53 protein-coding genes (2 of these 53 cut by a window edge) are annotated in these 57,671 nt (G+C 58.9%); 39 read left to right on the top strand and 14 right to left on the bottom strand.

Annotated elements, in window-relative coordinates:
* The 4 genes in view from M0412_RS17775 to M0412_RS17760 are tightly spaced (at most 26 nt apart) and all read left to right on the top strand, a layout consistent with a single transcriptional unit that may run on beyond the window.
* Nucleotides 1–304, top strand: partial view of an NAD(P)H-dependent glycerol-3-phosphate dehydrogenase gene (locus M0412_RS17775; RefSeq protein ID WP_142842288.1) — the final stretch only. The gene continues 680 nt to the left of window position 1, outside the view; only the last 304 of its 984 coding nucleotides appear in the window; its start codon lies off the left edge, out of view; its stop codon occupies nt 302–304.
* A 26-nt stretch (nt 305–330) separates the two neighbouring features.
* Complete coding sequence (locus tag M0412_RS17770) at nt 331–624, top strand: YciI-like protein (RefSeq protein ID WP_142842289.1); 294 nt, start codon at nt 331–333, stop codon at nt 622–624.
* A gap of 6 nt (nt 625–630) precedes the next feature.
* Nucleotides 631–1,074 (top strand): EVE domain-containing protein, encoded by a 444-nt coding sequence (locus M0412_RS17765; RefSeq protein WP_269701162.1) that lies wholly within the window; start codon nt 631–633, stop codon nt 1,072–1,074.
* A 7-nt stretch (nt 1,075–1,081) separates the two neighbouring features.
* The gene (locus M0412_RS17760; RefSeq protein WP_142842290.1) at nt 1,082–1,726 is read left to right on the top strand and encodes a methyltransferase; all 645 of its coding nucleotides are present in this window, start codon (nt 1,082–1,084) and stop codon (nt 1,724–1,726) included.
* Nucleotides 1,727–1,735: 9 nt separating this feature from the next.
* Here the strand turns inward: M0412_RS17760 and M0412_RS17755 are convergent, their stop codons facing one another.
* A complete protein-coding gene (locus M0412_RS17755) occupies nt 1,736–2,104 on the bottom strand; it encodes a hypothetical protein (RefSeq protein WP_269701164.1) in 369 nt (122 codons plus the stop codon).
* A 305-nt stretch (nt 2,105–2,409) separates the two neighbouring features.
* Between M0412_RS17755 and sdhC the strand changes: the two genes are divergently transcribed.
* From sdhC to M0412_RS17670, 17 genes are all read left to right on the top strand, one after another.
* Nucleotides 2,410–2,802, top strand: coding sequence for a succinate dehydrogenase, cytochrome b556 subunit (gene sdhC, locus M0412_RS17750; protein ID WP_142842292.1), 393 nt, complete (start codon nt 2,410–2,412; stop codon nt 2,800–2,802).
* 13 nt (nt 2,803–2,815) lie between these two features.
* Nucleotides 2,816–3,196 (top strand): succinate dehydrogenase, hydrophobic membrane anchor protein, encoded by a 381-nt coding sequence (gene sdhD, locus M0412_RS17745; RefSeq protein WP_142842293.1) that lies wholly within the window; start codon nt 2,816–2,818, stop codon nt 3,194–3,196.
* 6 nt (nt 3,197–3,202) lie between these two features.
* Entirely contained in the window at nt 3,203–5,044 is a 1,842-nt protein-coding gene (sdhA, locus tag M0412_RS17740; RefSeq protein ID WP_269701168.1) for a succinate dehydrogenase flavoprotein subunit, read from the top strand.
* Nucleotides 5,045–5,046: 2 nt separating this feature from the next.
* Entirely contained in the window at nt 5,047–5,382 is a 336-nt protein-coding gene (locus tag M0412_RS17735) for a succinate dehydrogenase (protein WP_065114272.1), read from the top strand.
* Nucleotides 5,383–5,391: 9 nt separating this feature from the next.
* Complete coding sequence (locus M0412_RS17730; protein WP_052818754.1) at nt 5,392–6,171, top strand: succinate dehydrogenase iron-sulfur subunit; 780 nt, start codon at nt 5,392–5,394, stop codon at nt 6,169–6,171.
* A gap of 205 nt (nt 6,172–6,376) precedes the next feature.
* Nucleotides 6,377–6,919, top strand: coding sequence for an AprI/Inh family metalloprotease inhibitor (locus M0412_RS17725; RefSeq protein ID WP_269701172.1), 543 nt, complete (start codon nt 6,377–6,379; stop codon nt 6,917–6,919).
* A 92-nt stretch (nt 6,920–7,011) separates the two neighbouring features.
* A complete protein-coding gene (gene zapE, locus M0412_RS17720; protein WP_269701175.1) occupies nt 7,012–8,175 on the top strand; it encodes a cell division protein ZapE in 1,164 nt (387 codons plus the stop codon).
* A 178-nt stretch (nt 8,176–8,353) separates the two neighbouring features.
* On the top strand, nt 8,354–9,316 hold the full coding sequence (gene mdh / locus M0412_RS17715; protein ID WP_003504984.1) for a malate dehydrogenase: 963 nt from the start codon (nt 8,354–8,356) through the stop codon (nt 9,314–9,316).
* Between the two features lie 32 nt (nt 9,317–9,348).
* Nucleotides 9,349–10,542, top strand: a complete 1,194-nt coding sequence (sucC, locus tag M0412_RS17710) for an ADP-forming succinate--CoA ligase subunit beta (protein WP_269701178.1) — start codon at nt 9,349–9,351, stop codon at nt 10,540–10,542.
* A 17-nt stretch (nt 10,543–10,559) separates the two neighbouring features.
* Entirely contained in the window at nt 10,560–11,462 is a 903-nt protein-coding gene (sucD, locus tag M0412_RS17705) for a succinate--CoA ligase subunit alpha (protein WP_046799538.1), read from the top strand.
* 177 nt (nt 11,463–11,639) lie between these two features.
* Nucleotides 11,640–14,636 (top strand): 2-oxoglutarate dehydrogenase E1 component, encoded by a 2,997-nt coding sequence (locus M0412_RS17700; RefSeq protein WP_142842298.1) that lies wholly within the window; start codon nt 11,640–11,642, stop codon nt 14,634–14,636.
* Nucleotides 14,637–14,689: 53 nt separating this feature from the next.
* Complete coding sequence (gene odhB, locus M0412_RS17695) at nt 14,690–15,919, top strand: 2-oxoglutarate dehydrogenase complex dihydrolipoyllysine-residue succinyltransferase (RefSeq protein WP_269701181.1); 1,230 nt, start codon at nt 14,690–14,692, stop codon at nt 15,917–15,919.
* A gap of 69 nt (nt 15,920–15,988) precedes the next feature.
* The gene (locus M0412_RS17690) at nt 15,989–16,402 is read left to right on the top strand and encodes an MAPEG family protein (RefSeq protein WP_142842300.1); all 414 of its coding nucleotides are present in this window, start codon (nt 15,989–15,991) and stop codon (nt 16,400–16,402) included.
* Between the two features lie 13 nt (nt 16,403–16,415).
* Complete coding sequence (locus M0412_RS17685) at nt 16,416–17,060, top strand: LysE family translocator (protein WP_269701185.1); 645 nt, start codon at nt 16,416–16,418, stop codon at nt 17,058–17,060.
* A gap of 67 nt (nt 17,061–17,127) precedes the next feature.
* A complete protein-coding gene (gene lpdA, locus M0412_RS17680) occupies nt 17,128–18,534 on the top strand; it encodes a dihydrolipoyl dehydrogenase (RefSeq protein WP_269701187.1) in 1,407 nt (468 codons plus the stop codon).
* A 127-nt stretch (nt 18,535–18,661) separates the two neighbouring features.
* Nucleotides 18,662–19,162 carry a cytochrome b gene (locus tag M0412_RS17675; protein ID WP_269701189.1) on the top strand — a complete coding sequence of 167 codons (501 nt, stop codon included), beginning with the start codon at nt 18,662–18,664 and terminating at the stop codon, nt 19,160–19,162.
* 111 nt (nt 19,163–19,273) lie between these two features.
* A complete protein-coding gene (locus tag M0412_RS17670; protein ID WP_269701191.1) occupies nt 19,274–19,762 on the top strand; it encodes a DUF2867 domain-containing protein in 489 nt (162 codons plus the stop codon).
* Here the strand turns inward: M0412_RS17670 and M0412_RS17665 are convergent.
* Together M0412_RS17665 and M0412_RS17660 are read right to left on the bottom strand one after the other, a co-directional pair.
* Entirely contained in the window at nt 19,746–20,843 is a 1,098-nt protein-coding gene (locus M0412_RS17665) for a TraB/GumN family protein (protein ID WP_269701193.1), read from the bottom strand. The two genes, M0412_RS17670 and M0412_RS17665, sit on opposite strands and share 17 nt — an antisense overlap.
* A gap of 80 nt (nt 20,844–20,923) precedes the next feature.
* Nucleotides 20,924–21,871, bottom strand: a complete 948-nt coding sequence (locus tag M0412_RS17660) for a tyrosine recombinase XerC (protein ID WP_269701196.1) — start codon at nt 21,869–21,871, stop codon at nt 20,924–20,926.
* Between the two features lie 121 nt (nt 21,872–21,992).
* Between M0412_RS17660 and M0412_RS17655 the strand changes: the two genes are divergently transcribed.
* The 8 genes from M0412_RS17655 to fdhD all read left to right on the top strand — a co-directional run bounded on the left by M0412_RS17655 (nt 21,993) and on the right by fdhD (nt 31,138).
* Nucleotides 21,993–24,209 (top strand): primosomal protein N', encoded by a 2,217-nt coding sequence (locus M0412_RS17655; protein WP_269701198.1) that lies wholly within the window; start codon nt 21,993–21,995, stop codon nt 24,207–24,209.
* 80 nt (nt 24,210–24,289) lie between these two features.
* Nucleotides 24,290–24,676 (top strand): phage infection protein, encoded by a 387-nt coding sequence (locus tag M0412_RS17650; protein ID WP_269701200.1) that lies wholly within the window; start codon nt 24,290–24,292, stop codon nt 24,674–24,676.
* Between the two features lie 261 nt (nt 24,677–24,937).
* Complete coding sequence (locus M0412_RS17645) at nt 24,938–25,504, top strand: F0F1 ATP synthase subunit delta (protein ID WP_193559537.1); 567 nt, start codon at nt 24,938–24,940, stop codon at nt 25,502–25,504.
* Complete coding sequence (atpA, locus tag M0412_RS17640; protein ID WP_003492364.1) at nt 25,504–27,033, top strand: F0F1 ATP synthase subunit alpha; 1,530 nt, start codon at nt 25,504–25,506, stop codon at nt 27,031–27,033. The genes M0412_RS17645 and atpA overlap by 1 nt, the downstream gene beginning before the upstream one ends.
* 31 nt (nt 27,034–27,064) lie before the next feature.
* The gene (locus M0412_RS17635) at nt 27,065–27,943 is read left to right on the top strand and encodes a F0F1 ATP synthase subunit gamma (protein ID WP_142842309.1); all 879 of its coding nucleotides are present in this window, start codon (nt 27,065–27,067) and stop codon (nt 27,941–27,943) included.
* 23 nt (nt 27,944–27,966) lie between these two features.
* Entirely contained in the window at nt 27,967–29,421 is a 1,455-nt protein-coding gene (gene atpD, locus M0412_RS17630) for a F0F1 ATP synthase subunit beta (RefSeq protein WP_035221615.1), read from the top strand.
* Between the two features lie 129 nt (nt 29,422–29,550).
* Complete coding sequence (locus tag M0412_RS17625; RefSeq protein WP_269701208.1) at nt 29,551–29,961, top strand: F0F1 ATP synthase subunit epsilon; 411 nt, start codon at nt 29,551–29,553, stop codon at nt 29,959–29,961.
* Nucleotides 29,962–30,322: 361 nt separating this feature from the next.
* Nucleotides 30,323–31,138 carry a formate dehydrogenase accessory sulfurtransferase FdhD gene (fdhD, locus tag M0412_RS17620; RefSeq protein ID WP_142842385.1) on the top strand — a complete coding sequence of 272 codons (816 nt, stop codon included), beginning with the start codon at nt 30,323–30,325 and terminating at the stop codon, nt 31,136–31,138.
* A 42-nt stretch (nt 31,139–31,180) separates the two neighbouring features.
* Here the strand turns inward: fdhD and M0412_RS17615 are convergent, their stop codons facing one another.
* The 5 genes from M0412_RS17615 to M0412_RS17595 all read right to left on the bottom strand — a co-directional run bounded on the left by M0412_RS17615 (nt 31,181) and on the right by M0412_RS17595 (nt 40,622).
* On the bottom strand, nt 31,181–32,917 hold the full coding sequence (locus tag M0412_RS17615; RefSeq protein WP_161991390.1) for a methyl-accepting chemotaxis protein: 1,737 nt from the start codon (nt 32,915–32,917) through the stop codon (nt 31,181–31,183).
* 405 nt (nt 32,918–33,322) lie between these two features.
* Nucleotides 33,323–33,799, bottom strand: a complete 477-nt coding sequence (locus M0412_RS17610; RefSeq protein WP_003504949.1) for a chemotaxis protein CheW — start codon at nt 33,797–33,799, stop codon at nt 33,323–33,325.
* Between the two features lie 264 nt (nt 33,800–34,063).
* Nucleotides 34,064–38,224 carry a translocation/assembly module TamB domain-containing protein gene (locus tag M0412_RS17605; RefSeq protein WP_269701227.1) on the bottom strand — a complete coding sequence of 1,387 codons (4,161 nt, stop codon included), beginning with the start codon at nt 38,222–38,224 and terminating at the stop codon, nt 34,064–34,066.
* Nucleotides 38,225–38,269: 45 nt separating this feature from the next.
* Nucleotides 38,270–40,195, bottom strand: coding sequence for an autotransporter assembly complex family protein (locus M0412_RS17600; RefSeq protein WP_269701230.1), 1,926 nt, complete (start codon nt 40,193–40,195; stop codon nt 38,270–38,272).
* A gap of 175 nt (nt 40,196–40,370) precedes the next feature.
* A complete protein-coding gene (locus tag M0412_RS17595; RefSeq protein WP_003492347.1) occupies nt 40,371–40,622 on the bottom strand; it encodes a YMGG-like glycine zipper-containing protein in 252 nt (83 codons plus the stop codon).
* A 371-nt stretch (nt 40,623–40,993) separates the two neighbouring features.
* Here M0412_RS17595 and hemA point away from each other — a divergent pair, with 371 nt between their 5' ends.
* On the top strand, nt 40,994–42,211 hold the full coding sequence (gene hemA, locus M0412_RS17590) for a 5-aminolevulinate synthase (RefSeq protein ID WP_142842313.1): 1,218 nt from the start codon (nt 40,994–40,996) through the stop codon (nt 42,209–42,211).
* Between the two features lie 35 nt (nt 42,212–42,246).
* Here hemA and M0412_RS17585 read toward each other — a convergent pair whose 3' ends face one another.
* On the bottom strand, nt 42,247–43,440 hold the full coding sequence (locus tag M0412_RS17585; RefSeq protein ID WP_269701236.1) for a 1-deoxy-D-xylulose-5-phosphate reductoisomerase: 1,194 nt from the start codon (nt 43,438–43,440) through the stop codon (nt 42,247–42,249).
* A gap of 186 nt (nt 43,441–43,626) precedes the next feature.
* Here M0412_RS17585 and M0412_RS17580 point away from each other — a divergent pair, with 186 nt between their 5' ends.
* Together M0412_RS17580 and M0412_RS17575 are read left to right on the top strand one after the other, a co-directional pair.
* A complete protein-coding gene (locus tag M0412_RS17580) occupies nt 43,627–44,328 on the top strand; it encodes a phosphatase PAP2 family protein (RefSeq protein WP_269701238.1) in 702 nt (233 codons plus the stop codon).
* Between the two features lie 33 nt (nt 44,329–44,361).
* Complete coding sequence (locus M0412_RS17575; RefSeq protein ID WP_269701241.1) at nt 44,362–45,615, top strand: FAD-dependent oxidoreductase; 1,254 nt, start codon at nt 44,362–44,364, stop codon at nt 45,613–45,615.
* Between the two features lie 6 nt (nt 45,616–45,621).
* Here the strand turns inward: M0412_RS17575 and M0412_RS17570 are convergent, their stop codons facing one another.
* From M0412_RS17570 to M0412_RS17555, 4 genes are read right to left on the bottom strand one after another with little or no spacing between them, the layout of a single operon-like run.
* Entirely contained in the window at nt 45,622–46,548 is a 927-nt protein-coding gene (locus M0412_RS17570) for an ROK family protein (protein ID WP_269701243.1), read from the bottom strand.
* A gap of 3 nt (nt 46,549–46,551) precedes the next feature.
* Nucleotides 46,552–47,718 carry an N-acetylglucosamine-6-phosphate deacetylase gene (gene nagA / locus M0412_RS17565; protein WP_269701246.1) on the bottom strand — a complete coding sequence of 389 codons (1,167 nt, stop codon included), beginning with the start codon at nt 47,716–47,718 and terminating at the stop codon, nt 46,552–46,554.
* On the bottom strand, nt 47,715–48,737 hold the full coding sequence (locus M0412_RS17560; RefSeq protein ID WP_269701377.1) for an SIS domain-containing protein: 1,023 nt from the start codon (nt 48,735–48,737) through the stop codon (nt 47,715–47,717). The genes nagA and M0412_RS17560 overlap by 4 nt, the downstream gene beginning before the upstream one ends.
* A gap of 26 nt (nt 48,738–48,763) precedes the next feature.
* Nucleotides 48,764–49,519, bottom strand: a complete 756-nt coding sequence (locus tag M0412_RS17555; RefSeq protein ID WP_269701248.1) for a GntR family transcriptional regulator — start codon at nt 49,517–49,519, stop codon at nt 48,764–48,766.
* A gap of 437 nt (nt 49,520–49,956) precedes the next feature.
* Between M0412_RS17555 and M0412_RS17550 the strand changes: the two genes are divergently transcribed.
* The 5 genes from M0412_RS17550 to M0412_RS17530 all read left to right on the top strand — a co-directional run bounded on the left by M0412_RS17550 (nt 49,957) and on the right by M0412_RS17530 (nt 55,460).
* Complete coding sequence (locus M0412_RS17550) at nt 49,957–51,138, top strand: Gfo/Idh/MocA family protein (protein WP_269701249.1); 1,182 nt, start codon at nt 49,957–49,959, stop codon at nt 51,136–51,138.
* A gap of 12 nt (nt 51,139–51,150) precedes the next feature.
* On the top strand, nt 51,151–52,035 hold the full coding sequence (locus M0412_RS17545) for a carbohydrate ABC transporter permease (RefSeq protein WP_052818771.1): 885 nt from the start codon (nt 51,151–51,153) through the stop codon (nt 52,033–52,035).
* Nucleotides 52,032–52,889: a carbohydrate ABC transporter permease gene (locus M0412_RS17540; protein WP_142842323.1), complete on the top strand. Its 858-nt coding sequence runs from the start codon at nt 52,032–52,034 to the stop codon at nt 52,887–52,889. Before M0412_RS17545 ends, M0412_RS17540 begins: the two co-directional genes overlap by 4 nt.
* Before the next feature lie 38 nt (nt 52,890–52,927).
* A complete protein-coding gene (locus M0412_RS17535) occupies nt 52,928–54,160 on the top strand; it encodes an ABC transporter substrate-binding protein (RefSeq protein WP_269701256.1) in 1,233 nt (410 codons plus the stop codon).
* A 187-nt stretch (nt 54,161–54,347) separates the two neighbouring features.
* Nucleotides 54,348–55,460 carry an ABC transporter ATP-binding protein gene (locus M0412_RS17530; protein ID WP_269701259.1) on the top strand — a complete coding sequence of 371 codons (1,113 nt, stop codon included), beginning with the start codon at nt 54,348–54,350 and terminating at the stop codon, nt 55,458–55,460.
* Nucleotides 55,461–55,612: 152 nt separating this feature from the next.
* On the opposite strand, the gene M0412_RS17525 is transcribed toward M0412_RS17530, so the two are convergent.
* Complete coding sequence (locus M0412_RS17525; protein WP_269701261.1) at nt 55,613–56,098, bottom strand: hypothetical protein; 486 nt, start codon at nt 56,096–56,098, stop codon at nt 55,613–55,615.
* Nucleotides 56,099–56,341: 243 nt separating this feature from the next.
* Between M0412_RS17525 and M0412_RS17520 the strand changes: the two genes are divergently transcribed.
* Both M0412_RS17520 and M0412_RS17515 read left to right on the top strand, forming a co-directional pair.
* Entirely contained in the window at nt 56,342–57,205 is an 864-nt protein-coding gene (locus M0412_RS17520) for a MurR/RpiR family transcriptional regulator (protein ID WP_046799507.1), read from the top strand.
* Nucleotides 57,206–57,288: 83 nt separating this feature from the next.
* Nucleotides 57,289–57,671, top strand: the 5' portion of a protein-coding gene (locus tag M0412_RS17515; protein WP_269701263.1) for an SDR family oxidoreductase. 400 nt of this gene lie beyond the right edge of the window; only the first 383 of its 783 coding nucleotides appear in the window; the start codon lies at nt 57,289–57,291; its stop codon lies beyond the right edge, outside the window.

The following is a 57,671-nucleotide window of genomic DNA, read 5'->3' as shown; positions in this document are numbered from 1 at the left end:
CGCCATGGGCGGCAAGGCCGATACGGTACGCGGCCTTTCCGGACTTGGTGATCTCGTGCTGACCGCCACCAGCCACCAGTCGCGCAACCTGCGTTTCGGCATCGCGCTTGGCCGGGGTGAAGGCAAGGACATGTCCGGCGGGTTGGTGGAGGGTGCTTTTGCGGCTGCGGTTGCTGCCCGGCTCGGAGAAAGTCATGCCGTCGACATGCCGGTTACCGAAGCGGTGGCTGCCATCATCGATGGCAATCTGGATGTGGCGAGCGCCATGCAACAATTGATGACACGGCCAATCACCACTGAATGAGTGTGGCCGACCCTGAGGAGACGAAAATGCTGTTTGCCTTTATCTGCAAGGACAAGCCCGGACACCTGAACGTGCGCATGGAAACACGCCCGGCCCATCTGGAGCATCTGAACAAGCTGAATGCCGAGGGCACGCTGAAGATCGCCGGCCCGTTTCTGGATGCCGAAGGCAAGCCGAACGGCAGCCTCGTCATCGTGGAAGCGGCCGATATCGATGCGGCCAGGGCGCTCGCCGATGCCGATCCCTATGCCAAGGCCGGCCTGTTCGAAAGCGTTGACGTGAAGCCCTATAACTGGGTCTTCAACAATCCGGGAGCTTGAGCGGGCATGGCGAATTACTGGCTTTACAAGTCCGAGCCGTTCAAATGGTCCTGGGAGATGCAGAAGGCCAAGGGCGAGGCGGGCGAAGAATGGACCGGCGTGCGCAATTATCAGGCGCGCAACAACATGCGCGCCATGAAGATTGGCGACAAGGGTTTCTTCTATCATTCCAATGAGGGGCTGGATATCGTCGGTATCGTCGAAGTCTGCGCGCTGTCGCATCCGGACTCGACCGCCGAAGGCGATCTGAAGTGGGACTGCGTTGATATCCGCGCTGTCTGCGATATGCCGCAGCCGGTTTCGCTGAAGGATGTGAAGGCCAACCCCAAATTGGAGAAGATGTCGCTCGTCACCTCCATGCGGCTTTCCGTGCAGCCGGTGACGGAAGAGGAATATCTCGAGGTCTGCCGCATGGGCAACCTCGCCAATCCGCCGAAATCACCGGACTGATCCTTCGGTGAAGACCGATCCCGAACGCTTCATTCTCGACAATGCTGCCATCATGCATCCACCGCATGTGCCGGAACTGCGTCTTTATCTTGCCACTGAAGCCCATGAGCTGTGGCTGAAGACGGAGGAGGAGCTGGAGGAGATCGGTCTGCCGCCACCCTTCTGGGCCTTTGCCTGGGCCGGCGGGCAGGGGCTTGCCCGTTATGTTCTCGATCATCCTGAAAGCGTTTCTGGTAAGCGCGTGCTGGATTTCGCCAGCGGCTCCGGGCTAGTCGCCATCGCTGCGGCAAAGGCCGGCGCAGCCAAGGTCCTTGCAGCCGATATCGACCCGTGGACGGAAACCGCCATTCGGTTGAACGCGGCGCTCAATGGCGTGGATATAGGATTTAGTGGCGTTGATCTGGTTGGCAAACCGGTAGAGGCGGATGTTCTGCTGGCGGGAGACGTGTTTTACGACCGCGCCTTCGCCGACCTTCTCTTGCCATGGTTTCTGGAATTGACGTCGAAGGGCATCAGCGTGCTTGTGGGCGATCCGGGGCGGGCCTATCTGCCCAAACAGCGGCTTTTCGCCGAGGCGACCTATCAGGTTCCGGTGACGCGGGCTCTGGAAGACAGCGAAGTCAAGAAGACCACCGTTTGGCGTTTCGTCTGATTGTTTGATTCAGGGCCGGATGATGCAGACGCCATGCTCGTAGGCGCAGGCATCGCTGGCGGTTTCGGCGCGGACATTTATTATCTTCGCCTTGGGCGCAAACGGCGCCGTTGTTGTTACACCTGCGCCGTTTCGCGCAAGCCGGCCGCCGACCGCGAAATAATTGCCGTTGCCGCGTATGCGAAGCCCCGATATCGCCCCTACATAGGTGCCACCGGGAAGGGTGGAGGGCAGCCCGTCCGTAGAGAAACTTGCCTGTGATTGTTGATGCCGATAATCTTGGCGGCCACGGAAATCCTCTGCCGCTGCGGGTGGCATTACGGTGAAAATGACGCCTGCGACCATCATGGTCAGAGCGGCGATTCGGCGCTGTAACATGAGCCTCATTCTCCGGATTTTCCTGGTTAATAAAAGGTAAATTACACGATTTATGAATTACGTAAAGGTAAATATTTCGAGGGTGTAAATCTTGGAAATGCTCGATTTTTTATTTTGAGGCAAAAAAATCCAAAAAAAATTCGTGAACCAATCGATTAAATTCGAATCGCTCTTGAAATATGCTTGTCGTGACGCCCCCATGTGATTAAACGTCGCGGTTGGTGCAATGCACATTCTTTCGTCATGTGCAATTGCTTGGGGGCGTCCGGTTTGATGGGCGCACGGGAAAACGCCGCGAGGTTCTGATGGCGAATTTGACAAATAACCGGCCTTTGTCGCCGCATCTTCAAATTTACAAGCCGATTCCGACGATGGTCGCGTCCATCGTGCACCGCATCACGGGTTCCGCCCTTTATTTCGGAACCCTGCTGGTCGCCTGGTGGCTTATCGCGCTTGCTTCCGGTCCGGCCTATTACGACTGGGTCAGCTGGGCGATGGGTACGATCATCGGCAAACTCATCCTGATCGGCTACACCTGGGCTCTGGTTCATCACCTGCTGGGTGGCCTTCGCCACTTCATGTGGGATCTCGGCCACGGCTTTGAGAAGAACTTCAACACGAAACTCGCCAAGGCAACCTTTGTAGCGTCGATCTGTCTGACCGCGCTCATCTGGGTCATTGCCCTGATCGTGCGCTAAGGAGAAGCCTGTCATGGATATGCGTACACCTCTCGGAAAGGTTCGCGGCCTCGGCTCCGCCAAGGAAGGCACCGACCATTTCTGGCGCCAGCGCCTGACGGCAGTCGCCAACGTTCCGCTGCTGATCTTCTTCGTGGTCTTCCTCATCAAATATGCCGGCGCGCCCTATCCGGAAGTCGTCGCGGCGCTGTCCAACCCGCTTGTTGCTGTTATCATGGGTCTGGTGCTGGTTTCCGGCCTCATTCACATGAAGCTTGGCATGCAGGTCATCATTGAAGACTACGTCCACGCCGAGGTTTCGAAGCTCGTTCTTCTGATGCTCAATACGTTTTTCGCGGTTCTCATTGGCGGCCTCTCAATCTTCGCCATTCTGAAAATCGCATTCGCAGGATAATCCGCCATGGCATCGATCAGTTCACCTTCCCATAATGGCAAGGCTTACACCTATGTCGATCACTCCTATGACGTGATCGTGGTAGGCGCCGGCGGCGCGGGTCTGCGCGCAACGCTCGGCATGGCGGAACAGGGTTTCCGCACGGCCTGCATCACCAAGGTCTTCCCGACGCGCTCCCACACGGTTGCGGCGCAGGGCGGCATCGCGGCATCACTCACCAACATGACGCCTGACTGTTGGCAGTGGCACCTTTACGACACCGTAAAGGGCTCCGACTGGCTGGGCGACGTTGATGCGATGCAATATCTCGCCATGGAAGCGCCGAAGGCGGTCTATGAGCTGGAGCATTACGGCGTGCCGTTCTCGCGCAATGCCGAGGGCAAGATCTACCAGCGCCCGTTCGGCGGCCACATGCAGAATTACGGTGAAGGCCCGCCGGTGCAGCGCACCTGTGCCGCTGCCGACCGTACAGGCCACGCCATTCTGCATACGCTTTATGGCCAGTCGCTGCGCAACAATGCGGAATTCTTCATCGAATATTTCGCGCTCGATCTCATCATGTCGGAAGACGGTCGTTGCACCGGCGTCGTGGCGTGGAACCTTGATGACGGCACGATCCATCGCTTCTCCGCCAAGATGGTGGTGCTGGCGACCGGCGGTTACGGCCGCGCCTATTTCTCCGCAACCTCGGCCCATACCTGCACCGGTGACGGCGGCGGCATGATTGCCCGTGCCGGCCTGCCGCTTCAGGACATGGAATTCGTACAGTTCCACCCGACCGGCATTTATGGCGCAGGCTGCCTTATCACTGAAGGCGCACGCGGCGAAGGCGGTTATCTCGTCAACTCCGAAGGCGAGCGCTTCATGGAGCGTTATGCGCCTTCCGCAAAGGACCTTGCCTCGCGTGACGTGGTGTCGCGCTGCATGACGATGGAAATCCGTGAAGGCCGCGGCGTCGGCAAGAACAAGGATCACATCTTCCTGCATCTCGATCACCTCGATCCGGCGATCCTGCATGAGCGTCTTCCGGGCATTTCCGAAAGCGCCAAGATTTTCGCCGGCGTCGACGTGACGCGCGAGCCGATCCCGGTCCTGCCGACGGTTCACTACAATATGGGCGGCATTCCGACCAACTATTGGGGTGAGGTGCTGAATGCCGATGCCAACAATCCGGAACGTATCGCGCCCGGCCTGATGGCTGTCGGCGAAGCCGGTTGCGCCTCGGTTCACGGTGCCAACCGCCTCGGCTCCAACTCGCTGATCGACCTTGTGGTCTTCGGCCGTGCCGCCGCCATCCGCGCTGCCCAGGTCATCGACCGTGATGCGCCGGTTCCGGCGCTCGACATCGCGGCCTGCGACAAGATCATGGAACGCTTCGACAGCCTGCGTTTCGCCAATGGCTCGACGCCGACGGCGGTGCTGCGTGACAAGATGCAGCGCGCCATGCAGGACGATGCGGCGGTGTTCCGCACGCAGGAATCGTTGGAAAGCGGTTGCCAGCGTCTTTCCGCCATCTGGAAGGAACTGCCTGACGTCAAGGTTACCGACCGTTCGATGGTCTGGAACTCCGATCTGGTCGAAACGCTTGAGCTGCACAATCTGATGGCCAACGCGATCACCACGGTCTATGGCGCGGAAGCGCGCAAGGAAAGCCGCGGCTCGCACGCCCGTGAGGATTTCGTCGATGGTCCGTTCGCCGGTCGCGACGATGTGAACTGGCGCAAGCACACGCTTGCCTGGGTCAGTCCCGAAGGCGACGTCAAACTCGACTATCGCCCGGTTCACACCGACCTGATCGCCGACGGCATCGATCCCAAAAAGATCGAGCCGAAGGCGCGAGTATATTGATCATGGGAAAGCGCATCGGTCTTGTTTTTTTGATTGGTGTTCTAGCGACTGCCGCACCTGCGGTAGCTGCTGAGCGCTACAAGTTGCGTGCTCCCGGTGGGAATACTGCTGCGGTTTTCAACGACGTCGGCGTATGGAAAACCGCCAAAGCAGCGATGAATGCCCGTATCTCGGTTGGTAATCCGGTTACGGCGCAGAATTTGGAATGCGTCGCCAGACCTGGCACTAAAGCCGAGGTCATAAAGCGCGAAGGCTCGGTCGCTTATGTGCGAGCCAGCGACGCGCTGTTCGGTGGTTGCAAGGGTTATGTGAAGTCCGAATTCCTGTCGGCATACTAGGATTTTATCATGGTTGAACTCGCTCTCCCCAAGAATTCCCAGATCAACGAAGGTAAGGTCTGGCCGAAGCCTGATGGTGCCAAGAATGTGCGCGAATACCGCATCTATCGCTGGAACCCGGATGACGGCCAGAACCCGCGCATCGATACCTATTATATCGATGTCGACGATTGCGGACCGATGGTTCTCGATGCGCTTCTCTACATCAAGAACAACATCGACCCGACGCTGACGCTGCGCCGCTCCTGCCGCGAAGGCATTTGCGGCTCCTGCGCCATGAATATCGATGGCACCAACACGCTTGCCTGCACCAAGGGCATGGAAGAGATCAACGGCACGGTGAAGGTTTATCCGCTGCCGCATATGCCCGTCGTGAAGGACCTCGTTCCTGACCTGTCGAATTTCTACGCCCAGCATCGTTCCATCGAGCCCTGGCTGAAGACGGTTTCGCCAACGCCGGCCAAGGAATGGAAGCAGAGCCATGAAGACCGCCTGAAACTGGATGGTCTTTATGAGTGCATTCTGTGCGCCTGCTGCTCGACCTCCTGTCCCAGCTACTGGTGGAATGGCGATCGTTATCTCGGTCCCGCCGTTCTGCTGCAGGCCTATCGCTGGCTGATCGACAGCCGCGATGAAGCAACCGGTGAGCGTCTCGACAATCTCGAGGATCCTTTCCGCCTTTATCGCTGCCACACCATCATGAACTGCGCGCAGGCTTGCCCGAAGGGCTTGAACCCGGCCAAGGCGATCGCGGAAATCAAGAAGATGATGGTCGAACGCCGCGTCTAAAGGCGATTCGCTGGCGACGGCAATTTATCCGGGCCGCGGTATCCACCGCGGCTCTTTTTACAACCGGGCTCGGGAAATTTCGGTAAAAATTGACCGAAATGGTAATTATCCCGGCCATCGCTTGCGCAAGGTAAGGCTTTAGTAATAATTCAGCCTTCTTGTTCGATCATGGTCTTTCCGGAAGCGAGAGAATCGGGAGCTTGATATGCAATTCAGATATGTGGTGACGGGCCTTGCGGTTGTGATGAGCCTTGCCGGTTGCCAACGTACCTCCTACGATTACAACAACAACGGCAGCAATAATCCCGGTTATACGCCGCCGCTGCAGGCGCAGCCGGTTCCCTCCGTTCAGTCCGGCGCCCTGCCGCCGCCCGGTGGCGCTTCGGGCAGCCAGTTCCCATCGGCACCCGCTTCGGCAACGCCTGGCGGCACCGATGTGGCTTCTGCGGCTCAGCCGACGACGGCGCTCGACGTCACCAAGGAATCCATGGTCGGCAACTGGCGCGTTTCCAATGGCGGCGCCAATTGCGACATGTTCCTGACGCTCACCAATCTCGGCAGCGGTTCGCGCGGTGGCACCCGTGGCTGCTCCGGCGAGCTGACGGCGATGGGGTCCTGGGAAGTGTCCGGCAAGATGGTTCTCTTCAAGAACCGTGCAGGCGACACGATCGGCCGCGTCTACAAGAGCGCCGATGCGCGCTTTGACGGAACGACCAATAGCGGCCAGCCGCTCAGCCTCAGCCGATGAGCATTTCCGGTGCATCCGGATTGCTTTTCTCGTTTTGAGCCATTCCATTCGTCGCGGGTGCTGTGCTGCTTCCGCGACCGGGGCGCTTTTCCATGAAGCCATTGCCTGATTACAATCATAGTGTCGTTGAGCAGCTCAACGCATTGACGGCAGCTGGCACTTTGCAGGCCGATGCCGCCCAGCTTGGCGTGGCGGCACATCTCGATCGTATTCTTGCTGATCTGAAGGCGCGCAAGCCGGCCAAGAAAAAAAGTGCGCTCGGCTGGATGTTCGCGCGCAAGGCCGGGCCTGCGGCCCCCGTCAAGGGATTGTATGTCTATGGCAGCGTCGGCCGCGGCAAGACGATGCTGATGGACATGTTTTATGAAATGGCGCCGGTTTCCTCCAAGCGCCGCTGCCACTTTCATGAATTTATGGCCGACGTGCATAATCGTGTGCACGCGCACCGGCAGAAGCTGAAAAATGGCGAAACCAAACAGGCCGATCCTATTCCGCCCGTTGCCGCCCAGCTGCTGGCGGAAGCCGAGCTCCTGTGCTTTGACGAGTTTACCGTCACGGATATTGCCGATGCGATGATCCTTGCCCGGCTGTTCAGCGAGCTGTTTGCCAATGGCTGCACATTGGTGACGACCTCCAACGTCGTGCCCGACAATCTTTATAAGGACGGCCTTAATCGCGGCCTGTTCCTGCCTTTCGTTGATCTGCTGAAGACATATGTGGATGTGGTGACGCTGGACAGCCCGACCGATTACCGGATGGAAAAGCTGGAAAGCCTGCCGGTCTATGTCACGCCGCTTGATGGTACGGCGGATCAGGCAATGGATATGGCCTGGCGGCACATGACTGCCGGCCATCTCGTCGCGCCGACGGAAATACCAATGAAGGGCCGCTCCATTCTGGTGCCGCGTGCCAGCGGCCGGGTCGCCCGTTTTTCGTTTTCCGACCTTTGCGAAAAGCCGCTCGGGGCGTCCGATTTTCTCGCCATCGCCAACCGGTTCGATACGGTCTTCATTGATCATATCCCGCTGCTCAACGCGGATAAGCGGAACGAGACCAAACGTTTCATCATTCTTATCGATGCGCTTTATGACCACAGCGTCAGGCTTTTTGCCTCCGCCGCGGCTATGCCGGAGGACTTGCTCGGCAAGCGCAAGGGGACGGAAGGTTTCGAGTTCGATCGCACGGCCTCGCGGCTGTTTGAGATGCGCAGTGCGGATTATCTCGCGCTGCATCACGAAAAACGGCAGAAAGTTTGACATTTTCGTGACGCATTTTCTTACGTTTACGTAAGAAAATAATGATCTAAACGATTGAAAATATTCATCACAAAAGAATCTGTTGCCAATTTTGGCCAATGGGGCTAATCGAAGTGCGACAATTTGGCTGCCGGTTTGGCGCGGTGAAATTGAATTGAAGCTCAAGAGGAAGCATTCGATGGCTCGCAAAAAAATTGCACTTATTGGTTCTGGCATGATCGGCGGCACGCTGGCACACCTCGCCAGCCTGAAGGAACTGGGCGATATCGTCCTCTTCGACATCGCCGACGGCATTCCGCAGGGCAAGGGTCTGGATATTGCCCAGTCCGGCCCGGTTGAAGGTTTCAATGCGAAGCTCACCGGCGCTTCCGATTATGCCGCCATCGAAGGCGCAGACGTCTGCATCGTCACCGCTGGCGTTGCCCGCAAGCCCGGCATGAGCCGCGACGATCTTCTCGGCATCAACCTCAAGGTCATGGAACAGGTCGGCGCCGGCATCAAGAAATATGCCCCGAACGCTTTTGTGATCTGCATCACCAACCCGCTCGACGCCATGGTGTGGGCGCTGCAGAAGTTCTCCGGCCTGCCGAAGAACAAGGTCGTCGGCATGGCCGGCGTTCTCGACAGCGCGCGTTTCCGCCTGTTCCTGGCTGAAGAATTCAACGTTTCGGTTCAGGACGTCACTGCCTTCGTTCTTGGCGGTCACGGCGACACGATGGTGCCGCTCGCACGTTATTCCACCGTTGGCGGCATTCCGCTGACCGATCTCGTCAAGATGGGCTGGCTGACCGCCGAGCGCCTTGAGCAGATCATCCAGCGCACCCGCGACGGCGGTGCTGAAATCGTCGGCCTGCTGAAGACCGGTTCGGCCTATTATGCGCCGGCCGCTTCGGCGATCGAAATGGCTGAATCCTACCTCAAGGACAAGAAGCGCGTTCTGCCCGCCGCTGCCCACCTCTCCGGCCAGTATGGCGTTGACGACATGTATGTCGGCGTGCCCACCATCATCGGTGCCGGCGGTATCGAGCGCATCATCGAGATCGAACTGAACAAGGAAGAAGAAGCCGCCTTCCAGAAGTCCGTCGGCGCTGTCGCTGGTCTTTGCGAAGCCTGCGTCAACATCGCTCCGTCGCTGAAGTAATATTCCAAGCGGCTCCAAACAGGGATTATTCCATGAATATTCACGAATATCAGGCCAAGGCTCTTCTGAAGGGCTACGGTGCGCCGGTTGCTGAAGGCGTCGCCATCCTCAAGGTCGAAGAAGCCGAAGCTGCCGCAAAGCAGCTTCCCGGCCCGCTTTACGTCGTCAAGAGCCAGATCCATGCTGGCGGCCGCGGCAAGGGCAAATTCAAGGAACTCGGCCCCGACGCCAAGGGCGGCGTTCGTCTGGCGAAGTCGATCGAGGAAGTCGTCTCCCATTCCAAGGACATGCTCGGCAACACGCTGGTGACGGCCCAGACGGGCGATGCCGGCAAGCAGGTCAACCGCCTCTACATCGAAGACGGCGCCGACATTGCCCGCGAACTCTACTGCTCGCTGCTGGTTGACCGTTCCGTCGGTCAGGTTGCCTTCGTGGTTTCCACTGAAGGCGGCATGGACATCGAAGCTGTCGCCCACGACACGCCGGAAAAGATCCATACCATCGCCATCAACCCGGAAAAGGGTGTGAGCGACGCTGACGTTACCGCGATCTCCAAGGCTCTCGAGCTTGAGGGTGCTGCAGCCGAAGACGCAAAGTCGCTGTTCCCGATCCTCTACAAGGCCTTCAACGAGAAGGACATGGCTCTCCTCGAGGTTAACCCGCTGATCGTCATGGAAAATGGCCATCTGCGCGTTCTCGACGCCAAGATGTCCTTCGATGGCAACGCGCTGTTCCGCCATGACGATGTCAAGGCGCTGCGCGACGAGACCGAAGAAGACGCCAAGGAAATCGAAGCCTCCAAGTGGGACCTCGCTTACGTGGCGCTCGACGGCAACATCGGCTGCATGGTCAATGGTGCAGGTCTTGCCATGGCGACGATGGACATCATCAAGCTTTACGGCAAAGAGCCGGCTAACTTCTGCGACGTCGGCGGTGGCGCCGGCAAGGAGAAGGTTGCGGCAGCCTTCAAGATCATCACGGCTGACCCGAAGGTCGAGGGTATCCTCGTCAACATCTTCGGCGGCATCATGAAGTGCGACGTCATCGCCGAAGGCGTGATTGCCGCGGTGAAGGAAGTCGGTTTGCAGGTTCCGCTCGTTGTTCGCCTCGAAGGCACCAACGTCGAACTTGGCAAGAAGCTCCTGAACGAATCTGGCCTTGCGATTACGGCTGCTGACGATCTGGACGACGCAGCCAAGAAGATCGTCGCGGCGATCAACGGCTAATTGAGGGACCGGAAATAATGTCTATTCTCGTTAATAAAGACACGAAGATCCTTGTTCAGGGTCTGACCGGCAAGACCGGTACCTTCCACACCGAACAGGCGCTTGCCTATTACGGCACGCAGATGGTCGGCGGTATTCACCCAAAGAAGGGTGGCGAAACCTGGACCGGCTCCAAGGGCGAAAGCCTGCCGATCTTCGCAACGGTTGCTGAAGCCAAGGAAAAGACCGGTGCAGACGCATCCGTGATCTACGTTCCGCCGGCAGGTGCCGCTGACGCCATCATCGAAGCCATCGAAGCGGAAATCCCGTTCATCACCTGCATCACCGAAGGTATTCCGGTGATGGACATGGTGCGCGTCAAGGCCCGCCTCGACCGTTCGAAGTCGCGCCTGCTCGGCCCGAACTGCCCCGGCATCATGACGCCGGAAGAATGCAAGATCGGCATCATGCCGGGCTCCATCTTCCGCAAGGGTTCGGTCGGTATCGTTTCGCGCTCCGGCACGCTCACCTATGAAGCCGTGTTCCAGACATCCAACGAAGGCCTCGGCCAGACGACGGCTGTCGGCATCGGCGGCGACCCGGTCAAGGGCACCGAGTTCATCGACATCCTGGAAATGTTCCTCGCCGACGAAGCCACGCAGTCGATCATCATGATCGGCGAAATCGGTGGTTCGGCTGAAGAAGATGCGGCGCAGTTCCTGATCGACGAAGCCAAGAAGGGCCGCAAGAAACCGATGGCCGGCTTCATCGCGGGCCGTACGGCTCCGAAGGGCCGCACCATGGGCCACGCCGGCGCTGTCGTTTCCGGCGGCAAGGGCGATGCAGAGTCCAAGATCGCTGCCATGGAAGCAGCCGGCATCAAGGTATCGCCTTCCCCGGCGCGCCTCGGCAAGACGCTGGTTGAAGTCCTCAAGGGCTGAGACCACATGAGACCGGTAACGGGCGGCGCGGCTTTATCGCTGCGCTGCCCGATGCCGCAAAGACGATAGACAGACGGCATACCGCCCCGGCGGCAGACAGCAATAATCAAAGCGGCAGGCCGGTGAAACGGCCCTAACGGCATCGAGGAGGCGGACGGACAAGTCCGCAGGAACACAATGGCAAGGCAAGAAGCGAACGAGCAGTTTCAGATCACGTCGTTTCTGGACGGCGCGAATGCAGCCTATATCGAGCAGCTCTATGCCCGGTACGAAGAGGATCCCTCTTCCGTGTCGCCGGAGTGGCAGAGCTTCTTCAAGGCGTTGTCCGATAATCCGGAAGACGTGAAGAAGGCCGCACAAGGCGCCTCCTGGAAGCGCGCCAACTGGCCGATCCCGGCAAATGGCGAACTGGTATCCGCACTCGACGGCAACTGGGCCACGGTCGAGAAGGCCATCGAGAAAAAGGTTCAGGCGAAGGCCGAGACGAAGAGCGCCGCGACCGGCAAGCCCGTCAGCGAAGCGGAAGTGCTGCAGGCGACCCGTGACAGCGTTCGCGCCATCATGATGATCCGCGCCTACCGCATGCGCGGCCACCTGCATGCCAAGCTTGATCCGCTCGGCATCGCCAGCGCCGTTGAGGATTACAATGAGCTTTCGCCGAAGTCCTACGGCTTCGAGGAAAGCGATTACGACCGCAAGATTTTCATCGATAACGTGCTTGGCCTCGAATATGCGAGCGTGCGCGAGATGGTCGAGATTCTCGAGCGCACCTATTGCTCGACGCTCGGCGTCGAATTCATGCACATGTCCAACCCGGAAGAAAAGGGCTGGATTCAGGAGCGCATCGAAGGCCCGGACAAGGGCGTAGATTTCACGCCCGAGGGCAAGAAGGCCATTCTGTCCAAGCTGGTCGAAGCCGAAGGTTACGAGCAGTTCCTCGACGTGCGTTTCAAGGGCACCAAGCGTTTCGGCCTTGATGGCGGTGAATCGCTGATCCCGGCGCTCGAGCAGATCATCAAGCGCGGCGGCCAGGAAGGCCTGGAAGAAGTCGTTCTCGGCATGGCCCACCGTGGCCGCCTGAACGTCCTGACCAACGTCATGGGCAAGCCGCACCGCGCCGTGTTCCACGAATTCAAGGGCGGTTCGTTCAAGCCTGACGATGTCGAGGGTTCGGGCGACGTGAAGTACCATCTGGGTGCCTCCTCCGACCGCGAATTCGACGGCAACAAGGTTCACCTGTCGCTGACGGCCAACCCGTCGCACCTTGAAATCGTCAACCCTGTCGTCATGGGCAAGGCGCGCGCCAAGCAGGACCAGCTGGCCAAGCAGTGGGACGGCGACATCATTCCGCTTTCCGAACGCGCCAAGGTGCTGCCGCTGCTGCTGCACGGTGATGCCGCTTTTGCGGGTCAGGGCGTTGTTGCTGAAATTCTCGGCCTGTCCGGCCTGCGCGGTCATCGCGTTGCCGGCACCATGCATTTCATCATCAACAACCAGATCGGTTTCACGACGAACCCGGCCTTCTCGCGCTCGTCGCCTTACCCGTCCGACGTCGCCAAGATGATTGAAGCACCGATCTTCCACGTCAACGGTGACGATCCGGAAGCGGTTGTCTATGCGGCGAAGGTTGCGACCGAATACCGCATGAAGTTCCACAAGCCTGTCGTCATCGACATGTTCTGTTACCGCCGCTTCGGTCATAACGAAGGCGATGAGCCGGCGTTCACGCAGCCGAAGATGTACAAGGTCATCCGTGGCCACAAGACCGTCGCCCGCATCTATGCCGACCGCCTGATCGCGGAAGGCCTGATCACCGAAGGTGATTTCGAGAAGGTCAAGGCTGACTGGCGCGCCCATCTCGAGCAGGAGTTCGAGGCAGGTCAGTCGTACAAGCCGAACAAGGCCGACTGGCTGGACGGTCAGTGGTCGGGCCTGCGCGCTGCCGACAATGCCGATGAGCAGCGTCGTGGCAAGACCGGCGTGCCGATGAAGCAGCTGAAGGAAATCGGCAAGAAGCTGTCGACCATTCCTGAAGGTTTCACCGCGCATCGCACGATCCAGCGTTTCATGGAAAACCGCTCGCAGATGATCGAGACGGGTGAAGGCATCGACTGGGCGATGGCGGAAGCTCTGGCTTTCGGTTCGCTTGTCGTTGATGGCCACAAAATCCGTCTTTCCGGCCAGGATTGCGAACGCGGCACATTCTCGCAGCGCCACTCGGTTCTTTACGATCAGGAGACCGAAGAGCGTTACATCCCGCTCGCCAATCTCGCCCCGACGCAGGCCCGTTACGAAGTCATCAACTCGATGCTTTCGGAAGAAGCCGTTCTTGGTTTCGAATATGGCTACTCGCTTGCCCGTCCGAATGCGCTGACGCTGTGGGAAGCCCAGTTTGGTGACTTCGCCAACGGCGCGCAGGTGGTGTTCGACCAGTTCATCTCGTCGGGTGAACGCAAGTGGCTGCGCATGTCCGGTCTCGTCTGCCTTCTGCCGCATGGTTATGAAGGTCAGGGTCCGGAGCATTCGTCTGCCCGTCTGGAGCGCTGGCTGCAGATGTGTGCGGAAGACAACATGCAGGTCGCCAATGTGACGACGCCTGCCAATTACTTCCACATCCTGCGTCGCCAGATGAAGCGTGACTTCCGCAAGCCGCTGATCCTGATGACGCCGAAGTCGCTGCTGCGTCACAAGCGTGCCACTTCTTCGCTGGCGGAGCTGGCCGGCGAGTCCTCCTTCCACCGTCTCCTGTGGGACGATGCTGAAGTCATCAAGGATGGTCCGATCAAGCTGCAGAAGGATTCGAAGATCCGCCGTGTCGTCATGTGCACGGGCAAGGTCTATTACGATCTTCTCGAAGAGCGTGAAAAGCGCGGTATCGACGACATCTACCTGCTGCGCGTCGAACAGCTTTATCCGTTCCCGGCAAAGGCGCTCATCAACGAGCTTTCCCGTTTCCGCCACGCGGAAATGGTCTGGTGCCAGGAAGAGCCGAAGAACATGGGTTCGTGGTCGTTCATCGATCCTTACCTGGAATGGGTTCTGGCGCATATCGACGCCAAGTACCAGAAGGTCCGTTACACGGGCCGTCCGGCTGCCGCTTCTCCGGCGACCGGCCTGATGTCCAAGCACCTGGCGCAGCTTGCTGCGTTCCTGGAAGACGCGCTGGGAGAGTGAGAACTCTCCCGCATCGCCCCGCAAAAAAGACACCTGAATAACGGAACTAGATCATGGCCACTGAAATCCGCGTACCAACCCTCGGCGAATCCGTCAGCGAAGCGACCGTCGGCACCTGGTTCAAGAAGGTCGGCGATACCGTCAAGGCCGACGAACCTCTCGTTGAACTGGAAACCGACAAGGTTACCGTCGAAGTCCCGGCGCCCGCTTCCGGCGTGCTGACCGAAATCGTTGCACAGAACGGCGAGACCGTTGGTCTTGACGCGCTTCTCGGCCAGATCGCCGAAGGTGCTGCCGGCGCTGCGACCGCCGCACCGGCTGCAAAGCCTGCCGCCGCTGCCGCACCGGCACCCGCAGCAACCGCTGCTGCGCCCGCCGCCAGCGGCATGCCGCCGGCACCTGCCGCCGGCAAGCTGCTTGCTGAAAACAATCTGTCTGCCGATCAGGTCGACGGTTCGGGCAAGCGCGGTCAGGTTCTGAAGGGTGATGTTCTAGCCGCTGTCGCCAAGGGCGTTTCGGCACCTGCCGCCGCTCCGGCTCCGGTTGCTGCAGCTCCCCGTCCGGTTTCCGCCGAGCAGGATCAGGTTCGCGAAGAGCGCGTGAAGATGACCCGCCTGCGCCAGACGATCGCCCGTCGCCTGAAGGACGCACAGAACACCGCCGCCATGCTCACCACCTATAACGAGGTGGACATGAGCGCGGTTATGGACCTGCGCAACCGTTACAAGGACGTGTTCGAGAAGAAGCACGGCGTCAAGCTCGGCTTCATGGGCTTCTTCACCAAGGCCGTGACCCACGCGCTGAAGGAACTGCCGGCTGTCAACGCTGAAATCGACGGCACGGACATCATCTACAAGAACTATTGTCACGTCGGCATGGCTGTCGGCACCGACAAGGGTCTCGTTGTTCCTGTCATCCGCGATGCCGACCAGCTCTCCATCGCTGGCGTCGAAAAGGAACTCGGCCGCCTCGCCAAGGCAGCGCGTGACGGTTCGCTCGGCATGGCCGACATGCAGGGCGGCACCTTCACCATCACCAATGGTGGTGTCTACGGTTCGCTGATGTCTTCGCCGATCCTCAATGCGCCGCAGTCGGGTATTCTCGGCATGCACAAGATCCAGGAGCGCCCGGTCGCCATCGGCGGTCAGGTCATCATCCGCCCGATGATGTATCTGGCACTCTCCTACGATCACCGTATCGTTGACGGCAAGGAGGCCGTGACGTTCCTCGTTCGCGTCAAGGAAAGCTTGGAAGATCCGGAGCGTCTGGTTCTCGATCTCTAATCGGTCTTGCTTTTCCTTTCAGCGGGATTTCAACTGAGGTCCCGCTGAAATCGCATCAGGAGAGCGAAAGTGCAGCCGACATTTCTTGCCGCTTCCCCCTTTTTACCGCTGATCGGTCTTAGCGTCCTGTTGCTTGCTGTGCACATCATGCTGCAAGCCATGACGGCGACGCGGGAACTGGGGCTGGACTGGAATGCCGGTCCGCGCGATGCGGAGAAGAAACCGGAAGGCAGGCTTACCGGCCGTGCAGCCCGCGCGTCTGAAAATTTCCGGGAAACCTATCCCGCTTTTATAGCACTCGCCTTCGGCGTCATCATGGCCGGCGATCCGTCCGGACTGGCACTGACCGGCGCCTGGATATGGCTGATCTGCCGGGTGATTTACATACCGCTTTATCTGGCCGGCGTGCCTTATATCCGCTCATTGGTCTGGCTCGGCTCCATGCTCGGCCTCGCCCTGATGCTTTTCGTTTTGATGTTCTAGAGGCTTGTTTCAGATGCATCAGTATTTGATCGAACTTGCATCCCTGATGGCGATCTTCGCTTTCGCCATCGTGTCGCCCGGCGCTGATCTTGCTATGGTCATGCGCCAGGCCATGGTGCATGGGCGCAGGCAGGCCATCGTCACCAGCTTCGGTGTGGGAACGTCGCTGATGTTCCACGTCACCTATACGATCCTCGGACTTGGTCTCATCATTTCCCAATCGATCTATCTCTTCAACATCGTCAAATGGCTTGGCGTCGCCTATCTGATCTATATCGGCGTCAAGGCGCTGCGCGCCGGCAAGGCGGAATTGCCGTCGGCTGAAGGCGAGGGTGATGTTCAGGTCAAAAACAGCCAGACGGCGCTTAAGGCGTTCACGCTCGGTTTCGCCGCCAATGCGCTCAATCCCAAACCGGTGTTTTTCTTCCTGTCGATCTTTTCGACGGTGGTTCATGCCCATACGCCGGTCGCCATCAAATTCGGATATGGTCTCGTCATGGCGAGCTGCCTTATCCTGTGGTTCGTCGGCGTCAGCCTGTTCATGACGACGCCACGCATGCGCGCCGCATTTCAGCGCGCCAGCCAATGGATCGACCGCACCAGCGGCGTGGTCTTCATTGCACTCGGTATAAAACTCGCAACGGAAAAAGCGGCCTGAATTTCAGGTCAAACGCAAGCAGGGCAATGATCCGGTATCTTGCCCGACATCAATCAGGAAAACGAACATGGCATATGATGTAGTTGTAATCGGCACGGGCCCCGGCGGTTATGTTTGCGCGGTCAAGGCGGCACAGCTGGGCTTGAAGGTCGCTGTCATCGAGAAGCGTGCGACCTATGGCGGCACCTGCCTCAATGTCGGCTGCATTCCGTCGAAGGCGCTGCTGCACGCGTCCGAAACCTTTGCCCATGTTGCCCATGGCGTCGATTCGCTTGGTATCGAAGTCGCCGCGCCGAAGCTGAACCTTGAAAAGATGATGGGCCACAAGGACGGCGTGGTGAAGGCCAATGTCGATGGCGTCGCCTTCCTGTTCAAGAAGAACAAGATCGATGCCTTCCAGGGTACTGGCAAGGTGGTTTCCGCCGGCAAGGTTTCCGTCACCAACGACAAGGGCGAGAGCCAGGAAATCGAAGCCAAGAACATCGTCATCGCTACCGGTTCTGATGTTGCCGGCATTCCGGGCGTTCAGGTCGATATCGATGAAAGCGTCATCGTCTCCTCAACCGGTGCGATCGCTCTTTCCAAGGTTCCGGAAAAGCTGATTGTTGTCGGCGGTGGCGTCATCGGCCTCGAGCTTGGTTCGGTCTGGTCGCGTCTTGGCGGGAAGGTGACCGTCGTCGAATATCTCGACAATATTCTCGGTGGCATGGATGGCGAAGTTTCCAAGCAGTCGCAGCGTCTGCTGGCCAAGCAGGGCCTTGATTTCAAGCTCGGTGCCAAGGTAACGGCCGTTGAAAAGACCGCCACGGGCGCAAAGGTTGTGTTTGAGCCGGTCAAGGGTGGCGCTGCCGAAACGCTCGAAGCTGATGTCGTGCTGATCTCGACCGGTCGCAAGCCCTACACCGAAGGCCTCGGCCTTGCGGAAGCCGGTGTTGTGCTCGATAGCCGCGGCCGCGTCGAAATCGACGGCCACTACAAGACCAATGTCGACGGCATCTACGCGATCGGCGACGTGGTGAAGGGCCCGATGCTGGCGCACAAGGCGGAAGACGAGGGCGTTGCGCTTGCGGAAATCCTCGCCGGCCAGCGCGGCCATGTGAACTACGACGTCATTCCGGCAGTCGTCTATACACAGCCGGAAATCGCGTCCGTCGGCAAGACCGAGGAAGAACTGAAGGCCGCTGGCGTCGCTTACAAGGTCGGCAAGTTCCCCTTCACCGCCAATGGCCGCGCCCGCGCTATGCAGGTGACGGATGGTTTCGTGAAGATCCTTGCCGACAAGGAAACCGACCGGGTTCTCGGCGGCCACATCGTCGGCTTCGGCGCTGGCGAGATGATCCACGAGATCACCGTGCTGATGGAATTTGGCGGTTCTTCGGAAGATCTTGGCCGCACCTGCCATGCGCATCCGACCATGTCTGAAGCCGTGAAGGAAGCAGCGCTTGCGACGTTCTTCAAGCCGATCCACATGTGATCGGTGTTTGAGCCTGACGCTCAAATATTAAATTTCAGTCATCTGCTGAACCCTGGCTTGCCATGCAGGCCGGGGTTTTTCATACTTGCGCCATAGCCTGTCTAACCTTTTGATAAAAGGCAATAAAATGGCGTATTCCAGTCAAGTTTCATTCTCCGTTCCGCAGCGCGTCCTTCACTGGGCGATGGCGCTTCTGATCTTCTTCAACCTGCTATTTCCCGACGCCATGGCCCATGCCTATCGGCTGATGCGGCAGGGTGAAACATTGACGCCGGAGCAGATTTCTTCAGCCAATATTCACGCTTATGTCGGTTTTGCCGTCTTGCTGCTTGCGGTTCTGCGCCTCTGTCTGCGCTTCTTTCAGGGTGTGCCGCCGCATCCCGCAGAGGAGCCCCGGCCATTCCAGATCGCCGCCAAAGTGGCGCATTTCACCTTTTACGCCCTTTTCTTTGTCCTGCCTCTGTCCGGTATAGCCGCCTATTACTTCGGTGCTCAGCCGGCAGGGCAGTTACATTCCGGCCCCTTCAAGGCGCTGATGTGGGTGTTGATCGTCGGTCACGTCGCAGCTGTTCTGGTTCACCAGTTCTACTGGCGCACCAATGTTCTGAAACGAATGACACACGGCTAGGACAGGCTTCGTACTTTTGCCGAAAACACCAAGCGGCGGTTTGTCGCGTTTTCTGTCCGGCTGAAAAAGCAGATGGTGAACTCCAGCGCATCGTGCGGCTGGGGTTCAGGAATGCAATATAGCGAAGACATATTGCCGGGCGCTGACTGGCGGGATTGTTTTGAAGGCGAGATGGTGATGCCGGAAGCGTCGTCACTGGATGTGAGCAGGCTTCTTCTCGATCATCCCCCGGCATGGATCAGCAGCCTGATGGCGCTTCGAAACCGCATCGTCTTGCTTTTCGGCTTGAAAACGGTCGAGCTGGCGGCAGGCACCTCGGCGGGCGGTTTTCCGGTTCTGTCATCCACGCCGCAGCGGACAGTTCTCGGCTTCGATGATCACCATCTCGATTTCCGGATCGTTGTCGATCTCGAAGGGGACCCTAACCGCCAGTTGGTGAATGTCACCACCATCGTCAGGCGCAAGAATGTCTTTGGGCGGCTTTACATTCTCGTGGTGGGGCCGTTTCATCGCCGCATCGTGCCAGCGACGATGCGCCCGTTTTGCACCAATGTTCGGCCCGTCAAGATTAGGGATGAGACCGTCAGTCGACCCGCGTGAGCGTAAAGCCCTTTGCGCGCAGCAATTCGATCACGCCTTCTTCACCCGGCAGGTGCAGCGCGCCGACGGCCATGAAGACATTGCCCTTGGCAAGCTCGGGGGTCGCCCGATCCGCCATGACGTGATTGCGATCGGTGATGATGCGTTGCTCGAAGGCGGCGTAACCCTGTTCGCTCTCTGCCACTGCCTTCTTGGGATCCAGGCTTTTCAGCATGGGCATGGTCATGCCGATATCGCCGGCGACGTAGAGATCGGTCATGGTCTTCATCACGTCATCCATGCGATCGCCGAGTTCCAGCGTTTCGATCAAAGCCTGGAGATGAAATTCCATCGGCAGTTCTGACATGGCCGTCAACTGTTCGACCATCGTTTCCAACCCGACGAGACGTTTTCCGTCTGCGAGCGCATCTTCGGCCAGTTTCTTGTCGAGAAAGGAAAGGCCGGTTGCCTTGCGGGCGAACTCGCAGGCCGGAAGGGCGACGAAGCTCGAGAGCATCCATGGCTTCATGCGCGACACGGCATTCAGCGGAATGCCTCGCTCCTTCAGACCCTTTTCCAGACGCGCAACATTTTCGGGTGACAAAATATCGGTGATCGATTTGCCATCCAGAAACATGGTGAGTTCGGGTTTGCTCAGCAGCGAGGTCGCGACCTTCTTGTCGTCGACGATTTCGTCCGATTCCACGATGACAGTTGCGGCTTTTTCGAACGCAGGTGTCGCGGCGGCAGGCATTTCCAGAACGCGTGGATCGGTCACATGCATCGTACCGAGGAGATAAGACGGCTCAGTTCCGGCCTTTTCAATGCGCCAGAAATTGCCCTTGCCATTGGGGATGGCGGCCGCTTCCTGTTCGATCTTTGCGAAGGCCTGCGGATCGGTCTTGCGCATGTCCACGAGAATATCACTGCCGGTGCAGGTGATCTGTTGCTCTGCGGCTTCCGCCTCGCCCAGCGAAAGCAATGTCATGAGCAGGATGGCGATGGCAGTTACATGCAGGGCCGCCAGCAGCCAGAGCAGGGCGTCGCCGGTTTTGCCCATCAGGGTGGCGGTGAAGTTTTGTGGCTTTATCAGGCTGTGCATGGGTCCAATCCGGTTCTTGTTCGCTTATAGAACGGCGGTTTGGATGTCTGGTTAATCTTTATGGTTAACCATTTCCTGCGTCATGCGCGCGGGTGAGCATTGTCGTAGATTTCCAGCAGTCTTGCGGTGTCGACACCGGTATAGACCTGGGTGGTGGAAAGGCTGGCATGGCCGAGCAGTTCCTGAATTGTACGCAGATCGCCGCCGCCGGCCAGAAGATGCGTGGCGAAGGAATGGCGCAGCGCATGTGGCGTGGCGTTTTCCGGCAGGCCGAAAGCGCCGCGCAGCTTCTGCATTTCCCGCTGGATGATGGCGGGCTGTAACTTGCCGCCGCGTGCGCCAAGGAACATCGGTTCATTCGCCACCAGAGCATAGGGGCAAAGCTTCCTGTAGGCATCGACCGCTTCCGTCACCACTGCCAGCAGCGGCACGATGCGCGTCTTGTTGCCCTTGCCGGTGATGCGCAGGCTGCGGGCACCGGGTGGAAAATCGGCCGGCGTCAGACCGAGCGCCTCGGAAATACGGAGGCCGCAGCCGTAAAGCAGCGAGAGGACTGCCGCATTGCGGGCGGCGATCCACGGTTCCTCGTTCAACTGTGCCTCGGCCGTGGTGATCTTCAGGGCCTGTCGATCGGTCAGCGGCTTCGGCAGCGATTTCGGCTGTTTTGGTGCGCGCATCGCGGTGGCACCGGCCGCATTGACGAGGCCTTTTTTTTGCAGGTGGCGAAGAAGGGAGCGCAGTCCCGCCAGATGTCGGCCGAGTGAACGCGCGCCGGCACCTTCCTTGCGCCGGTTGGCCAGAAAGGCGCGAAGATCGACCGGGCGCAGATCGGCTATATCGGTAATGGCGGCGGGTTTGCCAATGTAACCGGTAAGGAACGTCAGGAATTGGCGGGTGTCGCGCTCATAGGCCTCCACGGTATTGTCGGAAAGACGGCGTTCGCCGGTCAGGGCGGCGAGCCAGGACTGGCGTTCGTTCAACAGATCGGGTTCGGCAAATGTCAGGATTTCAGTCACGCAGCGCTCCATTCCGTGTCCCAACGCTATGCTCTTATGGTCAGCATTTGGTTAAGAGGTGGACTTTGCAAAGCCCGCCCACTACATGCGGGCGGTTTCCTTTTTCATTTCGCCGGGGCATGGTCGCCACATCATGGCAAAAGATTCGTCCAATCTTTTTGGAGCTCTGTTTGACCCGCCGGCGCCCGTGCGCACGGTGCCCGTTCTTGTGCCCATGCCGGCGCCCGGACCTTATAGTTATGCCGTGCCTGACGATATGGTGGTTGAGACCGGTTCCGTCGTTCAGGTGCCGCTCGGGCCCCGGCAGGTCTTCGGCGTGGTGTGGGACGATGCCGGCGACAAGGGCGTTGACCCCAAGAAGCTGCGGCCCATTACCAAGAGTTTCGAATGCCCGCCGCTGAAGGCGGAGATGCGCCGCTTCGTGGACTGGGTCGCCGCCTATACGCTGTCGCCCCCCGGACTCGTGGCGCGCATGGCGCTTCGAGCGCCTGCCGCCTTCGATCCAGAACCGATGATCGAGGGCCTTCGGCTGACCGAAGGCAGGCCGGAGCGCCTTACCCCCGCCCGCGAGCGGGTGATGGAACTGGCGGCAGAGGGGCATGGCTGGACGAAGAGCGGGCTTGCCCATGCCGCCGGCGTTTCAACCAGTGTCATCGACGGTCTCGTCAAGCAGGGAGTGTTCGAGACGGTTTTTCTGCCGGCGCCGCCTGTCGTGGCCGAGCCTGATCCCGATTATGTCGAGCCGCGGCTGGAAGGCCCGCAGAAACAGGCCGCTTCGGAAATCCTTGAAGATGTGCGCAAGGGCGGCTTTCATGTTTCGCTGATCGATGGTGTGACCGGTTCGGGTAAAACCGAGGTTTATTTCGAGGCGGTGGCCGAGACGCTTCGTCAGGGCAAGCAGGTTCTCATCCTGTTGCCTGAAATCGCATTGACGGCGGCCTTTCTTGAGCGTTTTCAGGATCGTTTCGGCGCGAAACCGGCGGAATGGCATTCGGACCTGTCGCCGCGCATGCGGGAAAAGGTCTGGCGGCAGGCGGTGACGGGCGAGGTGAAGGTGGTGGCCGGCGCGCGCTCGGCGCTTTTCCTGCCCTTCGACAATCTCGGTCTCATCATCGTCGATGAAGAGCACGACCCCGCCTACAAGCAGGAAGACCGCGTCTTTTATAATGCCCGTGACATGGCCGTCGTCAGGGCGCGGATCGCAGAATTTCCTGTGGTGCTGGTGTCGGCAACGCCGTCGGTGGAAAGCCAGGTCAATGGCAGTTCGGGGCGTTACAATACCATCCACCTGCACACGCGCTTCGGCGATGCGGCGATGCCGGACCTGCATCTCGTTGATATGCGCCGCCATCCGCCGGAGCGGGGAGGGTTTCTCTCACCCGTCCTGCTGCGTGGTATCGGCAAGACCATAGAGAAGGGCGAGCAGGCGCTGCTGTTCCTCAATCGCCGCGGTTATGCGCCGCTGACGCTTTGCCGGGTCTGCGGCCACCGTTTCCAGTGCCCGCAATGTTCCAGCTGGCTGGTGGAGCACCGCTTCCGCAATCAATTGCAGTGCCACCAGTGTGGCCACAATGAGCCGACGCCGGACCATTGCCCGGAGTGCGGCACCTTCGATCATCTGGTGGCCTGCGGGCCGGGCGTGGAGCGCATTGCGGAAGAGGTGGAGAAACATTTCCCCGAGGCCCGCACCATCGTGCTCTCCTCCGATCTCATGGGCGTCAAGCGCCTGCGGCTGGAGCTGGAGGCGATCGTCAAGGGTGAGGCGGACATCGTCATTGGCACACAGCTCGTCGCCAAGGGACATAATTTTCCGCTGATGACGCTCGTCGGCATCGTTGATGCCGATCTCGGCCTTGCCAATGGTGACCCACGCGCAGCAGAGCGAACGTTCCAGCTGCTCTCGCAGGTGACGGGGCGCGCCGGGCGCACAGGGTTGAAGAGCCATGGCCTGCTGCAGACTTACCAGCCGCAGCATCCCGTCATGCAGGCAATCGTTTCGGGTGATGCCTCGGCTTTTTATGAAAGAGAGATCGTCGAGCGGGAAAAGGCCGTTCTGCCGCCCTTTGGACGTCTTGCCTCGATCATCGTTTCCGCCGATACGCGCGGAGAGGCCGAAACCCATGCGCGGGGTTTGAGGGCTGCTGCCCCGCAGGTTACTGGCATCATGCTGCTTGGCCCGGCGGAAGCGCCGCTGGCGCTGATCCGTGGGCGCCATCGTTTCCGTCTGCTGGTGCACGGGCGACGCAATTCCGACATGCAGTCCTTTCTTCGGACGCTGCTGGCCAATGGCCCCAAGGAACGGGGCAGCGTGCATGTGCAGCTTGATATCGATCCGCAAAGTTTCCTTTGAACTTTGCCAATCAAGGCGTTTTCCCGCTGTCATGACCGTGTCATAACGCAGCAGGCGAAAAGAATGATTTGGGGAGCGAGATGGAGTTTTATTTTCCTGCCGAATTCGGCGAGCAGCTAGCATTCGGTGCGGCAGCGGTGTCGGCCGTGATCGGCCTTTTTTTCATGTTCGCACCCGGGATGACGCTGCGCGGTTTCGGTCTTCAGCCGGCTGGTGAGCGCAGGGATGGTTACGCGCTTGCGCGTTCGTCGCTTGCCGGCTTTTATCTTGGTCTCGGCGCTGCCGCCCTGCTTCTGGCGCAGCCCATGGTCTATCTCGCTTTCGGTGCGGCTTTCGGTCTCAGCGTATTCGGCGGCATTCTCTCCATTCTCTCGGATGGAGGCGCAACCATGCGGAATTTCATACTCCTGGTTGTACACTTTCTGCTGTCCGCGCTCTCGCTGAGCTACGTCTTCGGGCTGGTCTGAGGCGGGCTTTTGGACTTTTGTGCCGCACCAAACCCGCATCCTGAGCGAAAACGGAAAATTTAAACGCATTCCCCCTTGCCCAAACGGCGCTTTCCGCTATTACGCGTGTTGCGAGTCCCGGCGTCCTATGCTAGACGGACCGCGAAATTGGGAAAAGGCAGGGGGGAATTCCGGTCTTTTTCGGGGAAATTGAAACGATTTCAAGAATTTGATGCGGTGGAGCCCCCTCGCTGATGATCTTGGATGATTAGCAGGGAAAAAGTGCCCGTGGCAGACACCTCCCAGGGAACATCCGGTGTAGCGGAAAGGTATGCGTCGTCGCTTTTCGAGCTTGCTTTGGAAGCGGGTGCGGTTGAAGCGGTTGGAGCCGATCTGGACAAGTTCGGTGCACTTCTCGACGAAAGCGACGATTTGAAGCGTCTGGTTGCGAGCCCGGTATTTTCCGCCGAGGATCAGTTCAAGGCAATCACCGCGATCTGCGAGAAGGCCGGCATTGCCGGTCTTGCTGTTAATTTCCTCAAGGTCGTTGCCAGTAACCGCCGTCTCTTTGCCGTTCCCGGCATGATCCGCGCCTATCGCACCATTGCCGCCGCCCACCGCGGCGAAATCACCGCCGAGGTTACCTCGGCACATGCGCTCGACGAGGCGCAGGAAACTGAACTGAAAGCGGCGCTGAAGAGCGTTACCGGCAAGGATGTGACGATTTCCGTTACCGTCGATCCGTCGATCCTCGGCGGCCTGATCGTCAAGGTCGGTTCCCGCCAGATCGATACGTCTCTTCGCACCAAACTTTCCACCCTTAAGCTTGCACTGAAAGAGGTTGGCTGATGGATATCCGCGCCGCGGAAATTTCCGCAATTCTGAAAGATCAAATCAAAAATTTCGGCAACGAGGCGGAAGTCTCGGAAGTCGGTCAGGTGCTTTCCGTCGGTGACGGTATTGCCCGCGTTTACGGCCTCGACAATGTTCAGGCCGGTGAAATGGTCGAGTTCCCCGGCGGCATCCGCGGCATGGCACTCAACCTTGAAGCCGACAACGTCGGTGTGGTTATCTTCGGTTCGGACCGTGACATCAAGGAAGGCGACACCGTAAAGCGGACTGGCGCTATCGTTGACGTTCCCGTTGGTCCGGAACTGCTCGGCCGCGTCGTTGACGCGCTTGGCAACCCGATCGACGGCAAGGGCCCGATCAATGCCGCCAAGCGTTCGCGCGTTGACGTCAAGGCTCCCGGCATCATTCCGCGCAAGTCGGTTCATGAGCCGATGTCGACCGGCCTCAAGGCTATCGACGCGCTCATCCCGGTTGGCCGTGGCCAGCGCGAGCTCGTCATCGGCGACCGCCAGACCGGCAAGACCGCGATCATTCTCGACACGATCCTGAACCAGAAGGCCATTCACGACAATGGCCCTGACGGCGACAAGCTTTATTGCGTCTACGTCGCTATCGGTCAGAAGCGTTCGACCGTTGCCCAGTTCGTCAAGGTTCTGGAAGAGCGCGGCGCGCTGCAGTACTCGATCATCGTTGCCGCAACGGCTTCCGATCCGGCTCCGATGCAGTACCTCGCTCCGTTCGCCGGCTGCGCCATGGGCGAATATTTCCGTGACAACGGCAAGCACGCTCTCATCGGTTACGACGACCTTTCCAAGCAGGCCGTTGCCTATCGTCAGATGTCGCTTCTGCTGCGTCGTCCTCCGGGCCGCGAAGCTTATCCGGGCGACGTTTTCTACCTTCACTCCCGTCTTCTCGAGCGCGCTGCAAAGCTCTCCGACGAAATGGGCGCAGGTTCGCTGACGGCTCTGCCGGTCATCGAAACCCAGGGTAACGACGTTTCGGCCTTTATTCCGACCAACGTGATCTCGATCACCGACGGCCAGATCTTCCTTGAAACCGACCTGTTCTACCAGGGCATCCGTCCGGCCGTTAACGTCGGTCTGTCGGTTTCGCGCGTTGGCTCTGCCGCTCAGATCAAGGCGATGAAGCAGGTTGCCGGTTCGATCAAGGGTGAACTCGCCCAGTATCGCGAAATGGCCGCTTTTGCCCAGTTCGGCTCGGACCTTGATGCGTCCACGCAGCGCCTGCTTAACCGCGGTGCCCGCCTGACCGAGCTTCTGAAGCAGCCGCAGTTCTCTCCGCTCAAGACGGAAGAGCAGGTTGCGGTGATCTTCGCTGGTGTCAACGGCTACCTCGACAAGATCCCGGTCGCACAGGTCGGCAAGTTCGAGCAGGGTTTCCTCTCCTACCTCCGCTCGGAAGGCAAGGCGATCCTCGACACCATCCGCACGGAAAAGGCTATCAGCGACGATACCAAGGGCAAGCTCAAGGGCGCTCTTGATACCTTCGCCAAGTCTTTCTCTTAAATCAGGGCTCTTTTACTCGGACGGATAACGGATGCCTTCACTAAAGGATCTGAAAAACCGCATTGCCTCCGTGAAGGCGACGCAGAAGATTACCAAGGCGATGAAAATGGTCGCCGCGGCGAAGCTTCGGCGCGCCCAGGAAGCTGCGGAGGCCGCCCGGCCTTATTCTCAGCGCATGAGCGCCGTTCTTGCCAACATCGCCTCGGCGGTCGAGGCAGACGTTGCTCCGGCGCTGATGACCGGCACCGGCAAGGACGACGTGCATCTGCTCGTCGTCTGCACGGCTGAACGTGGTCTTTGCGGCGGTTTCAACTCGCAGATTTCCCGTTTTGCCCGCGATCATGCCCGCAAGCTGATTTCGGAAGGCAAGACGGTCAAGATCATCACGGTTGGCAAGAAGGGTTACGACAGCCTTCGCCGCGAATTTGCAGCCAACATCATCGAGCGCGTCGAACTGCGCGAAGTGAAGAAGGTCGGTTTTGAAAATGCCGACCAGATCGCCAAGAAGGTGATCTCGCTCTTCAACGCGGGTGAATTCGACGTCTGCACGCTGATCTATTCGGAATTCAAGTCCGTCATCAGCCAGATCCCGACCGGCCTGCAGCTCATTCCGGCCGCTACGCCTGTTGTGGAAGCGGATGAGACGACGCAGAACGCCGTCTACGAATATGAGCCGGATGCGGCTTCTATTCTGGAAGACCTTATTCCGCGCAACATTTCGGTTCAGGTTTTCCGGGCTCTGCTCGAAAACGTTGCCGGTGAAATGGGCGCCAAGATGAGCGCGATGGACAATGCAACGCGCAATGCCGGTGAGATGATCAACAAGCTGACGCTTTCCTACAACCGTCAGCGTCAGGCTCAGATCACCAAGGAACTCATTGAAATCATTTCGGGCGCGGAAGCGCTCTGAGGTAAGGAAAGAGGGTAAGGATAATGGCTAAGGCAGCTACCCCCAAGAAAACCGCAGCGGTGAACGGCGCGGGCAAGGTTACCCAGGTTATCGGCGCTGTTGTCGACGTGGCGTTCGAAGGCGAACTGCCTCCGATCCTGAACGCGCTCGAAACCGAGAACAACGGCAACCGCCTCGTTCTGGAAGTCGCACAGCATCTCGGCGAAAACGTCGTCCGCACGATCGCCATGGACTCGACCGAAGGTCTCGTCCGCGGTCAGGCCGTCGCCAACACCGGCGCACCGATCGAAGTTCCGGTCGGTCCGGAAACGCTCGGCCGCATCATGAACGTCATCGGCGAGCCGGTTGACGAAGCTGGTCCGATCACCACGGCCAAGAAGCGCGCCATCCACCAGGATGCACCGTCTTACGTCGAGCAGTCGACCGAAGCGCAGATCCTTGTCACCGGCATCAAGGTCGTTGACCTTCTGGCTCCTTACGCCAAGGGCGGCAAGATCGGCCTGTTCGGCGGCGCCGGCGTTGGCAAGACGGTTCTCATCATGGAACTGATCAACAACGTCGCCAAGGCGCATGGTGGTTATTCGGTATTCGCCGGCGTGGGTGAACGTACCCGCGAAGGTAACGACCTCTACCACGAAATGATCGAATCGAACGTCAACAAGCTTGGCGGCGGCGAAGGCTCCAAGGCTGCGCTCGTTTACGGCCAGATGAACGAACCGCCGGGCGCCCGCGCTCGCGTTGCTCTGACCGGTCTGACGATCGCTGAAAACTTCCGTGACGAAGGCCAGGACGTTCTGTTCTTCGTGGACAACATCTTCCGCTTCACGCAGGCTGGTTCGGAAGTGTCGGCTCTGCTCGGTCGTATTCCTTCGGCCGTGGGTTATCAGCCGACGCTGGCAACCGACATGGGCCAGATGCAGGAACGCATCACCACCACGAACAAGGGTTCGATCACCTCGGTTCAGGCGATTTACGTTCCCGCCGACGACTTGACCGACCCGGCGCCGGCAACCTCGTTCGCGCATCTTGACGCAACGACGGTTCTGTCGCGTTCGATCGCTGAAAAGGGTATTTACCCGGCTGTTGACCCGCTCGACTCCACCTCGCGTATGCTCGACCCGATGATCGTCGGCGAAGAGCACTACGAAGTTGCCCGTAAGGTTCAGTCGACCCTGCAGCGCTACAAGTCGCTTCAGGACATCATCGCCATCCTCGGCATGGATGAACTGTCGGAAGAAGACAAGCTGACGGTTGCCCGCGCCCGTAAGATCGAGCGCTTCCTGTCGCAGCCGTTCTTCGTCGCTGAAGTCTTCACCGGTTCGCCGGGCAAGCTCGTTGCGCTCGAAGACACGATCAAGGGCTTCAAGGGCCTGGTCAACGGCGAATATGACAGCCTGCCGGAAGCAGCTTTCTACATGGTCGGCTCGATGGAAGAAGCCATCGAAAAGGCAAAGAAGCTGGCTGGCGAAGCCGCCTGATAATGAATTGGCGGGCGCGTGGTTCAACTGCGCGCCTTGCCGGCAACGGTGGCGAAACCGGAATGGTGATGCCGGCGTTGTAGCAATGAAGTCCGTGACGCCCGCGTAATTGAAAAGAAGTGAATAGCCATGGCTGACAGTTTCAAATTCGATCTCGTTTCCCCGGAACGTCTGCTCATTTCCGAAACGGTTACGGAAGTCGTCATCCCGGCAACGCTGGGTGAGATGACGGTTCTGGCCAATCACGCTCCGACGATGACGACGATCAAGCCGGGTCTGGTGACGGTGAAGTTCGCCTCCGGTGAGACGCATAAATACGTCGTTTTCGGCGGTTTTGCCGATATCCTCCCGACCGGTTGCACGCTTCTGGCGGAATCCGCCGTTTCGGCCGATGATATGTCCCCCGACACGCTGCAGAAGCGTATCGATGCGGCCAAGGCCGAAATCGAAGAGGGCAATCACCACCACGAGCATCTGACCAAGCTTGAAAAGCACCTTTACGAACTGACGAACCTGCATGAGGTTCTCGTCGCCGCTTGAAAGCACCGGGCGGGTTCGAAAGAATGACTGCCCACACAATATTCAAAACAAAAAGCGGCCTTTGGGTCGCTTTTTTGTTTTCGGCTATCGCCACTCTCTGATGAGAAAAGGCCGTCTCTTCTTTTTCAGGCGCGTGTTGCGAGCCGTTTGGCCTCTCTGGAGCACTCGAGCAGAAAGCAGATCACTGCTCTGCCGGAAAATCGACGAAAGCAAAGATGCGGTGCGTGGCCGCGGGTCTGTTCCAGCAGGTGATGCTTGGGAAATTGATTCCGGTTTTCACCGCTATGGGCTAGATGTGATGTCGGAGAAAAATGCTGCTTTTCGATCGGGAGTGAGGCGAGGCAGTTTTGGCCATGGAGGAATGATCGCCGTGTCAGCAGAGGCAAGTTACCGAAGGTTCACGCGAACCGCGCGGCGGGAAGGGCTCATAATCGAGGGCGAGCGCTCTGTGCCGGAGGAAGTGCCGGTCGCCTTTTCATACGGCGGTAGTACGCATGCCGTGATGATGGCCAGTCCGGCCGATCTCAGCGATTTTGCCGTCGGTTTCAGCCTGACAGAGGGCATCATATCGTCGCGTGCTGACATCCGTTCCATCGAGGTGATCGAGGCCGGGCAAGGCTATGATGTTCAGGTGGATCTGCAGGATGCCAATGCCGATGCCCTGCGGGCCAGAAGACGGAATATGGCAGGTCCGGTCGGTTGCGGTCTTTGCGGTATAGAATCCATAGAGCAGGCGGTTCGCGTGGTGCCGGATGTGAGCCAGGTAGAACTCTCCGTTGACGCCCATCACATCGTCGCCGCGATGAAGGCGTTGACTGACGCACAAAGCCTCAACCGGGAGACAAGGGCCGTTCACGGTGCAGGGTTTTATAGCGTTCACGAGGGATTGCTGGCGGTGCGTGAAGATGTCGGTCGCCACAACGCTCTCGACAAACTCGCAGGTGCCGTCATGAATGCGGACATATCTTCCCGTGCTGGCATGGTGGCCGTCACCAGTCGCCTGTCGGTGGAGATGGTCCAGAAGACTGCGATCCTCGGCAGTGCCGTTCTGGCGGCGATTTCTGCACCCACAGCGCTTGCCATTGAAACGGCCGATAGGGCGGGTGTCACCCTCATTGCGCTGGTGCGGGGTGAAGACTTTGAAATCTTCACCCGCGCGGATCGGATTGTTTTCTGACATTTAAGGCCGCCTCCCTTAGCGGCCTTCCGCTTCAGGGGGCTAAAACTCCGCCCATTCTGCTGCCGCGTTTCCGTGAGACCTTGGTGCGGAATATCGCGCCTGTGGTGCCGGCAATCTGGTAACCACGGCCGGTTTCCTGTCGGCTGGACGAGCGGGTGCTGCCGCGGTCTCATGCGATATTGTGAATTGCCGCAGCAATTCGTGCAGGTTTTCCGCCTCATTGGCAAGGCCGTGGCTGGCGGCGGTGGTTTCTTCCACCATGGCGGCGTTTTTCTGGGTTGCCTGATCCATGACGTTAACGGCCTGATTGATCTCCCTCAGCCCGTTGGCCTGCTCGCGCGATGCCTCGACGATGGCCGAAACATTGACGTCGATTTCACCCATCTGCGATTGAATATCCTTGAGGGCGCTGCCAGTTCGGCCCACGAGGTCCACACCATTGGCGACCTGTTCGCGCGAGGTGTTGATGAGGGATTTGATTTCCTTGGCGGCCACGGCGGAACGTTGTGCAAGCTCGCGGACCTCTTGTGCCACGACGGCGAAACCTTTGCCTGCCTCACCGGCGCGGGCGGCTTCAACGCCCGCATTCAGTGCGAGAAGATTGGTCTGGAAGGCAATGTCATCGATTACACCGATAATGTTGGTGATCTCGCCGGACGAACGCGAAATGGCGTCCATCGCGGAAATCGCCTGCTGAACGATTTCGCCCGAATGTTCGGCATGATCTTTCGTTCGCAGCACCAGCTTGCCTGCTTCGCCGGCGCGCTGGCTGGCATCGCTTACCGTCGTGGTAATTTCTTCCAGTGCCGCTGCCGTCTCTTCCAGCGAGGCGGCCTGCTGTTCGGTGCGCTGCGAGAGTTGATCGGCAGCAATGCGGATTTCGCCCGAGCCTGATGCGATGGTGGAGGCATTGTGGGCGATCGTCTGCATGGTGGCCTGAAGTTTACCGACAACTTCGTTGAAGTCCTGGCGCAACTTCTCCATGCTGGGCACGAAACTGTTGTCGAGGCGCTGCACAAGATCACCATCGGCCAGGGCCCGCAGGGCATCGGCAAGAACGGTGATGGCGCTCATGCGCGGCGTCACGTCGGTGGCAAATTTCACCACTTTCACCACTTTGCCGGCGTCATCCAGAACTGGATTATAGGCGGCCTGAATCCATATTTCCTTGCCGTTCTTGCCATAGCGAACAAATTCATCCGAGATGAATTCTCCGGCTGCCAGCCGCTGCCAGAAACTGGCATAGGCGGGCGAGGTGGCATAGGCCGGATCGCAGAACATGCGATGGTGCCTGCCCTCGATTTCCTTGAGGTCGTAATTTACGGTGGCGCAGAAATTTGGATTGGCGGTGATGATCGTGCCGTCGGGAAAAAACTCGATGGTGGCCTGCGAGCGGGAAAGCGCCTCCAGTTTGCCGGCGTCTTCCGCGGCCTTGATCTTCTTGGCGGTGATATCGGTGGCGATCTTGATCACCTTGTAGGGCTTGCCCGAACGAAAAACCGGATTGTAGGAAGCCTCGATCCAGATAACCGCGCCATCCTTGCGAATACGCCGATATTCCTTGGCCTGAAACTCGCCACGGGCGAGAGATTCCCAGAACTCCTGATAGGCACGCGATGCGGCGAATTCGCCGTCGCAGAAGATGCGATGGTGCTTGCCGGTGATTTCGGCAAGATCATATCCCAACGCTGCGCAGAAATTGCGGTTTGCCGTGAGAATATTACCTTTAAGATCGAATTCTATGACCGCCTGCGATCTGGAGATCGCATCGAGCATGTTTCGGTTATCTGCGCTTTTCCCTAACCCCAGCATTGGACGTCCCCCGAATATCGGCCACAGCGCGGCCAGCCGCATAAGAGGATGCGTTCCGCGCCGTATCATGTTGAACAACGAACAGGTTTGCCGCCAAAAGCGGCAATGCAGGCACTTGCGTCTTGTCGGCCTAGGTCAGGTATCGGACCCGCGAGATGCGTGTCGGTGCGGTACTGATTTTCAGCTTTTAATATTAGATATCTATAATATTAAAATGTTCTTATTTACAAAACGCAGGAATAGAAAAAACAAAACCGCCGGGCGATGCTCCGGCGGTTTGGCCTGATTGTCGATGTCTGGAACGAAACGGGCTCGTCTCTTTTGTTTGCGTCAGAATGCAAACCTTTGAGGGGAAGCCGCCAATAGGCCTTAAGCCGCGAGATCTTCCGCTTCCGTTCCCTTGAACATCTTTGCAAGGTTCAGGAAGCAGATCATACCATGTTCGTTGGCGATGATGCCTTCGGAATAGGACTTGTCGAAAGAGGCGGAGATTTCCGGAACCGGCTGAACCTGGTTTGCCGGGATCGTCAGGATGTCGGACACGCGGTCAACCAGCATGCCGATGACCATGTTGTGCACTTCAGCCACCACGATGGCGCTTCTTTCATTGGCGACGGTGCTTTTCATGCCGAGCTTGTGGGCCAGATCGATGATCGGAATGACCGAGCCACGCAGGTTCATGACGCCGATAACGTCTTTCGGCGCGTGGGGAATAGGCGTGGAAGGCGCCCAGCCGCGAATTTCGCGGATAGTCGTCGTCTTCACGCAGAATTCCTGATCGTGCAGGCGGAACGCGATGATTTCCAGCGTCTCACCGCCAAAATTGGTAGAGTTTATCATTGCCATCAGAATTCTTCCCAATGCTCGCTGTGGAGGCCGGCGCAAGTGCACCGACACTTGCATATGCGGATTTGGCGTTCTGCCTGGTGCCTGAACAGCCGGAAATACTATTTCCGTCTTCAATGGAAGATTCGTAACATGAGATGGTTTCGCAAACCTAAATGCGAACGGCTCTGAAGTGTTTTCGTTTTCTTCGAATCGCGAAAACACTCTCTTTTTGATTTACGCATTGTCCGGACATAAACCCGCTAAGCATTTTTACTCGCGTGCTCAGTATTCTTTCTCGTAAAATATACCGGCTGCGCCTTCGCCATCGCCGCCCGCCTCACCGCGCAGTTTCACGCCGCGCCCGACATCGAGGTTGATGATGGCTTTGGCACCGGATTCACCGCTCTGCTGCAGTTCGAGATAGGTTCTCTCATTCAGATATTTGCCGGCGGAAACGCGGGCCTGACCCTCTGAATCGGTGGAAATATCCAGATCATCGACGCCGAGATTGCTTCTGAGCTTGTCGAACAGCGAGGTTGAGCGACCGCCGGCCAGCTGGGCCGCGGCATCTGCCAGCCGGGCGATCTGCAGGGCGGAGAGTTTCGACATGGACTGGCCAAAGATCAGCTGCGCCATGACTTCATCCTGCGGCAGGGCAGGGGACGAGGAGAAGGCGAATGTCGGGTCGTTGGCATTGCCGGAAACCGCAACCGTGACGGTGGTTGAACCAACCGTCGAGTCCGCCTTCATATCGAGAACCGGGATGAGGCCACCGCCGAAGCTGATGTTGCCGGTGGTGAAATCAAGACGACGGGTGAGGATTTCCAGCCGGCCGCGGCGCATTTCAAAGCCGCCGGAAATGACCGGAACGGCCGCCGTGCCGCGGATCGTCAGATTGCCGGTCAGTTCCGCGTCGATGCCGCGACCGCGCACGAAGATGCCACTCGGTGCATTCACCTGCAGATCGAGATTGATGGTGGAGGAACTGCCGCTGCCGCCCTGATCGCCCCCTAGCGCTTTCGCCTGCGCACGTACCTTGGGCGGGGCGTTCTTGTGCTTGACGTCGATTTCAGTCAGCGAGGCCGGGAGTTTTTCCGGAATGGTGATGGCGCTTCTATCCAGCGTCAGGTTGCCGCCCAGAACTGGCGAGTTCAGCAGCGGACCTTTCAGCGTCAGCGTGCCGCTCACCACCGTGGTTACCAATGTTCCGTCATTATAGCCGGCACGATCCAGGGTGATCGAAATATCGGCCGGGAAGCCCGAGCCGCCGGCAATGCCGACGCTGCCTGTTCCTGAAATCGTTCCGCCGCCTGCCAGCTTACCCGTCAATCGGGAGATGACAGCGCGGTCGCGATCGAAGGTGATGGTTGCACCCAGTCCGTTGACGGTCAGGTTGCGGCGCACGTCGGTCAGGCGCGTGCCATCGGTGGTGATGCTGCCGGTAATAACAGGTGCTGTGGCGCTGCCGGAAATTTTCACATCGATGGCAGCCGTGCCGTCCACATCAAGACCCTGGGCGGCGGTCTGTGCCGCGACAGCGGAAAAAGGCAGCCTTCCGGTAAAGGCCATGGAGAGCGGGCGATTGCCGGCGATGCCGAGAGAACCGCCGCCCGAGAGCGCCATGCCGCCCTGGCCGGTCACGTTGGTGTCGATCTGCAGCGTGCCGCCGGCGAAACGGCCGTTCGCCTTGATGCCCAGTGCTGCAAGCCCGGCGGCGCGGGTCTGTGAGACCTCGGCATTCGCCCAATTGAGATTATAATCGACCGAGGGGTCGGATGCCGCGCCCTTGGCGCTGACGGTGCCGGATATGCTGCCTGCCGCATCCAGCCCGGCAGCGAAGGCGTTTGCAAGACTGGCGGGAAGCGAACGGATGTCGGCATTGATGTCGAGTGCCGATCCGGCGGTGCCGTTGACCTCAATGCGCCCGTCGCCGGTGATGATGGTCAGATCGGAGATGCGCGCCGCGCCATTCTGGATGGCAATGGTGCTTGGTTTTTCAAGCCGCACGGCAATGCCCTTGGGGGCGGCGGAAAAGGCGTCGAGCCTTACCGTCATCGGCGTTCCGCCGGTATCGGCGCTGCCCTTCACCACCAGCGGTGCATTGTCGTAACGACCGTTGACGTCGAATTGCGTTGTCGTGCCGGAATGGCCGATGGTGGCATTAAGGCCGGAAATCGAGGCGGCGCCGGCATTGACGCTGTCGGCACTGACCTTGCCATTGATGGCGAGCGCCTGCAGGTCGTCGATGGAGATATCGGCGGCGAGCTTGGAGATTGTCGTCGTGCCCTGACGGATGCTGCCGCCATTGGCCTTTATCGTTGCGGCGATCCGGCCATTGGCGTTGCTCAGCGCGATATCGCCGGCAATATCGCCATCCGCCTGCTGCGCGGCAAGTGCGGCCAGCAGGGCAAGATCTGGGAAATTGAAGGAAAGATTGCCTGTCGGCAGGAATTGCTGCGAGAATTGCAGCTGCCCGTTCAGCAGGTTGCGGCCGACGGCCACATGCAGCTCAGGTATCGCCGTACCGTTTTCCGTTTGCACTACATTGGCGTTGGCGTCGATCTTCTGCCGGTCGAGGCTGCCGCTGGCGGTGAGTTTCGCCTGCGGTGCTGCGGGATCCGCCTTGCCTGCAGCATTGATTTTCAACGCTTCGAGGGTTCGTCCGGCGAGAACTGCGCTTTCAGAACTCAGGGTGACGTTGAAATCCGGTGCGGAAATTGCACCGGTGGCATCGATTGCAAACTCGGCGACACCCTTTGCCTGCGGTGTCAGCTTTTCGAGAGCGGGGAATTTGCCGGTCAGGCTGGCGTTCAACGCATCGTTTTCCAGGCTGACATTGCCCGCCGCCTCGATCGTTCCGGATTTGACGGCGAGGTTCTCAACGCTGATGCGCCCGCCAATGGTCAGGTCGATATCGCCCTGCAGGGCGATTGTAGTGTCGAATTTTTCTGCCAGCGCCGGCGGCAGGGTGGCCGGCAGGGCGAAGAGCTGCACGCTGGAGGTCAGGCGGTTATTGGCGAGATCAAAACTGCCGTTCAGGGTTCCGCCGACACTGGCGCTTTCGAGCGTTGCACCGTCAAAGCCGATGGCGGAAGAGGTGAAGCTGAGTGGTGCCTTGATGGTGAGTGGCGCACGCACCAGCCGGTCGATATCAGGGCTGACGAAGGATGATTGCGTAACGGAAAGGACGGTGGCGATGGTGCCGCTGCGGCTGGCGATGTTGAGGTCGGTGCTTTCGGCCGTCAGTTTGACATCGTCGAGCCGGCCCTGGGGCAGGGCAAGGCTGCGCAATGATGCCGTGGTCTTCAGATGCGCGGCATCCGCGTTGCCTTTCAAGGAAAGGTCGAGGCCGTTGATGAGGGCCTGAACTTCGCCATTGCTGAGAGGCCAGCGGAAATCAACGGGACCGGCGGTGCCGATGAGGTTGGCGGCGAGATCGTTTTGACCGTTCGGATCGATGGTGCCGGAAGCGGTCAGCAACAATGCGCCGGTCTCCAGCGTACTGCTGCCGATTTCGATGCGGCCCTGCGGTGAGAGCGTTGCGTTTGCATCGAGCTTCGTCTCACCGGCAAAAAGCTGGCGGAAGGCGGGGGGGAGGAGCAGATCCGGCTGACCACCGCCCGCGATCTCGATACGGCGCGTGCCGTCATCGCCAAGAATATGGCGGCCGTTAACATTGACGACGGGGTTACCGGCGACATTGCCGCGCAGCGTGCCGGTCCAGTTGGAAAGCGGCCCTTCGCCGTTCACATCGATCGCCACTGCGGGCGTACCGGGCAGCGAAAGCAGCGTGGCGAGAAGACCGCCTTCGGGCTCTTTCATCTCCGCTTTCAGCTTCAGCACATTTTCATTCGGCAGGAAGGCGATGTCGGCATTCACGGCGGCATCCACCGCATTCATCCGATGGGCTGTAAGCGACAGCCTGATATCGTCACGGGCGGCCTTGAGATTGCCTTCGGCCGTCAACTCGAAAGGGCTGCCGAGAAGTGATTGCCCAAGGCTGATATCTGGAAAGCTGAAATTATCGATGCCGACTTCAATCGGCAGCGAAGAACTGCCGGAGCTTTTGGTCGTCGTCTGCTCGGAGGCTAGCGGTTTACGCTCGACGTCGATCGACCCGGCCGAGACCCGGTCGGCGTGAAAGGTTCCGGCAAGAAGCGAGAGCGGCGACCAGTCGACGGCGATCTGGTTCACGCGGGCATAGGGTCCCTGCCGGTCCGAAAGGGTGACGTTGTCGAGCCGCAGGCGGCCGGTCAAAAGGCCGCTCGGGGGGGAAATCTCGATTGTCTGATCGGGCGTCGATACAAGTGCTGAAATCTGCTTTGCTGCAATTCTGGCGCCCATCGGTGTAAATCCGACGAACAAAACCGCAAGCAGCACCAGCACCACGCCGCACAAGGCAACGTAGCCCAGCCATTTCAGCAATCGAATCAACGTTTTCATCAAAGGTAATCTACACTCTGCTTTAAGGGTGTTCGATGGCGGTGTTTAAAAAGACTGGCCGATGCCAGCATAAATGCCGAAACTGTTACCGCCATCATATTTATCAAGCGGCATGGCAACGTCGAGACGCAAAGGCCCGAAGGGCGTTGCGTAACGCAGGCCAATGCCGGCGCCGGCCCGGATATCGGAAAAATCTGGCGCCACATCTTCCGAGACTACACCCGCATCGATGAAAGGCACGATGCCGATCGTATCGGTGACCTTGATGCGGGCTTCCACGGACCCTACCACATAAGAGCGGCCGCCGGTTGCGTCGCCTGCTGCATTATAGGGTGATATTTCCTGATAGCTGTAACCGCGCACAGATCCACCACCGCCCGCATAAAAGCGCCGGGTGGTGGGGATGTCCTGCAGGTCGCTGCCGCCGACGAGCACGCCGCCGGAAAGCTTTCCGGCCATGATCAGCCGATCTTCCGCGCCGAGCCCCTTGTAACCGCTGATCGAGCCTTCGAACGACGAGAAGAACGTGCCGTTCAGCGCCTCATAGCTGGGCTTGGCGGCTATCGAAGCACGAAAACCTTCGGTGGGATTGAGCTTGTCGTCGCGCGTATCGCGAACGAATTCCAGCGGGATGGAGGTCGTCAGATATTCGTTCTTGCCGAAGGCGTCTTCGGTATCGGCCCACTGTACTTCAAGGCCCGCGGCGGCGGTGTCGGTATCGTTGAGCTCATAGGCAAAGCCGGCCGTGCCCGTCACCGTCTTGGCATCGTATGTGTCGGGATGTTCTGTCTTGGCGATCAGGCTTGTCTTGAAGGTGGTGCGCGGGTTGAACATGCCGGGCTTGGTGAAGGTAATGCCAGCCGAATAATCCATGCCTTCGACGCTGGATGCCTCGGCGATGCGCGAGACGGAGCCTTCGATACGCAGCGATTCCGCCTGTCCGAACAGGTTCCGGTGACCCCAATAACCCTGGAGGCCGATACCTTCCGTGGTGGAATATTGCGCGCCGACACCGAAATAACGGTGCTTGCCTTCAGACACTTCGATGGTGAGCGGAATGGTGCCGTCGCGCGCCAGCGTGCCCGCTTCCTTGATCGTCAGGCTGGAGAAGACGCCCAGCTGGCGCAGCCGGTCCGCGGCCTTGCGCAGCTTTTCCGGCGAATAGGGTTCGCCGCCATTGAGGCGCGAATAACGGCGGATGAAATCACCGTCGACGGTTTTTTCGCCGGTGACGGCGACTTCGCCCAGGGGCGCAACAGGCCCACCTTCAGCTGCCATCGTGATGTCGACCGTGTTCGTCGCATGATTGGCGACCGCCTCGCGCTTCGTCAGCTTTGCGAGCGGCCGGCCTTCCGCCTTCAAATCGTCGATCAGCTTGTTGCCGGCGCGGATGATCGCCAGAGACCCGGCATCGCCGCCGGTGACGAGGCCGTATTCTTCGAGGTTACGGCCCGTCACATCACCTTCGAGCCGGACGCTGCCGAGCGTGAATTTCGGACCTGGCGTCACCGTTATGACCACCGGCACGGGTGCGCTGTGATCAAAGACGGGATTGGGCGGCAGGGCATCCACATCCCTGCCCGCGACGGTGACCTTGACGATGCCGCCGTAACGGGCGTTTTCGTAAAGCGCCGCGATCAGCCTGTCCCTGTCGTCTCTCGCCTTTATCAGAAGGCCGAGATCGCCGGAGGCGGGCTTGTCCTTGTCGGCGAGAAGAAGCGAGCTGTTTTCAAGGCTGCCTTTCAACGACTTGTCTGCATCACCTGCATCAAGTGTCACGGCGTATTTGACGGGATTGATAACCTCGACCTCGGGTTCTTCCGAACCCCAGAGGCGCATTCCGAACAGTTTGAAGGCAAAGGCGTCACGGGTAAACACCGGATACAGGGCGAACGTGAAAGCAACCGCAAGTGCGGTGCCAGCTTTCCGATACGCAATACCTGTCTTCGGCTTAGTTCGTGTTCTTTGCATAAGCTGCTTTATGGTTGAGCATTTATTTTGGCTCCAACCCGTTTCCTGTCCGTTAACATTGCAATTTAATCATAAATAAACGGCGTTGAGGACCCTTTGGCTTGCGTTTTGCCGGCCTTAACGCAAAAAGCCCCGGGTGACCGGGGCTTCTGTGCAACGGTATTTCGCGATGCGATTAACGGCAACGCGCCGTGTAACGCTGACCGTACTGGTCGCGATAATAGCAATAGCCCGGTTCGGAAGCATTGCCGATCAAGGCACCGCCTACGCCGCCGATGGCTGCACCCACTGCCGCGCCACGAACATTGCCCGTGATAGCGCCGCCAAGGACCGCACCGGAAACGGCACCGATCGAAGCACCCTTTTCGGTCTGCGTGCAGCTTGCAAGCGACAGGCCGACCAGCGCAAATATGATTGCCTTTTTCATGAAACTCTCTCCAACGTTACAATGAGCTCTTCGGCTCGGTAGGCGTCCCATATTTATCTGCGGCGACTGCTACCTCCGACCGCCACAGATAACTAACAATTCGATGCCGTTAAGGGAAGCCTCATGTTTCGGGGATTCCTCCGCGCGTAAATCGATTGCGTGCCAGACAACGGCGCTACGCGAAAAAGGTTCCAAAATTCGTGGTTTTTTGATGTGAATCAATTTTGTACTTTTCATCGGCGGCTATAAACGGTTTATTGGAATGGTTCAAAACAACGGCGAATTGACGCAGACGCGGTTAAAGTGGCCCAAAAGGGTTGACGGTCCCGGTGTCGGAGCGGAAAACGGTCTGGTCAATTCTGGAGCATGGCATGGACTTCGAGGCATTTTTCACGACGGAACTGCAAAGCCTGCATTCTGAGGGACGTTATCGCGTTTTTGCGGATATCGAACGCCAGCAGGGCAATTTTCCCCGCGCGACACGGTATAACGCCAATGGCGAGCGCAAGGACGTAACGGTCTGGTGCTCCAACGACTATCTCGGCATGGGCCAGAACCCGAAAGTCATCGAAGCCATGAAAGCGGCGATAGATCACTGTGGCGCGGGTGCGGGAGGCACCCGGAATATTTCTGGTACCAACCATTATCACGTCCTTCTTGAACAGGAACTTGCCGATCTGCACGGCAAGGAATCGGCGCTGATCTTCACCTCGGGTTATGTGTCCAACTGGGCAACACTCGGTACACTCGGCCAGAAGATTCCGGGCCTCATCATTTTCTCCGATGCGCTGAACCATGCTTCGATGATCGAGGGCATTCGTTATGGCCGTTGCGAGCGGGTGATCTGGAAGCACAACGATCTCGAAGATCTCGAGGCAAAGCTCAAGGCTGCCGATCCGAACGCGCCGAAGCTCATCGCCTTCGAATCCGTCTATTCGATGGATGGCGATATCGCGCCGATCAAGGAAATCTGTGATCTGGCCGACCGTTATGGCGCCATGACCTATCTCGACGAAGTTCACGCCGTTGGCATGTACGGTCCGCGCGGTGGCGGCATTGCCGAGCGCGAAGGCCTGATGGATCGCCTGACGATCATCGAGGGAACGCTTGGCAAGGCCTTCGGCGTCATGGGCGGCTATATTACCGGTTCTACGGCGGTCTGCGATTTCATCCGCTCCTTCGCCTCCGGCTTCATCTTCACCACGGCCCTGCCGCCGTCGCTTGCCGCCGGTGCCATTGCTTCGATCCAGCATCTGAAGGCAAGCCCCTTCGAGCGCGCCCGCCATCAGGACCGGGTTCGCAAGCTGCGCGGCCTTCTCGATGCTCGCGGTATTCCGCATATGGATAATCCGAGCCACATCGTGCCTGTCATGGTGGGCGATGCCGCGAAGTGCAAATGGATTTCGGATATTCTGCTCGACAGTCACGGTGTCTATGTGCAGCCGATCAATTACCCGACCGTGCCGCGCAAGACAGAACGTCTGCGCATTACCCCGACGCCGCTGCATACCGATGCCGATATCGAGCAGCTGGTCGGTGCGCTGCATCAGCTCTGGTCGCATTGCGCACTGGCGCGGGCGGTGGCGTGAGGCCTTAATTCAAATAAAAGCAGATCGGGCCGCGTTTACGCGGCCTTTTCTTTGGTGGCGATCAATTCACGGGCGTGGCGTCGGGCTTCCTCATCCGCTGCGAAGACATCTTCCATCGTGGCGGCTGAGCGGCCGTCATGCATGCGGTCCATGACCGTTTCGACGATTTCGGCCATGTCGAGGAAGCCGATGCCGCCCGCGACGAAGGCGTGAAAGGCGGTTTCCTCCGCTGCGTTCAGGGCGGCACCCTGCAGACCGCCACGCTCCAGCGCCATACGGGCGAGCCGCAGCGCGGGAAAGCGGGTTTCATCCGGCGCCTCGAAATCGAGCCGCGCCAGTTTTGCGAAATCCAGCCGCTCAACGTTCAGATTGCCGCGCTGAGGATAGGTAAGAGCATAGGAAATGGCGGTGCGCATGTCGGGAGAGCCGAGCTGGGCGATATAGGAACCGTCGCTGTAACCGACCATCGAATGCACGATCGATTGCGGATGGACGATCACCTCCACCTGATCGGGCCGGAGATCGAAGAGGTATTTCGCCTCGATCATTTCCAGCCCCTTGTTGAACATGGAGGCGCTGCCGATGGAGACCTTTAGCCCCATCGACCAGTTGGGATGGGCACGGGCAATATCGGCCGTGACATTGGCCATCTCATCGCGTGACCAGGTGCGGAATGGTCCGCCGGAGGCCGTCAGCACGATGCGCTCCACCGCTTGTTTGTGATCGCCCGTCAGGCACTGGAAGATCGCGCTGTGTTCGCTATCGACCGGGATCAGCCTGCCGCCGCCCTGTTTGACCGTGCGTAGAAAAACATCGCCGGCTGAAACGAGGCATTCCTTGTTGGCAAGGGCGATATCGGCGCCACGCCGGGCGGCTGTCAGCGTCGGGGCAAGGCCGGGCGTCCCGGCAATCGCCGCCATCACCCAGCCGGCATCCATCGACGCCGCTTCTTCAAGGCCGGATTTGCCAGCGGCAACTTTTATGCCGGTGCCGGCAAGGGCGGATTTCAATTCTTCATATTTGTCATCTTCGGCCGTCACCACCATCTGTGCGCCGAATTGACGCGCCTGCTCTGCCAGAAGTGCGATGTTTCCCGCGCCGGTCAGCGCCATGATCTGGAATTGCTCGCGGCCGCCCAGCTGATGCACGACATCAAGCGTGCTGGTGCCGATCGAACCGGTGGAACCCAATATCGTCAGTTTGCGCGGCATTTCACTGGCATTCGTCATCTTCGGTCCGTCAGTATCGTGCGGTTCGCACCTTTTGGAGCATGTCATTCTTGCGAAACCGCTGCACGGTTTCGGTGACATGCATTAGCCTCTACTCGTGAAAATCAGCCATAACAAGGATAAAGCCCGGCTATTGTTTTTGCGGATGGCAAAGCCATATGCAAGAAAAACGATGAGAGGACTTAGATGCGACGTTTCCTGGTTTCCAGCGGATGGATTTTTGCGGCAAGCCTTGTGCTTGTGCTGGTCTTTATTCCTCTCGATCCACGTCTTTCCGAAAGCGCCCAGGCCCTGCCCGGAACGATCGTTTCCTTCAATCGCGCCATCACCGATTTCGGAACCTTCAGCTGGATGCTCTATTCCACGGGCGCTCTTGCCATTCTTGCCTATGTCGGCGCACGGGTTTTGCAGGCCCAGACCTATGCCGGGCGCTTGAGAACCGCGTGGCGGCTTCTCGCCTATTTTTTCCTGACGATCGGAACGGCAAGCATTCTCGTCCATACGCTGAAATTCCTGATCGGACGGGCGCGGCCGGAGCTTTTCCTTGAAATGGGCGCCTATAGCCTCACCCCGTTTACCGGGGATAATCTCTATGAGAGCTTTCCTTCCGGCCATTCGACCGCTGCCGGCGCGTTTTTCGGTGTTTTTGCCATGCTGATGCCGCGCTTCCGCTGGGCCTTCCTTTTGTTCGCCCTTGTCATCGGCGTTTCGCGTGTCATCGTTGGCGCGCATTATCCAAGCGATGTCGCCACCGGGCTGCTGCTCGGCATGTGGACGGCCATGGCCTTCGCTTTTATTTTCGCCCGGTCCGAAATGCTGTTTCGGTTCGATGCCTATGGTTGGCCGCAGCCGAAAAATGCAAATCTTCCGGTAGCGGATCCGCGATAGGGACGTTGAACGGGGCGGAAACGGAGAGATGTAATGGAAGAAGTGAAAGTCGCGCCGGAAAATGACGGTAAGGCGGTTCAGCACATCCGCACCTCCGTTGCCATTGCCGGCGGAGGCCCGGCGGGTGTGATGCTTGGCCTGCTGCTTGCCCGCAGCGGTATCGATGTGACGGTGGTCGAGAAACACGGGGATTTCCTGCGCGATTTTCGCGGCGATACCATCCACCCGTCCACGCTCGAACTGATGGAGCAGCTGGGTTTCATCGACGAGTTCCTCAGCCTGCCGCATACGCGCGCGCCGCGGCTGAACGCGGTTATCGGCGGCGAGCGTATCACGATCGCGGATTTTTCCCGGCTGCCGGTCCGTCATCGTTTCATCGCCTTCATGCCGCAATGGGATTTTCTCAATTTCATCGTCGGTAAGGCCGGGCAATATGAGAATTTTCGGCTGCTGATGAATGCGCCGGTCACCGGTCTGATCGAGCGCGACGGGCGTGTCGGCGGTCTGATCGTCAATACACCTGATGGTGTGATCGAGATCGCCGCGGATCTGGTGGTGGGTGCGGATGGCCGCACTTCCATCGTCCGGGAGGCGGCGGGGCTGGAAATCCAGCGCTTCGGTATTCCGACCGAGGTGCTGTGGATGCGCCTTTCAAAACAGCCGGGCGATTCGACCGAAACCATGGGTCATGTCGGGTCGCGACAGGGTTTCGTGATGATCAACCGGGGCGATTACTGGCAATGCGGTTATGTGGTTCGCAAGGGCTTTTTCGCGGACATAAAGCTGCAGGGACTTGAGGCGTTCAGGGAGAGGGTGGCGGAAATCTGCCCGTTCCCGCGCGAGAGGCTGGACGAGCTTACCAGCTGGGACGACGTGCATCTCCTGACCGTTCGCATCGACCGGCTGAAGTGCTGGTGGAAGCCCGGCCTGATCTGCATCGGGGACGCGGCGCATGCCATGTCGCCGGTTGGCGGTGTGGGCGTCAATCTGGCCGTTCAGGATGCCGTTGCTGCGGCCAATGTGCTCGTGCCGGTATTTTTATCCGGCCGGCCCGTTGGTGATGATGATCTTGCCGCAATCGAGAAGCGACGATCCTTCCCGACCAAGGCCACGCAATTTCTGCAGCGAATGATGCGCATCGGCCGCAAGAAGGGGCAGGCGGAGGTGGCGGAAAAGCCGAAAGGTCCGCCCGCGCTTGTGCTGGCGCTCATGCGATTTCCGCTTCTTGCCCATTTGACTGGGCGGCTGGTCGGGCTGGGCTTTCGCCGGGAAAAGATCGAGACGTAAGGCCGCTCAGGCAGGGACGGCGATTTCCTTCTCGTATTTCAGTCCGATGACGGCGGAACCGATCAGCCCCGGTTCGATCCGGCAAATGGCAGGCACGACCAGCGGGCGGTTGAAACGCCGGAGAACACGGCCCCTGACCGCTTCATCCAGCGCGGCCAGAAGCTCTCTCGAATTCGAAAGCCCGCCGCCGACAGGCGCGATGGTTGCGCCGGTGACATTGATCACCATAGCGAGTGGCGAGGCGAGAATATCAACGAGAATATCGATGGTTCTTGCGGCCTGCGCATCGCCCGCCTGCCAGGCAGAGATGATGTCCTCGCTGGTCGTATCCTGCTGGTGAAGATGCAGATGCAGCTTTTCCATGCCACGAGCGCTGCCGATGGCATCAATGCAACCGATGAGGCCGCAGCCGCATTCAAAACGCGGCAGCGCTACCGGCGGATTGCCGGCCAGGGTCGCGGCCACCGGCCCGTGTCCCCATTCGCCGGCGAAGCCGCCATCGCTGTTGATGAGCCTGCCATCGATGACCAGCCCGCCGCCGACACCCGTCCCCAGGATGACGCCGAAGACGACGCGATGGCCCCGTCCAGAGCCAATTTCCGATTCGGCGATCACGAAACAATCGGCATCATTTGAAACGATGACGGGAAGGTTTAGCGCCTTTTCCAACTCGTCCTTCAGCACCCTGCCATGGATGCTTTGAATATTGGCAACGGTGGCTTTACCGGTTTCGGGATCGATGACGCCGGCAATCGACAGCGACACACAGGCGGGTGTGCCGCCGCTATTGTCGATGACGGATTTGAGGCCCGCCGCGAAATCCTCGAAACTGGTTTTCGGTGTCGGTATGCGCGGCACGGGGCGAATATCATCCGGGGCATAAGCAATCGCCCCCTTGATGGTCGTTCCGCCAATATCGAAACAAACGATCATTGTTCAGGCTCCGGAACGGGCGGCATCGTGGATTTTTTCTCCGCCGATCCATGTGGAATGCATTTGAAGGTCAGGTGTCAGTACGACGAAATCCGCATCGGAACCGGGCAGGAGTTTCCCCTTGGCCGTCGCACCGATGGCTTCTGCTGGATAAGCGGAGGCCATTCTCAAGGCCTCCTCCAGCGGCGTGTCCATTTTCCCATGCATGAAGCGGATGCAGGAAAGCATATCGATATCCGCCCCCGCCAGCGTGCCATCGGCAAGCGTCAGGCGTCCGCCATTGCGATAGACGCGCCGGCCGTTCAGTTCAAAGCCGTCATCATCCGTGCCGATGGTGGACATGGCATCGGTGACGAGGAAAATGCGGGCCGGGCCGTTCTTGGCGCGCAGCGCAATGCCGATTGCGGCTGGATCGACATGGAAACCATCGGCGATCAGCCCGCAATCCAGTTTTCCGTTCGAGAGTGCGGCTCCCACCAGCCCCGGTTCACGATGGCCAAGCGGACTCATGGCGTTGAAGAGATGGGTCACCATGGAAGCGCCGGCATCAGCATAGGCCGTCGCCACATCGAGGCCTGTGTCGGTGTGGCCGAGGCTGACGACGATGCCGGCTTTTCGGAGCGCTGCAACCTGCTCCTTGGTCACGTTTTCCGGGGCAATGGTGGTCAGCACGAAGGAAAGTTCGGCCTTGCAACGGGTCAGAACCTCAAGATCGTCTGCCTCCATCTTGCGGATCAGCGCCGGATCATGGGTGCCCTTGCGTGCGACGGAAAGATGCGGACCCTCGAAATGCAGGCCGAGGAAACCCGGCACATTTGCTTTGCCGGCGGCGATACCCGCCTGTGCTGCTTTCGAGGTCACATCCGGCCGGTCGGTGATGAGCGTGACCATCAGCGCCGTGGTGCCGAATTTTGCGTGGGCGGAGCATATCCGGGCGATGCCATTCACATCCGGCTGGTTGTTGAACATCACCCCGCCGCCGCCATTGACCTGAAGGTCTATGAAGCCCGGCGCGATCAACAACTCGTTCGCATCAATCACTTCGGCTTCGGCAGGCACCTTGTCTGAGATGTCGGTGACATGTCCGTCACTGGTCAGCAGTACCTTGCCATCATGCCAGGCGGCGCCATCGAAAATGCGGGCGCCGACAAATGCCTTTATACCGCTCATTGGGTTTCCGTTACCTTCTTCAATGCCGCCGGCGCATCCGGGTTGAAGCCGCGCGCGCGCGACAATTGCTCGATGAAGCCGTAAAACGGTGCGATCAGCAACAGGGCATCGGTCAGCGGGTGGTTGGTCTCGACGAAGGGCAGGGGCTTGGCCGGGCTGCCTTTTGCGGATGTGACGAAAACATTTGCGCCCTTATGGGCAAGATTTGCGGCGATATCCGTCACCGAAGTCTCGGCGCGGTCGCGTGCGGCAAAGGCGATGACCGGGAATTTCGGTGCGACCAGCGAGACCGGGCCATGCATGACCTCCGCTGACGAATAGGCTTCGGCATGCAGTTCGCAGGTTTCCTTGCATTTCAGCGCGGCTTCTGCGGCAATGGCAAGGGCAGGGCCACGGCCCAGCATATAAAGCGATTCTTCGCCCTTCACCGCCTCGGCGATCTGGCTCCAGTCGAGCGCAACGGCTCTTGCGAAATTCTGCGGCAGGGCGCTGACGGCCTTGGCGAGCAGGTTGTCTTCCGTCCATTCGGCAAGGATTGCGAGGCCAGCAACGATAGAGTTGACGAAGGATTTGGTGGCGGCAACAGCCTTTTCCGGTCCCGCCTGGATGTCGATGGCCTGATTGGCTGCATTGCCAAGCGGAGAGGGCAGTGTGTTGACGAGAGAGAAGGTGAGTGCACCGCCCTTGCAGGCACTTTCCGCCAGCGCAACGATATCAGGGCTTTTGCCTGACTGAGACACGGCGAAGGCCGCCGCCCGTTCCAGCCGCAGTTTCGTTTGGTAGATGGAGGCGAGTGAGGGCCCAAGCGACGCCACCGGCAGCCCGGTCTGCAATTCGATCGCATATTTAAGGAAATGCGCGGCGTGGTCGGAAGAACCCCGCGCAATTGTGACGATAACGGCTGGATCGCGGGCCTTCAGCTGGCTGCCGGCTTCCTGAAAATCATTTTTCGCATTGTCCAGCAGACGGGCGACGGCATCGGGAATCTCGTTGATTTCCTGGCGCATCAGGGTTGTCATCATTTCGTGTCCTTGATCGGTGTGTTTCACTCTGAGGTCATCGTCAATTCGGCGACGAGGTCATAGGCGTCGCTGCGGTAAAGGGCGCGGGATATTTCCATGAGCCGCCCGCTTTCCAGATAGGCCATGCGCTGAACGGACAGCGCGGCGGAGCCCGGCGGAACGCCCAGCAGCAGCGTTTCCTCATCCGTGAGATTACGGGCGGAAATGCGCTGAATGGCACGGACGGGGCGAATGCCGTTTTTCTCAAGCTCCAGATAAAGCGAGTTCTCGACCAGCTGCGGGTCGGGCAAGAGATCACCGGGCAGGCTCGTCACTTCGAGCGCAATCGGCTGGTCATTGGCAAGGCGCAGACGGGTAAGCCGCGCCACCATGGCGGATTGGGAAAGGCCGAGCGCCATCATCTCGTCGCCGGTCGGATAGAACAGACCCCTGTCCAGCCAGCGCGTGCTTGCGGCCATTCCCCGCCGGCGCATGTCTTCCGTAAACGAGGTAAGCTTGGTGAGTGGCTGTTGCATGCGGGTGATGGGCTTGACGACGAAGGTGCCGGAGCCGTGCCTGCGGACCAACAGGCCGTCACGCACCAGATCATCCACCGCCTTGCGCACCGTAACGCGGCTCACACCGGCGCTTTCGGCAATGTCACGCTCGGGCGGCAGGGCGTCGCCATGTTTCAGGCGGCCGCCATTGATGGCGTCTTCAATCGTCTGACGCAGTTTCCGGTAGAGCGGGCCGCCGCCTCCCGATTGCAGGTCATCCAGATTAAGCACTGCCCCGTTCATCCATAACCTCTGTCGCACCTAATGTGCCAATTCTGGCTATACCATACGCGCCATAATCGGCAATACCAAAATAGAACCATTAACGAATTTGTACGATTAATAAGGGTTTTATTCGATAGTTTGCCGAATAATGAGGCCTTATGCGTGAAATTCACCCATTAACCAAAAAAATTTTCCGGTTGCAGATATTGCTCTAGACGATTGGCATTTTTTTGGTATTGTTTTCGCAACGGTGATCGGCGGCGCCCTGTTGCGCATCCGTATTGCTGGGAAAAATCGGCTTCCGGTCCTGGGTTGGGCGTGCGAAATCGAATTTAACTTGACCGTCGTGAAAATTAATTTCATCGTGGCAGGCAATTATCGCAGATAACTGAATGGCCAACGTAGAAATGGTCGCTTCTGCGAAAATGAATTACGAATGAACAGGGAACAAGTTCATGAAAGTGGGAATTATCGGACTCGGATTCCGTCTCGGTTATCTGGGCTACGTTTTTCATGAAATCGACAAGGATTTCGAGATCGTCGGTTATGTCGATCCCGCACCGGCTGGTCTGCCGGGTCTGCAGGAAAAGGGCATTTCGGTCGGCAAGGCGTATGACAGCCCCGAGGAGCTGATCGCCAACGAAAAATTCGATCTTCTGATGATCGGTTCGCCGAACCATATGCATCTGGAGCATATCCGCCTTGGGCTCGAAGCCGGTTGCACCATCTTCAGTGAAAAGCCGATCGTCGTCAGCATCGAGGAGAGCCTTGAGCTTGCCCGATTGCTCAACAAGCATGGCCACGAGCGGCTGCTGGTCGGCCTTGTGCTGCGTTATTCGCCGCTTTACCGCGATCTGCGGGCCGCGCAGGCCGAAGGCAAGCTGGGCGATGTCGTCTCCATCGAGGCCTCGGAACATATTCCGCCCTATCACGGCGCGTTCTTCATGCGCGACTGGCGGCGCTATGAGCATTATTCCGGCTCCTTCATGCTGGAAAAATGCTGCCACGATCTCGATCTTTATAATGGTGTCGTCGGTGCGCGGCCGCGGTTCGTATCGAGCTTCGGCGGGCGCAAGAGCTTCACGCTTGCCAATGCCCCGCAAAATGACGGTATCAATGACATGGAGGTCTACCATCGCAAGCCGAGCGGCTGGATGGGTTCCGAAAAGGTCTTCGACAGCGACGGCGACATCATCGATTACCAGACGGCGATCGTCGAATATGAAAATGGCGCGTCGCTTGCGTTCCATACCAATCTCAACGTTCCCGACGATTTCCGCCGCTTCTGCGTGATCGGCGCCAAGGGCATGGCGGAGGGCGACTTCGTGCGCGGCTTCCTCAACGTGCACAATGCCCGGACCAACGAAAAGACCGTGGCCAAGACCTATTCGGCAGCCACCACGCTCTCGCAGCATTATGGCGCCGACGAGCAGATGGCAGAGGATGTGATCGCCCATATCGTCAAGGGCGAGCTCTTGCCGGTCTCCGCGCTCGATGCGATCGAGGCCGGCATTCTGGCGCTTGCCATGGACGAGGCACGTCACGGCCGCAAGGTGGTGGACCTCAAGCCGGTCTGGGATGAATATGACTTGGCGCTCCATGGGCAGCCAAAATCCTCCGCCGTGAAATCGGCTTAAGGGGGCGCTGCGATGGATGCGAAACGCAGCGCGGTCATCTTCGCCTGGCTTCTTCTTCTGCCGGCGCTTTTATACATCACGGTTATCGTTGCTTATCCGCTCGTCGATACCTTCATCCTGTCGTTTACCGATGCGTCGCTCAGAAAAACGACGAATTGGGTGGGTTTCATCAATTACGAGAAAATCTTCAACGCGACCTTTGCCGATGTCATCACGCGGACCTTTGTCTGGACGTTCTTTTCTGTCTCGATAAAGATGATCATTGGCACATTTGGTGCTGTGCTCCTGAATTCGGCCGTTCCTGGCCGGGCGCTGTTCCGTATCCTGACGATGCCACCATGGATCGTGCCGATGGCTATCGGCATCTTCATGTGGGGCTGGATGTATAACGGCCAGTTCGGCATGATTTCCGGCGTGCTGCAGAATCTCGGTCTGGTAAATGGCCCGGTCGCGTTCCTAGCCTATGGCAACACGGCCTTCTGGGCGACGATCATCACCGACGTGTGGATCGGCGTGCCGATGGTGACGCTTTATCTGCTGGCGGCAATCCAGGCCATCCCGCAGGACCTCTATGAGGCGGCGTGGACGGACGGCGCCAGCCGTGCTTACCGCTTCCGCCGCATCACGTTGCCGCTGATGCTGCCCGCCATGATCACCATGTCGATGATCTCGCTGATTTCGACCTTCAATTCGTTCGATATCATCTGGATCCTGACGCAGGGCGGCCCGACCGGCCAGACGACGACCATGATCATCGATACCTATAAAACGGCGATCGGCTCTTACAAATACGGTGAAGGTGCGGCCCGCGCCGTACTGATCTGCATCTTCCTGTCGATCTTCACTTATTTCTACTTCCGCATCACCAGCCGTATCTCGCAGGAGGCCAGCCGATGACCGACAAAAATGCGATGATCAACCGCTACAGGTGGTATGAAATGGTCGGGATTTATTGCGGCATCGCCGTATTCCTGACCTTCGTGCTGGCACCCTTCGTGGAAGGTTTTCTGGTTTCGCTGAAACCGCTCAGCCTGCTCTTTTCCTCGCCCTACAAGTTCTGGCCGCAAAACGGGTCCTTCGAGGCCTACCGGACCATGTGGGTCAGCGTTCCCGGTTTTGCCCGGTACGTCTTCAACTCCTTCTTCATCTCGACGATCTCAACCATCATCGTGCTTCTGCTGGTGGTGCCGGCATCCTATGCCTTTGCCCGGTTCCAGTTTCGCGGGCGTGGACAACTGCTGGGTGCGTTTCTCGCCATCAACATGTTTTCGGGCGCGGTTCTGCTGATCCCGCTTTACCGGCTGATGCGCAACATGGGTGTGCTGAACACCTATCTGGCAATGATCATTCCCGGCGCTGCCTTCCTGATCCCCACCGCCATCTGGCTGCTGCGCACCTATATGCTGCGCATTCCGCGGGAGCTGGAAGAGGCGGCCTATGTGGATGGCGCGAGCTATTTCTACACTTTCCGCCGGATCATCCTGCCGCTGGCGATGCCGGGCATCGCCGTCGTCTCCATCACCACCTTCATCGGCGCTTACGCCCAGCAGTTCATCTTCGCGCTCACCTTCAATTCCAAGACCGAATATATGCCGCTGCCCATCGGCCTGTTTGCCTATTTCGGTCGCCAGGAAGTCATCTGGAATGAGTTGATGGCGGCCAGCTTCGTCGGCATCGCGCCGGCCATGGTCGTGATCTTCTTCATGCAACGATATCTCGTCAGCGGGCTTACCGCCGGCGCGGTGAAATAAACAACAACCGGAACGACCACCAAAACGGGAGACTAATTATGGCACTGAAACATTACGGATTGGCGCTTTGCGCATTCGCATTTGCCGGTTCCACTGCCCTTACCACGGTGACGGCACATGCCGCCGACAAGGAGATCAGCTGGATCTATTGCGGCGACAAGATGGACCCCATCCATGAAAAATACATCAAGGAATGGGAAGGCAAGAATGCCGGCTTCAAGGTTGTTCCTGAGGTCGTTGGCTGGGCGCAGTGCCAGGACAAGGCAACGACGCTCGCTGCCGCCGGCACCCCGGTCGCCATGGCCTATGTCGGTTCGCGCACGCTGAAGCAGTTCGCGCAGAACGATCTCATCGTTCCGGTGCCGATGACGGAAGACGAAAAGAAGACCTATTACCCCAACATCGTCGACACGGTCACCTTCGAGGACACGCAGTGGGGCGTGCCGGTCGCATTCTCGACCAAGGCGCTCTACTGGAACAAGGATCTGTTCAAGCAGGCCGGTCTCGACCCGGAAGTGCCGCCGAAGACCTGGGCTGAAGAAATCGCCTTCGCCAAGCAGATCAAGGAAAAGACCGGCATTGCCGGTTATGGTCTGCCCGCCAAGACCTTCGACAACACCATGCACCAGTTCATGCACTGGGTTTATACCAATAACGGCAAGGTCATCGACGGCGACAAGATCACCGTCGACAGCCCGCAGGTCGTTGCAGCCCTCACGGCTTACAAGGACATCACGCCTTATTCCGTCGAAGGTCCCACGGCCTACGAGCAGAACGAAATCCGCGCCATCTTCCTTGATGGCAAGGTTGGCATGATCCAGGCCGGTTCGGGTGCTGCAACCCGCCTGCAGGAAACCAAGATCAACTGGGGCATTGCAACGCTGCCGCTCGGCCCCGAAGCCAAGGGTCCCGGCACGCTGCTCATCACCGACAGCCTTGCGATCTTCAAGGGAACCGGCGTGGAAGAAAAGGCGACCGAATTCGCCAAGTTCATCACTTCGCCCGGCCCGCAGGGCGAGTACGAGTTGCAGGGCGGCGCTGGCCTCACCCCGCTGCGTCCGTCGGCCAAGGTTGATGAATTTGTCGCCAAGGACCCCTTCTGGAAGCCGCTGATCGACGGTATCGCCTATGGTGGTCCCGAGCCGCTCTTCACCGACTACAAGGGCTTCCAGGATACGATGATCGAGATGGTGCAGTCTGTCGTTACCGGCAAGGCGACCCCGGAGGATGCCGCGAAGAAGGCCTCCACCGCGCTCGAGCAGTATAAATAATCCACAATGCGACGGTTGCGGGCGCAGGTCGCCCGCAACCTCATGAATTCGCCGCGAGAATGCCCGCCGCTGTGATGGAAGGGGCTTCTCATGTTTTTCAACGGTTCCGGTAAGACGCGGTTTTCCCCATGTCTCGGAACGTCTCTGAACGCAGCCTGATGTCGGCTGGTGACGGGAGAGGCAAGTTTTGGGTCAGCTTTATCTCAATAACGTCCGCAAGAACTATGGACATTTCGAAGTCATCAAGGGCGTTCAGCTCGACATCAGGGATGGCGAGTTCGTCGTTTTTGTCGGCCCTTCGGGATGCGGCAAATCCACATTGCTGCGCATGATCGCCGGCCTTGAGGATATTACCGCCGGCGACGTCGTCATTAACGGCGTGAAGGTCAATGAATTGCCGCCGGTCAAACGCGGCATCGCCATGGTCTTCCAGTCCTATGCGCTCTATCCGCATATGACGGTTTTCGAAAACATCGCTTTTCCGCTCCGCGTCGAAAAGATGGAAGAGAGCAAGATCAAGGAAAAGGTCGAGGGGGTTGCCAAGATCCTGCAACTCGACCAGCGCCTGCAGCAACGTCCCGGCATGTTGTCCGGTGGCCAGCGCCAGCGTGTCGCAATTGGCCGCGCCATCGTTCGTGAGCCGAAGATATTCCTGTTCGATGAGCCGCTGTCCAACCTCGATGCGGCACTCCGCGCCGACATGCGCATCGAGCTTACCAATCTTCACCGGACGCTGCAGGCGACGATGATCTATGTCACCCACGATCAGGTCGAGGCCATGACCATGGCTGACCGCATCGTGGTGCTGAATGCCGGCGAAATCGCCCAGGTCGGTGCTCCGCTCGAGCTTTACCACAAGCCGGCGAACCTGTTCGTGGCCGGCTTCATCGGCAACCCGAAAATGAATTTCCTGAAGGTCACCTGCAAAGCTGCCAGCGCCGAGGGCGTGACTGTGGAATATGAGGGCCAGACAATCACCGTGCCGGTGGAACCTCGCGCTGGCCTCGAAGGCAGGCAACTGACGCTTGGCATTCGCCCGGAACATACAGGCCTTGAAACGGCTGACCTTAATGTGAAGGTCGCGCCCAGCGTCATCGAGCGGCTGGGAGTGAACACGATCGCTTATGGGATTGCCCCGACGGGTGAGAACTATTGCGCGCTGCTTTCCGGTTCCGCGCCTGTCGTCGTTGATGAACCGATCATCACCGGCATCAAGGCATCGGATTGCCACCTGTTCGATGAAAGCGGCATTGCGCTCGAACGGCGCGTCGACCTTTCCGTCCTCAAGCTGATCCAATAAAGGGCAGGAACCGGGCCATGAAATCTGTTTTCCCGTGCCCGGCTGTTTCTGACGCGATGCATCTGCGGCGGTTTTCTGCCGTCGCCGCCAGACGAAAAAACAACGCCGGGCTTTCGGCCCGGCGTTCGCAACGTTCCCGCATGTCTGCTCTATCAGGGCATGGGATTGGGCATGTAACCGGTGAAACCGCTGATCTTCCAGCGTCCTTCGTGCAGCCGGCAATAATAGAGCGTCTGCCATTTCATGACGTCGAAGCTGCCATCGGCCTTACGAAGCCCGCCGTCGAACTTCTTGCGAACCAGCGCGGTTTCACCTTCCACTTCGATCTCTTCCAGCGTGGTGGTGGTGAAGATGGCGCCTCTTGGGTCTTCGGCAAATTGCTGGGTTTGAAAATCCTTCGCCTGTTTCAGCCATTCGTCGCGATAGGCGGTGAGCGACGGGAAGGACAGGCGCCAATTGTCCGGATTAGTCTCACGATTGGCGTTGATGCCGAGAAAGCCGTCCTCGACGAAATCATCCGCGACCTGCGACCAGTCGGCGGCGAGGAAGGCATCGATGTCCCGCGTCACCAGCATTTCCCAGATCGAATGGCGGGCGGTGTCTGTTTCGGTAAAGGGGTTTTTGAATGGATCGCGCATGGTTGTGGTCCGTTGTTGAAATTATTTTCAGGATTTGGAGATTTCTCTGGCGCAGATTGTTGGCATATGCTCATCTCGCAATCAACAAAGAAAATCATTTTCAAATCAAGGATATTCGGCGTGTCGTCATCGGGACGGAAGATGGTCGATTCATGGGTATGCACGGTTGACGGGCGTCTTGGATTAGGATGCATCGGTAACGGGGCCAAGCCTTAAGTTTTGGCGGAACGGAGACCGGTGAACATGGATATTTTCGCAAGAATACAGGAAGACAGGGGGCAGTTCTCGCAATCGGAACGGCGGATCGCCGATATTCTGGTTTCGGACTTCGAATTCGCCGTCAATGCCTCGATCATCGAGCTTGCGGCCCGCGCCGAGGTTTCTCCGCCGACGGTGACACGTTTCTGCCGTCGTGTGGGTTGTCTGAGCTTTTCGGATTTCAAGGTCAGCCTCGCCAAGACGGCCTATGTGGGCATTCGTTATCTCACCTCGGAACCATCGAGCACCGGCCCGTCGGATGTTGCCGAGGAGGTGCTTGCCAAGGCGCAGGAAGCGCTTTTCCTGCTGCACAAGACCCTTGACCCCGCCCTTGCCGAAAAAGCGGCGATCAAGATTGCCAATGGCGGCATGATCTATGCCTTCGGTGCCGGCGGCAATTCATCGATGATCGCCTCGGAAATCCAGAACCGGCTGTTCCGCCTTGGTCTGCGTGTCTCCACCAGTGCCGATCACAGCATGCAACTGATGATGACGGCCGCCGCACGCAAGGAAGACGTGATCATCGGTTCGTCCTTTTCCGGTCGCAATATGGAACTGGTGAAGTGTTTCAGGCTGGCGCGGGAAATGGGGGTGACCACCATCGCGCTGACCCAGAGTGACACGCCGCTTGCCGTGGCTGCGGATATCGTTGTGGCCGTCAATGTGCCCGAGGGAAACAACATCTTCCGTCCGACCTCATCGCGTTACGCCTATCTGGCGGCCGTCGATATTCTGGCGACACTTGCCGCTTATCACCACCGGCAAAGGTCGATGGTGACGCTGCGTCACATCAAGCAGCAGCTCGTGGAACATCGCGATTCGGATGACAAGCAATTGCTCGGTGACTGAGCAAGGACAATGAAAAAACAGGGCTGCATTGCCTGATATCCCGCACCGTGGCGGGTTGGAAAGCTTCAAGGGAGTGGTAGGAGATGAAGGACAGGAAAGACCAGCTTGCCGTCGTTACCGGCGCGGCAGGTGACATTGGTCGGGCGATTGCGGCAGCACTTTCTGAAAGTCATGCGAAGGTGGTGCTGGTCGATATCGATGCCGACGCCTTGTCCAATGCGCTTTCGCAGCTTTCCGGCCCCGGCTTTGTCGCGAAGACCTGTGATGTCACCGATCCGCAGGACCTTGCGCGGCTGGCCGCCGAGCTTGCGGAACTGGGCGATGTCGCGACCCTCGTCAACAATGCGGGTGCTGCAAGGGCCGTCAGCCTGCATGACACGACCGCCGACATATGGCGCAGGGACAATGCCCTCAATCTGGAAGCGCCGTTTCTGTGCTTCAGGGCTTTTGAGGAAGCGCTGAAGCG

The sequence above is a fragment of the Agrobacterium sp. O3.4 genome, assembly GCF_041414895.1.
In the GTDB taxonomy this organism is placed as follows: Bacteria; Pseudomonadota; Alphaproteobacteria; order Rhizobiales; family Rhizobiaceae; genus Agrobacterium; species Agrobacterium cucumeris.
Note: the sequence above shows the minus strand (reverse complement) of the source record. Positions and strands in the feature narration are given on the sequence as shown.

Coding starts and splice junctions, on each gene's coding strand:
- M0412_RS17770 (WP_142842289.1), top strand. CDS start 331: ATGCTGTTTGCCTTTATCTGCAAGGACAAGCCCGGACACCTGAACGTG.
- M0412_RS17765 (WP_269701162.1), top strand. CDS start 631: ATGGCGAATTACTGGCTTTACAAGTCCGAGCCGTTCAAATGGTCCTGG.
- M0412_RS17755 (WP_269701164.1), bottom strand. CDS start 2,104: ATGTTACAGCGCCGAATCGCCGCTCTGACCATGATGGTCGCAGGCGTC.
- sdhC (WP_142842292.1), top strand. CDS start 2,410: ATGGCGAATTTGACAAATAACCGGCCTTTGTCGCCGCATCTTCAAATT.
- sdhD (WP_142842293.1), top strand. CDS start 2,816: ATGGATATGCGTACACCTCTCGGAAAGGTTCGCGGCCTCGGCTCCGCC.
- sdhA (WP_269701168.1), top strand. CDS start 3,203: ATGGCATCGATCAGTTCACCTTCCCATAATGGCAAGGCTTACACCTAT.
- M0412_RS17735 (WP_065114272.1), top strand. CDS start 5,047: ATGGGAAAGCGCATCGGTCTTGTTTTTTTGATTGGTGTTCTAGCGACT.
- M0412_RS17730 (WP_052818754.1), top strand. CDS start 5,392: ATGGTTGAACTCGCTCTCCCCAAGAATTCCCAGATCAACGAAGGTAAG.
- M0412_RS17725 (WP_269701172.1), top strand. CDS start 6,377: ATGCAATTCAGATATGTGGTGACGGGCCTTGCGGTTGTGATGAGCCTT.
- zapE (WP_269701175.1), top strand. CDS start 7,012: ATGAAGCCATTGCCTGATTACAATCATAGTGTCGTTGAGCAGCTCAAC.
- mdh (WP_003504984.1), top strand. CDS start 8,354: ATGGCTCGCAAAAAAATTGCACTTATTGGTTCTGGCATGATCGGCGGC.
- sucC (WP_269701178.1), top strand. CDS start 9,349: ATGAATATTCACGAATATCAGGCCAAGGCTCTTCTGAAGGGCTACGGT.
- sucD (WP_046799538.1), top strand. CDS start 10,560: ATGTCTATTCTCGTTAATAAAGACACGAAGATCCTTGTTCAGGGTCTG.
- M0412_RS17700 (WP_142842298.1), top strand. CDS start 11,640: ATGGCAAGGCAAGAAGCGAACGAGCAGTTTCAGATCACGTCGTTTCTG.
- odhB (WP_269701181.1), top strand. CDS start 14,690: ATGGCCACTGAAATCCGCGTACCAACCCTCGGCGAATCCGTCAGCGAA.
- M0412_RS17685 (WP_269701185.1), top strand. CDS start 16,416: ATGCATCAGTATTTGATCGAACTTGCATCCCTGATGGCGATCTTCGCT.
- lpdA (WP_269701187.1), top strand. CDS start 17,128: ATGGCATATGATGTAGTTGTAATCGGCACGGGCCCCGGCGGTTATGTT.
- M0412_RS17675 (WP_269701189.1), top strand. CDS start 18,662: ATGGCGTATTCCAGTCAAGTTTCATTCTCCGTTCCGCAGCGCGTCCTT.
- M0412_RS17670 (WP_269701191.1), top strand. CDS start 19,274: ATGCAATATAGCGAAGACATATTGCCGGGCGCTGACTGGCGGGATTGT.
- M0412_RS17665 (WP_269701193.1), bottom strand. CDS start 20,843: ATGCACAGCCTGATAAAGCCACAAAACTTCACCGCCACCCTGATGGGC.
- M0412_RS17660 (WP_269701196.1), bottom strand. CDS start 21,871: ATGGAGCGCTGCGTGACTGAAATCCTGACATTTGCCGAACCCGATCTG.
- M0412_RS17655 (WP_269701198.1), top strand. CDS start 21,993: ATGGCAAAAGATTCGTCCAATCTTTTTGGAGCTCTGTTTGACCCGCCG.
- M0412_RS17650 (WP_269701200.1), top strand. CDS start 24,290: ATGGAGTTTTATTTTCCTGCCGAATTCGGCGAGCAGCTAGCATTCGGT.
- atpA (WP_003492364.1), top strand. CDS start 25,504: ATGGATATCCGCGCCGCGGAAATTTCCGCAATTCTGAAAGATCAAATC.
- M0412_RS17635 (WP_142842309.1), top strand. CDS start 27,065: ATGCCTTCACTAAAGGATCTGAAAAACCGCATTGCCTCCGTGAAGGCG.
- atpD (WP_035221615.1), top strand. CDS start 27,967: ATGGCTAAGGCAGCTACCCCCAAGAAAACCGCAGCGGTGAACGGCGCG.
- M0412_RS17625 (WP_269701208.1), top strand. CDS start 29,551: ATGGCTGACAGTTTCAAATTCGATCTCGTTTCCCCGGAACGTCTGCTC.
- fdhD (WP_142842385.1), top strand. CDS start 30,323: ATGATCGCCGTGTCAGCAGAGGCAAGTTACCGAAGGTTCACGCGAACC.
- M0412_RS17615 (WP_161991390.1), bottom strand. CDS start 32,917: ATGCTCGATGCGATCTCCAGATCGCAGGCGGTCATAGAATTCGATCTT.
- M0412_RS17610 (WP_003504949.1), bottom strand. CDS start 33,799: ATGGCAATGATAAACTCTACCAATTTTGGCGGTGAGACGCTGGAAATC.
- M0412_RS17605 (WP_269701227.1), bottom strand. CDS start 38,224: ATGAAAACGTTGATTCGATTGCTGAAATGGCTGGGCTACGTTGCCTTG.
- M0412_RS17600 (WP_269701230.1), bottom strand. CDS start 40,195: ATGCAAAGAACACGAACTAAGCCGAAGACAGGTATTGCGTATCGGAAA.
- M0412_RS17595 (WP_003492347.1), bottom strand. CDS start 40,622: ATGAAAAAGGCAATCATATTTGCGCTGGTCGGCCTGTCGCTTGCAAGC.
- hemA (WP_142842313.1), top strand. CDS start 40,994: ATGGACTTCGAGGCATTTTTCACGACGGAACTGCAAAGCCTGCATTCT.
- M0412_RS17585 (WP_269701236.1), bottom strand. CDS start 43,440: ATGACGAATGCCAGTGAAATGCCGCGCAAACTGACGATATTGGGTTCC.
- M0412_RS17580 (WP_269701238.1), top strand. CDS start 43,627: ATGCGACGTTTCCTGGTTTCCAGCGGATGGATTTTTGCGGCAAGCCTT.
- M0412_RS17575 (WP_269701241.1), top strand. CDS start 44,362: ATGGAAGAAGTGAAAGTCGCGCCGGAAAATGACGGTAAGGCGGTTCAG.
- M0412_RS17570 (WP_269701243.1), bottom strand. CDS start 46,548: ATGATCGTTTGTTTCGATATTGGCGGAACGACCATCAAGGGGGCGATT.
- nagA (WP_269701246.1), bottom strand. CDS start 47,718: ATGAGCGGTATAAAGGCATTTGTCGGCGCCCGCATTTTCGATGGCGCC.
- M0412_RS17560 (WP_269701377.1), bottom strand. CDS start 48,737: ATGACAACCCTGATGCGCCAGGAAATCAACGAGATTCCCGATGCCGTC.
- M0412_RS17555 (WP_269701248.1), bottom strand. CDS start 49,519: ATGAACGGGGCAGTGCTTAATCTGGATGACCTGCAATCGGGAGGCGGC.
- M0412_RS17550 (WP_269701249.1), top strand. CDS start 49,957: ATGAAAGTGGGAATTATCGGACTCGGATTCCGTCTCGGTTATCTGGGC.
- M0412_RS17545 (WP_052818771.1), top strand. CDS start 51,151: ATGGATGCGAAACGCAGCGCGGTCATCTTCGCCTGGCTTCTTCTTCTG.
- M0412_RS17540 (WP_142842323.1), top strand. CDS start 52,032: ATGACCGACAAAAATGCGATGATCAACCGCTACAGGTGGTATGAAATG.
- M0412_RS17535 (WP_269701256.1), top strand. CDS start 52,928: ATGGCACTGAAACATTACGGATTGGCGCTTTGCGCATTCGCATTTGCC.
- M0412_RS17525 (WP_269701261.1), bottom strand. CDS start 56,098: ATGCGCGATCCATTCAAAAACCCCTTTACCGAAACAGACACCGCCCGC.
- M0412_RS17520 (WP_046799507.1), top strand. CDS start 56,342: ATGGATATTTTCGCAAGAATACAGGAAGACAGGGGGCAGTTCTCGCAA.